This is a genomic window from Acinetobacter sp. 1000160, from assembly GCF_000588715.1.
Classification (GTDB): domain Bacteria; phylum Pseudomonadota; class Gammaproteobacteria; order Pseudomonadales; family Moraxellaceae; genus Acinetobacter; species Acinetobacter courvalinii.
The window spans coordinates 1-57,671 of record NZ_JFWP02000013.1 but is presented as its reverse complement, the minus strand read 5'-3'; the positions used below and the strand labels follow the sequence as shown (position 1 = coordinate 57,671).

Below are 57,671 nucleotides of genomic sequence, written 5' to 3'. Positions count from 1 at the left end.
GATCCAGCCGCAGGTTCCCCTACGGCTACCTTGTTACGACTTCACCCCAGTCATCGGCCACACCGTGGTAACCGCCCTCTTTGCAGTTAGGCTAGCTACTTCTGGTGCAACAAACTCCCATGGTGTGACGGGCGGTGTGTACAAGGCCCGGGAACGTATTCACCGCGGCATTCTGATCCGCGATTACTAGCGATTCCGACTTCATGGAGTCGAGTTGCAGACTCCAATCCGGACTACGATCGGCTTTTTGAGATTAGCATCCTATCGCTAGGTAGCAACCCTTTGTACCGACCATTGTAGCACGTGTGTAGCCCTGGCCGTAAGGGCCATGATGACTTGACGTCGTCCCCGCCTTCCTCCAGTTTGTCACTGGCAGTATCCTTAAAGTTCCCATCCGAAATGCTGGCAAGTAAGGAAAAGGGTTGCGCTCGTTGCGGGACTTAACCCAACATCTCACGACACGAGCTGACGACAGCCATGCAGCACCTGTATCTAGATTCCCGAAGGCACCAATCCATCTCTGGAAAGTTTCTAGTATGTCAAGGCCAGGTAAGGTTCTTCGCGTTGCATCGAATTAAACCACATGCTCCACCGCTTGTGCGGGCCCCCGTCAATTCATTTGAGTTTTAGTCTTGCGACCGTACTCCCCAGGCGGTCTACTTATCGCGTTAGCTGCGCCACTAAAGCCTCAAAGGCCCCAACGGCTAGTAGACATCGTTTACGGCATGGACTACCAGGGTATCTAATCCTGTTTGCTCCCCATGCTTTCGTACCTCAGCGTCAGTATTAGGCCAGATGGCTGCCTTCGCCATCGGTATTCCTCCAGATCTCTACGCATTTCACCGCTACACCTGGAATTCTACCATCCTCTCCCATACTCTAGCTTCCCAGTATCGAATGCAATTCCCAAGTTAAGCTCGGGGATTTCACATCCGACTTAAAAAGCCGCCTACGCACGCTTTACGCCCAGTAAATCCGATTAACGCTCGCACCCTCTGTATTACCGCGGCTGCTGGCACAGAGTTAGCCGGTGCTTATTCTGCGAGTAACGTCCACTCATCTTAGGTATTAACTAAGAGAGCCTCCTCCTCGCTTAAAGTGCTTTACAACCAAAAGGCCTTCTTCACACACGCGGCATGGCTGGATCAGGCTTGCGCCCATTGTCCAATATTCCCCACTGCTGCCTCCCGTAGGAGTCTGGGCCGTGTCTCAGTCCCAGTGTGGCGGATCATCCTCTCAGACCCGCTACAGATCGTCGCCTTGGTAGGCCTTTACCCCACCAACTAGCTAATCCGACTTAGGCTCATCATTTAGCGCAAGGTCCGAAGATCCCCTGCTTTCTCCCGTAGGACGTATGCGGTATTAGCATTCCTTTCGGAATGTTGTCCCCCACTAAATGGCAGATTCCTAAGCATTACTCACCCGTCCGCCGCTGGGTCAGTTACCGAAGCAACCTTCCCCGCTCGACTTGCATGTGTTAAGCCTGCCGCCAGCGTTCAATCTGAGCCATGATCAAACTCTTCAGTTTAAAATCATTAGTAGCTTATGGCTACAAATCTTGGCTCATCAATTACTGACTTAATATTTGCTCAAATAAACTTCGAGAAATTTAAACCAATTAATCAATGAAATATTTTCGATCGATCAACCAGTAAAAATCCACACAAGTTGTTCTTCTATTCTCTTAATGATCTCTTTATCGCCTCGTCAGCGATAAATAAAACGCAATAAATATTTAACAACTTAACCGTTAAAGCTAAGTTATTTTTGCTTCATTGCGTCGGGATGTGTGCATTATAGGAGATTTTTTTTAGTGTGCAAGCTTTTTTAAACCATTGTTTTATTGAATGTTCTTTTTTTACACACCAATATGTGTGCTATTTAAACAAATTCCTTATAACTATATAAATTTAAAGCAGAAATATTTTATTCATATTTCTGCTTTGCTTTTTACTTCTTGTTCTTTATCTGAACACTGATAATTTTAACGGGCTGTTTAGGCACATTTTGATGCATTCCGTAGTTACCAGTCGGAACACTCACGATCTTGTCAACAATATCCATGCCCTTAGTAACTTTACCAAAAACGGCGTAGCCTGCATCCATCGCTGATTTGTTTAAAAAGTTATTATCCGCCACATTAATGAAGAACTGACTGCTTGCAGAGTTTGGATCACTGGTCCGTGCCATGGCCAAAGTACCCCGGGTATTCTTTAAACCATTACTTGCTTCATTCACAATCGGCGCTTTCGTGCTTTTCTCAACCATGTTGGCTTCTAGGCCACCACCTTGCACCATGAAACCAGGAATCACGCGATGAAAGATTGTGCCTGTATAGAAGTTACTTTTTACGTAGCTTTCAAAGTTCTTTGCTGAAACAGGCGCCTTGTCATCAAATAGCTCAATTTCAATATTCCCCATACTGGTTTTCATATCAACCATGGTATTTGCAAATAAATGACCGCTTGCCAAAATTAAACTTGTTGTCATGAACAACTTTTTCATCATTGCTTTTCTCAGCTTGGAAATAGAGGTGTTGTGGATCTTCATCTTAATTTTGCAAAACTGTTTTTGCTATTTCTATTTGTTACCTGAAACAAAGCGCCGATGTTTCACGTGAAACATCGGCGCTCGGTAATTAACTCGATAATCAACTGTGTTTATCCCAGAACTTTCTAAAGTTCTTCGCTACCTCAATGGTATTACGCTTTGCCTTGCTTGAGACGGGGGTCAAATTGATAAAACCATGGGTTTGATCTGGATAATCGACATATTGGACTTTAACACCATTTTGTCTGAGTTTATGACTATAGATGGCACCTTCATCATGCAGCAGGTCATGACCAGCTGTAATCACATACGCGGGCGCAAGCTTTTTAAGGCTGCCATACGTTGGTGAAATTAATGGATCATCCAGAGCCACATTTTGCTGGGTTGCATAATAGTCTGTCACATAGTCCACATCTTTACTAGTGAGGACCAGACCTTCACCATACGCATAGAAGGAAGGATGTCTGCTTTTAAAGTCAACCACAGGATAAATCAGTAACTGTGCCTGTGGCGCATAAGATTTACCGACGGCGTGTTGAGCCACTACCGTACTGATATTTCCACCGGCACTGTCTCCGGCAACCGCAATACGGTTTTTATAGATTTTCAATTGACGGCGGTTTTGATACACCCATGCCAACGCATCTTCACATGATTTTATCAATAACTGCGGTGAAGCTTCAGGTGCCAGCGGATAATCAATACTTAAAACCTGTACTTTGGCATGCTTGGCAATCAGACGACAGGCTTCATCATGTGTATCCAGGCCGCCAACAACAAAGCCTCCCCCATGATAAAACACCAGCATCGGCAATTTTTTATTGGGTGCCGGATGATAATGTCTGGCGAACACCGTGCCGCTTTGGAGCGGTAAACGAATATCTTCAACCGATTCAATCGAAGTCGGTTTATTCAGAATCGCCAGCATTTGTGCATCAAACTGACGACGGGAGTCAATCGGATCATCACCGATAAAACCAATACGGCCTTGCTTGATCTGAACGGCCATCAAACACTTGGTAAATGCATCCAGATCTGGATATTGATGAGGATAGCCTAAAAGCTTGGCTAGAGATTCTTGTACAATTTTGGGCAGCTTGTCGAGCGCTCGTGCAGCAGGGCCTTGACCTTTATCTAACAGTGTTTGTATTTTTGGAGGTAATGCTGTCACTTGTTGTCCCCTTCTCTCGCTCTGTCCATCATTGTTGTTGTCTTCGACTATATGCTTTTCTAAAGTCTTAGATCAAGTTCAAGATTTGAAATAAGTCGTACGCTAAAGGGCTATTACTAAAAAGTCATTAACCAGAGTGCTTATTCACAGCTAGTTTTTATGTCAATTCAATGCTGTTTTAAGCGGTAATTGTCAAAACTATAAAACTAGAACCAATCAGTGAGCTCTAGTTTTATATCACTTTAACAGTGTCATTTTTATGAATAAGTCAACTTCGCGTTATGTATAGCAGTACATGAATAAGATTAAATGCGGCATCTGTTGTTCAATCTTATGCGAAGCCAACTTAACAATAAAAAATTATTGCGCGCCAGCGCCTGCTGAGCCTGATACTGAACCTGAAACGTCAGCTGAAGCACCACCTGGTTGAACATCAACTGATGAACCTGCTTCTACACCAACACCACCTTGTACGCCTGCTGGGCTAGCACTTGTTTGAGCTGAACCAGAAGCATCCAAACCAGCTTGAGACGAGCAACCTACAGCTGTTAATGCAACACCAGCTACAACTGCAGAAATCAATGCTAACTTTTTCATTTCGTATTTCCTTTCATTATGACAAAAAGCAAAGTTGTCTTTGCGATGCCTATCATTCACAATTTTTTTCACGGACGTGATGAGGATTAGTTGCAGTTTGTTATGTAAGCCGCATTGTTTTGCAATTTTTCTTAAATCAACTCTTTGCTTAATTCACGTATTCTCTCAACCATCACCAAACGCTAAGCATTTATCAATACAGCACTTTCATCGATTTTTGCTGGCATAGAAAATGAAAAAAGCCGTTATCTTATTTTTTTATAATTCATAGAAACACAGCACAACCGTCCTAAAAGATTACAATTAAGTAATTATGATTAAAAATAAATGTAGCAGATATAAAAAAACCGTGCATTTTCATCACGGTTTTCATTGATTAGCCCATAATTAAGGCCATTTCATCTCGCCTTTGACCACCTTGGCGCCAAGTTCCAGACTACTCGACTCACCCAACGCCGGATACTGCGTTTGCATCTTTTTCACCAGCTCAGCCGAGTTGTTTGTGCTTTTCACAGCTTTCTCATATTGCTTCAAATAATCAATCGAGAAGTTCACCGCATCCAGTCCTTCTGCCGCTCCTGCTTTCATATGCGCAGGGACCACGACTTTCGGGTTGAGGGCTTTAATATTTTCTAAAGCCTGAACCACTTCAGCACGATCTTTGACTGTCGGGGTATCTGCGGTCCACAAATGAATACCCGATGATACCGGAATACCACCAACGACAGCTTTCGCGCTCGGAATCCATAAATAAGTCAGTTCTTTTTTACCTTTAATCTCGATATCCTGATTTTCGAGTTTTAAAGTCTTCGCGCTATAGACTTGTGGCACAAAGATTTTACTTGGCGCATTGGCGCCCATTTTTGGACCCCAGTAGGCAACTTTCAACGCTTGTGTATCCTGAATATGTTTTACTGTTTCAGGAGTCGCAATGATCTGAACATTCGGGAAGTATTGTTTAAATACGTCTAAGCCAAAATAGAAATCTGGATCACCATAACTGACAAAAATGGTTTTTAAGGTCTTACCGCTATCCAAGATGTCGGCAGCAATCCGCAATGCCTCTGATTTAGAAAATTGCGCATTGACCAGTAAAACTTCTTTATCCCCTTCAATTAGAGTTGAAGTCACGCCAAAATGCTCAGGTTGAGCCAGAAAATTCTGGATTTTTAAATCTTGTGCAAATGCAGCAGATGTTGCGGCTAAAGCTGATAAAGCAAGGATGTAAGGTTTGGTATTCATCTTATCGTCTCCAATCTGATAAGGAACACTTTAAATTGCAATTATTGCTGAAGAAACACACTAAACTAAGATAAAATGTTGCATATCTTGCAACAATGATAATAAACATGGATACCTTAAAAGCCATTCAAGTCTTTGTCTGTATTGCGCAACAAGGCAATCTGAGTAAAGCAGCCGAGCATCTGGATTATTCCAAAGCCATGGTGTCCCGCTATCTGGAACATCTTGAGCAGACATTTTCAACCCGGTTATTTCAACGTAATACCCGTAAGGTGTCGCTTACCCCCGCTGGTGAAAAAGCGCTGGTGTATTGTGAGAATATTTTACAGCAACAACAGTTACTGGAAGGTTTGGCTGCGCCCGAGCAACATAACGGCACCATTCGTTTTACCTGTGGTCTGTTTCTGTTTCAGCTTGGTGTCAATGAATGTATTAAACAATTTAAAAAGCGCTATCCCCAGATCCATTTTGATGTGTATTTAACAGAGAATACTGTTGACCTCATCGATGCACATGTCGATCTGGCTTTGCGTATTACCCAAAAAGTCGCAGATGGATTAATTGCAAGACCGGTCTGCCAGATTGAATCGACCTTTTGCGCACATCCCCACTATTTACAAGACCACACTCCCCTGTCGCATCCCAGTCAGCTGATTCAACATGACTGTATTGCGCATCATACCCATAACCAGTACTGGACCTTGTTTGATACAGATCAGCAACCCCAGAACTATCCATTAAATGTTACGTTTAAAAGCAATGATGTGATTGCGCTTTATCAGATGTGTCTTAAAGCTGAAGGCATTGCCATGCTCCCGAGCTTACTGGTACGCAAGGACATCGCGCAGCAGCGTTTGCAACAGGTATTTACAGATTTTTCTGCACCTGACCTGACCTTGTCGCTGGTCTATGCGTCAAGGCAACATTTACCCAAAATCACCCAAGAATTTATTGCTTTTGTGATTGAAAACCTGAATTTTTACTTAAATCAGCAAAATTAAAAGATTTAAATTGACCTGAACGCTTGAATTTTGTCGGCTTGCCCATACTTCATCCCTATCAATGAATGACCAAGATGTGGCAGTTCGGGTTTAACCCTAAGAGCATTCACGCCAAAAGGACTGTACATGTTTAAGAACTTTTTTCAACGGAGATCATCAATGGCTAATGAGCACAATGAGCAAGCTCAAGACATTCAAAATGAGCAACAGACTGAACAAACTCAAGCTGAAGGTGTAGAGCAGGCAAACGAGCTTAGCGTTGAAGATTTACAAGCGCAAATCACCAAACTTGAAGAAAGCCTGAAATTAGAAAAAGCACGTACTGCCAATGCGGTTTATGAAGCGCAGAAAAGTGTAGAGCGTATTCAACGTGAATCTGAAAAGCATAAAGATACCGTGCTTGAGAAGTTTGCAAAAGAATTGCTCGATTCTGTCGATAACCTCGAGCGTGCAATTCAGGCAGCTGGCGAAGAAGAAACACCGGTACTTGAAGGCGTTAAGCTGACTTTGAAATCATTATTGACCACGCTTGAGAAGTTTGGCGTAGTCGAAGCAGACACCCAAAATGGTTTCAATGCAGATTTACACCAGGCGGTAGGGATTGATCCAAATGCCCAAGCCAACCAAATCGGCACTGTTTTACAGAAAGGCTATACCTTAAATGGTCGCCTACTCCGCCCAGCAATGGTGATGGTGGGCCAATAATCCCGATGGGCAGAGCATTTATTTGCTCAAAAATGCAGAAATTTGAGAGTTTTTTGATTTTTTTTCATAAAAATGCTTGAAAAAAACCGATTGACTCTCATATCGAATAACAAGCAAAAACATTGCAACAAAATTTTAGAGGAACACAATCAATGGCAAAAATTATTGGTATTGACTTAGGTACTACCAACTCATGTGTTGCTGTACTTGAAGGCGATAAAGTAAAAGTAATCGAAAACGCTGAAGGCGCACGTACCACTCCATCGATCATTGCCTATAAAGATGGCGAGATCTTGGTGGGTCAAAGCGCGAAACGTCAAGCGGTAACCAACCCGAAAAATACATTATTCGCGATCAAGCGTTTAATCGGTCGTCGTTATGAAGATCAAGCGGTACAAAAAGACATCGGTCTTGTACCTTACAAAATCATCAAAGCAGACAATGGCGATGCTTGGGTTGAAGTAAACGACAAAAAATTAGCACCTCAACAGATCTCTGCTGAAATCTTGAAAAAGATGAAGAAAACTGCAGAAGACTATTTAGGTGAAACAGTTACAGAAGCGGTTATTACTGTTCCTGCTTACTTTAACGATGCGCAACGTCAAGCAACTAAAGATGCGGGTAAAATCGCTGGTTTAGATGTTAAACGTATCATTAACGAACCAACTGCTGCGGCACTTGCGTTCGGTATGGACAAAAAAGAAGGCGACCGTAAAGTTGCAGTTTACGACTTAGGTGGTGGTACTTTTGACGTATCAATCATTGAAATCGCAGACCTTGATGGCGACCAACAAATCGAAGTGTTATCAACCAATGGTGATACTTTCCTTGGTGGTGAAGACTTTGATAACGCGTTAATTGAATTCCTGGTTGAAGAATTCAAGAAAGAACAAAGTGTGAACTTGAAAAATGATCCACTTGCGTTACAACGTTTGAAAGAAGCTGCTGAAAAAGCAAAAATCGAGCTTTCTTCATCAAATGCAACTGAAATCAACCTTCCATATATCACTGCCGATGCAACTGGTCCTAAACACTTAGTGATCAACGTAACTCGTGCAAAACTTGAAGGTTTGGTTGCTGATTTAGTTGCTCGTACGATTGAGCCTTGCCGTATCGCGCTTAAAGATGCAGGTCTTTCGACTTCTGACATCTCTGACGTAATCTTGGTTGGTGGTCAGTCTCGTATGCCACTTGTACAACAAAAAGTACAAGAATTCTTCGGTAAAGAGCCACGTAAAGACGTGAACCCTGACGAAGCAGTTGCGATTGGTGCAGCAATTCAAGGTGCAGTATTGTCTGGTGACAAAACTGACGTGCTTTTATTAGACGTAACACCATTAACTTTAGGTATCGAAACAATGGGCGGCGTATTGACTCCGATCATTGAGAAAAACACCACGATTCCTGCGAAGAAATCACAAGTGTTCTCTACCGCTGCTGATAACCAGCCTGCAGTAGACATTTCGGTTTACCAGGGTGAACGTAAAATGGCTCAACAAAACAAATTGTTGGGTAACTTCCAGTTAGGCGATATCCCACCTGCTCCACGTGGCGTACCGCAAATTGAAGTATCGTTCGACATCAACGCTGACGGTATCTTAAAAGTATCAGCGAAAGATAAGAGCACAGGTAAAGAGCAATCGATCCAGATTAAAGCAAACTCAGGTTTGTCTGATGCTGAAATCGAAGCAATGATCAAAGATGCTGAAGCGAATGCAGAAGAAGACCGTAAGTTTGAAGAACTTGCAAAAGCACGTAACGAAGCTGATGCATTAATTTCAAGCTCGAACAAAGCCGTGAAAGATCTTGGTGATAAAGTCACTGAAGATGAAAAAACAGCTGTAAGCACTGCCGTTTCTGAACTTGAAGCAGCAACTAAAGAAAATGATGTTGAAGAGATCAAAGCGAAAACTGAAGCTTTGCAAAACATCTTGATGCCAATTACACAACGTGCTTATGAACAAGCACAAGGTGCAGCTGGCGGCGCAGAAGGTTTTGATCCAAATGCATTCCAAGGTGGCGATGCGGGACAACAACAAAAAGCGGACGATGGCGTTGTAGATGCTGAGTTCACAGAAGTAAAAGATGACAAAAAATAATTTGTCTCTTTAAAAAAACCGCGCTTACGCGCGGTTTTTTTATTTTAAATATCTGCTGTTTGAGCCAAATCATAGGCATGCACGTGCTATCAACCGCTTATTTCCCCCCTTCCGCAAACGCTTGCAACAAGTTAAGGAACTGTATTCTTTTTATGTATAATTCAGGCAATTAAAAAATCTTTCAGCACTAAAAATGAAAAATGATCCTATCCTTAGCAAAGCCAAATTTAGACTGTTATTGATTGCTTCACTGCTTTGTATTGGTTTAAGCATAATTCTGGATGCCTATGATCAACGCTCTATTACAGTAGCGGAATTGCTGGCAACCGAACCCCAAAACTGGGAAATTCTGCTTTCAGGCCTAGCCGCTATTATTGCCGTGATCATGTTAGCGGGTTTATTTTTCTTTAAACCATGGGCAAGAACCTTATATCTGTATAGCTATTTCCCCTTGTTACTGCTTTATCTATTACCCGGTTTTTCCTGGACATTCATATCGGGTCTGGGTGCTATTTTTTATGAAATGGGCAATATTTTTGCGACACTGATCTGGGGAATTCTCCTGCTCCCGAGCCTGTATCAGTCTTTATTCTGCACACCTAAACAATGAAGCATCTCCTCGTTGTTACATTGGCAATGTTTCTGTTCTGGTCGGGTTATCAAACCTACCAACACCCGCAGCTTAAATTTAACTCACTGACCGATCGTATCAGCAAACCCTTTGATACACGGCTTCGCTATCGTATTGCTGAGGTGGATCCACGTTTTAAGCTCAGCCTTGAGCAAGTGCAGGCGATCAGTGAGCAAGCCGCACAGATCTGGAAAGACGGTACAGGACAGGATTATCTGGTTTATGATCCAAAGGCCCAGCTGGCAATACATCTCATTTATGATGAACGTCAAATCGAGAGTGAACAACGTCGGGAACATTTAAGCCAGCTTGAATCCAATCAGCAACGCTGGCAAGAGAAAAAGAAATCCTTAGATCAGATTGAACAGGAAATTCTTCAAAGCCGGCAATTTTTAGGCTTAAAACAGCAACAATTAAATCAGCAAATCCAGGCCTATCAGCAAGCACAGCAACAGGCTCGGCAAAATCCGGCGGTATTCGCCAATCCAGCTGATCTTCAACAGCGACAACAGGCGTTGCAGCAAAATGTACAGTCGCTTAAACAGGAAATTGACCAGTACAATCAGAAGATTCAACAGCTCAATCAGCAAATAGATGAGCTTAATGCACTGGACCAGCAATTGAATGCATCCGTTGACCAATATAAACAACGTTTTAAGCCACATTTATTCCATAAAGGCCTATTTAATGGCAAACAGATTCTGATTTATGAATTTGAATCTGAGGATGATCTACGTTTAACGCTAGCGCATGAATTCGGCCATGCCTTAGGCCTACAACATACTGATGATCCACATGCATTGATGCATCCGATTATGAAAGATCAGGATAGGGCGCATTTTCGCCTTACTGAAGCAGATTTAAACCTGTTAAAGACCAGATAAGTAGAGAAAATAAAAACCTTCCAGAATGAGCGATCATTCACATTTTGCTCAAAATACGCCTAGACATTAAATGTCACAAAGCAGCAATTTTTTATCAAAAATTAGAAAAAATTGCCAATTTATCAATATTTTACAAAAGGTAACAATCAAGCCTTTTATCGCTATTTATACAGCTGTTCCGTGCTTAATAAATTTAATCTTTTGATTCTCTTGGTATTATGAACAAAAAACAGACAAGTTGCTGATTTTACGATTGTGTAAATTATTCGATTTATTTTTTTATTTATTAGAAAAAAATCACACTTTTTAGTTTTATTTATTAAATAGATAGCGTTTTGACCTGAATCCAATACTGCTCAAAAATAAGCCTTATTTAGGGGAGTTTGGCTTATGCGTATTATGAATATGGCGATGCTTGCAGTATATTTCTGTACGCTCTCCCCTCACCTTAGCTATGCCCAGACCAATATCAATCCGGTTAATCCGCATCAGCATCAAACCATCAAAAAAACACTGCATTATCGTATTGCGGATATTGATCCACGCTTTCATTTAAGTCAGCAACAAGTGCTTGAACTGACGCAGCAAGCAGCCAAAATCTGGGAACATGAAACAGGCCAGCAAAATTTTATCTATGATCCAGAGGCGGAATTTAGTATCAATCTGGTTTTTGATGAACGCCAACAACGCAGTACAGATCGCGTGCAGAGCCTGCAACAACTGCAGCAAGACCAGCAACAATGGCATAAACAGAATCAACAATTACAGCAGGTCAAGGCGGATATTCAGCAAAATTCGGCCTTGATTGCTCATAAACAGGCACAACTTAACGCACAATTTCAGCAATATAATCAGGATGTGCAGCGCTTTAACCAGCAGCGCTCTTCCTCAAAAGTTCTGGCAGATCAACTGGCTCAACGTCAAACTGCCTTACAGCAGCAAGCTTTAGCTTTGCAACAGGACATTCAGCGACATAATCAACGTAGCCGACAACTTAATCAGGACATTCAGGCTTTAAATCAAGGCAATCAGCAACTGGTGGCTTCTGCCAATCAGTTTAATCAGATCTTTCAGCCCCGTCTGTTTCACAAAGGCCATTTTGATGGCAAACACATCATGATTTATGAATTTTCATCCACATATGACCTACGCTTAACGCTGGCGCATGAGTTTGGGCATGCCTTAGGTTTTGCCCATACCGATGATCCAAGCTCTTTGATGTACCCGATTATTCAACAACAGAACCTGCAAAAGTTCGCATTAACCGATTCTGATAAAGACCTGGTGAAAGCCATGTATTAATTATTCCCCCCAATTTGGTAACGATTGAGGAACCACTAGACTCATTGTCTACTTTTCAATCAGTTAAATTTTGGCTTTTATATGAAAAATAAAATAATTTTTCATCCTTTATTTTATGTCTTGCCAAGTTTAGAAACGCTTTTTAGACTCGCACACATGAAAAAAGAATAAAAATTAAACACCTGTTCTGATTTTATTTTTTATTCACTTTAGCTGCAAACTTGCTTTATTCCACCATATTTTACTTACTTTTTTCTACATATGTATTTTTATTCATTTTCTAGAAATATCTCCCCAAATTCTCACCCTTCACTCAATTGATGCATTTGACTCCCTGTTTAAACTGATTAAAATGCGACCTTTTTCAAGCTTTATCTCCCTTTATGCGTTGTTTTTCTCATTTATTGGCTACATGTGTGTTCATGCTGGTCCCAGCGCCAGCTTTTGCCCAAATTTCCTCAAACGCCCCTCAAACACAAATCCGTTATAGCAGCGAGCACCCTCTACGCTACCGGATTGCCGATCTGGATCCACGTCTCAATATCACGCAACCACAAATGATTGAGTTAAGCCAACAGGCAGCTGCCATATGGGCAAAAGATACCGGACAACAGTATTTTGTCTATGATCCAGAAGCAGAGTTTGTCATTCATTTGGTATTTGATCAGCGTCAAATGCGCAGCATGAAACGCTCGGAAAATCTGAACCAGCTTGAGCAGGAACAACAGTATTGGTTAGCGCAAAATCAGCAATTACAGCGTCTAAAACAAAGCGTCGCTGACTCCAGGACTCGACTCGAATTACAAACGATTGAATATCAAAATAATCAGCAAAAGTATCAGCAGGCCCTGCAAAATCTGAAAGCCTCCGCTCAAAATCAAAAGCAAGTTGCGCGACTGCAGCAACAACAACACACCCTGCAACAGCAAGCGAGCGATTTACAGACCAAAATTGCTGAACATAATCAGCTGGTCCAACAATTCAATATGCAAACAGAGCAGTCGAAACAGCTCTATCAACAATTAACTGAATCAGTAGCGGCATTTAATCAAACCTTTAAACCTCAGGTCCTGCATAAAGGTCAGTTTCACGGTCAACAGATTTTTATTTATGAATTTTCATCCATGGACGATTTACGCCTAACACTCGCGCATGAATTTGGGCATGCTTTAGGCCTAAAACATACTCAAGATCCGAAATCCTTAATGTATCCACGCATTAAAGAGCAGAATGCAAAAGATTTTCAGCTGACGGATACCGATCTGGAATTATTGGGTTTTTCTCGAGCGCCTTAATCCCTATAAAATATAGGTGTTTTATTGATTATCGCTTGCTTAGTAACAAGAATGGGTCGATTCTTTGGATTTATTCATGTTATTGTGGATGAAAACATCATATTTATCTTAATGGAGATCGGCATGAGTTATTATCATATCTTAATTGAAGTGAACGACCACATCAGTACGATTGAGCAGACTCGTGATATCGAATTCTTGAATATTGAAGATATTAGCCCCTTTCTCCATTCCATTTTGATTCCCTATTTCAACGAGCAAGAAGTTGAGCTGGAAGATGAAAATGTCGCCTATGACGAGATTTTACATCTGGAAGTCAAACAGACCTTATTACCCATCGAACATCTGGTAGAAGAAGAACAGAAGCAACTCCCGAGTGATACGGATGTGACTATTACTGCTTATGAAATTTTTAATGACCGTGATTTAAGTCAGGATGTAACTGCAGTGATTTTCGATATTTTAGAAGCCGTTAAACTCGATCCTGCCCCTTAATATAAAAAAGGTCTGCATATAGCAGACCTTTTTTTAATGCATCAATTATTGCATCATTTGTTTGGCTTGTTCCTGACGGAAAGCACGTAAAATCTGCTGCCCTGCACGTCCGGTTGGATTTAAGCCTAAACGGGTTTGCTCCTGGCGAATAGCCTGACGGCTTTTATCACCAATCAGTCCATCCACAGTCCCAATATCATAACCGCGTTGTACTAAAAACTGTTGAATTTCACGACGTTCCGCACGTGAAGTACCCGGATCATCGGTTGGCCATGAAGTTAAGAATGGTGTACCACCACGTAAACGATCAGATAGATGAGCAATGGCTAAACCATAGCTTTCAGCGGCGTTATAGCTATAAATCGCATCAAAGTTCTTAAATACCAAGAACACGGGACCATTGGCGCCCGCTGGAGAAATCAGTCCTGCCGGGGTGCTGCCGGATAAATTACCTTGAATCAATGCGGTACCGTCGGCCCGGGTCACACCTTGGGCAATCCAGCTATTTAATGGCTTTTTATTACGGCGACTTTCACCTGAAATCGACATGCCTTGCGGGATTTTGACTTCAAAGCCCCATGGCATACCGGTTTGCCACCCTGCCCGTTTTAAGAAGTTTGCTGTTGAAGCCAAAGCATCCGTGGTACTAGAAACCAGATCACGACGGCCATCACCATCAAAATCAACCGCTAAACGTTCATAAGTCGATGGCATAAACTGGGTATGACCAAAAGCCCCAGCCCATGAACCGTATAGCTGATCCTGAGTTAAATCACCGCGCTGTAAAATACGCATGGTGGCAAAAAACTCGCCACGGAAATAACTTTGACGGCGACCTTCACAACTTAATGTTCCTAAAGCCTGTAATAAAGGATATTTACCGGAAATATCACCATAATTACTTTCCACTCCCCACACGGCCACAACCGTTTCCGCAGGGACACCATAGGCCTGCTCGACACGGTTCAATACTGCACGGTGCTGATTTAATTTTTGCTGCCCTGCCTGAACGCGCTCGTTATCCACAAGGCCAGACAAATAATCCCAGATTGGTGTCGAAAATTCAGGCTGATAATTTAATTTATCAATCACGGAATAATCCGGGGTTAAATTTTGGGTATAGCGATCATAGGTCGAACCAGAAACACCTGATGCGATGGCCTGCGAACGCAAATTGGCAATACAGCCCTGAAAATTAGAATTGGGCGTATAATTGCTGGTGACCGCTGCGGTCGTAGCTGGTGTAGAAACGGCTGCACCATTAATCACCAGCTCGGCATGCGCCTGATTGAAAAAAGTAAATAAGGCAGTGCCTAGAAAAAAAGAAAAATGACGTTTCATGACTGAACCAAAACTTTTGAATTTAAATTTCCTCTCCACCTTAACACGCTATATGAAGATGTATAGTTTGGAAACGTAACTTTGAATTCATTTCTCGGTTTTTAAATTTAAAACCCTGCTTTTAAATTCATAATTCAGGCTTTATTTTAAATTTAAAAGTTATCAACAAGTCTAATTTAAATTCAAAAATACCATACTGGATAACTTGAGCATTTAAATTTAAAAAACTTATCCACTTTTAAATTCATTTCTTCGATTTAAACAGTACATGATGCGAACAAAACACCCAGAAGATGCTAAGCTTATATTTTTCAGCTTGTTATTCCAGGTAAAATAGATATCCACACCCCATGATTTAAATTTAAAAACCTACTCTGGCCTTAACTTTTAAATTTAAAACAGGCGCTCTTTTTTGAATTTAAAATGCAGAACAACTTATCCACTGCATATTTAAATTCAAATTACCCCCATATTTTTAAATTCAAAATACCGAAAACAAGTTATCCACAACAGCTCAATTTTATTATTTTAAATTTAAAAACAGCACAGAATGAAAAAAGCGATCCGAAGATCGCTTTTTTGAGCTATTGTGGATAAGTTTAGAGGGTCATATCTGCTGATAATGCCAATGGTACAGGTAAAATTTGTGCCAATTGGCGGCATAAAGCGGTTAAATCATCCGAATTATTCGGCATCAAGGTAATATGTCCCAGCTTACGACCTGTACGCTCAGACTTATTATAGAGATGTAAATGCGCACCGTTCAGGGCCAAAACATCTTCAGATTTTGGATGTTGGCCAATAATATTGATCATCACCGTTGGACGTATCACTTCCGTTGAGCCCAAAGGTAAACCGGCAACCGCACGAATATGGTTCTCAAATTGCGAGCAAATCGCACCTTCAATCGACCAGTGACCTGAATTATGTACACGACATGCCATTTCATTGGCATAGAGACCTTGCTCGGTTACAAACAATTCAAGTGTAAGCACGCCGACATAATTCAAGTGGTTTAACAAACGGGTAATATAATCTTGTGCCACAGGCTGTAAATCGACGCTATTTGGCGCTGGTACAATCGAATGGGACAAGATGCCGTTATGATGATGGTTTTCTGCCAGCGCCCAGGTTTTCACATCGCCGTTTTGTCCACGCACCGCAATAATCGAGACTTCACGACTGAATTTAACAAAGCTTTCAGCGATCAGGCTTTTTGCAGGACCAAGTTCAGCCCAAGCCGTGTCGATCTGATCTTCAGTACGTAATACGAACTGACCTTTACCATCATAGCCACCTGTCACGGTTTTTAAGACTATCGGTAAGCCAAGATCAGCAACCGCCTGTTTTAAGCTCTCTAAGCTCTCCACAGCACGATACGGCGCAACAGGAATGTTGAGCTCATCAAACAAACTTTTCTCAGCCAAACGGTTTTGTGCAGTCGCTAACGCAAGGCGAGGCGGGTGCAGGGTTTTGCTTTGAGTTAAAACATCCACATCCGCTACAGGCGTATTTTCAAATTCAAGACTAAATACATCCGCACTGGCAATGAAATCTTGCAAGCCTTGCGGATTTTGGCTAGAAAATACCGGACCTAAAATTGCAGCAGGGCAATCCGTTTCTGTCTCAAAGAAGGTGCATTGAATATTCAGTGGCAATGCCGCTTGCGCCATCATACGTCCAAGCTGTCCGCCACCAAAAATACCGATGGTTTTATGCATGACCAGCTCCGTTATACTTGACCAGGAATGTTATTGCTCGATACTTTTTCTGTTTGTGCCGTACGGAAATCCGCTACATTTTTAGCGATGTCTGGACGGGTTAAGCCTAAAATCTGCGCTGCCATAATCGCTGCATTAGTCGCACCAGCCTGACCAATCGCCAAAGTACCTACCGCAATACCTGCTGGCATTTGCACGATTGAAAGCAATGAATCTACACCATTTAAAATCGATGATTTAACCGGTACGCCCAGTACAGGTAAATCAGTTTTAGCCGCACACATCCCCGGTAAATGTGCCGCACCACCAGCGCCTGCAATAATCACCTGAATACCACGATCACGAGCTGTTTCAGCATATTCAAATAAACGGTCCGGGGTGCGATGCGCAGAAACCACTTCAGCTTCAAAAGGAACACCCAACTGTTTGAGCATGTTAGCGGTATGTTCAAGGGTTGCCCAATCTGATTGAGAACCCATGATAATTCCGACTAAAGGTTGGCTATCTGTTGCGACCGCATTCATTGGCTTTTCCAAAACATGATAAAAATAGAGAAGTATCTCGACTTACGCCAAGCACGAAGGAATAAATTGGCAAATATTATAGCGGTTTTTTCAAGCATCCCCAACAAAAGAACGCGTGAACTGCTTCACGAAGATTAGCTCTGGTTTCGAAATACAAAATAGACACACCCCATTAAACACAGCATTGCCCAGATATAGTCCAGCTTAAACGGCTGTTTAAAGACAAAAATCATAAAGGGCACAAACACCATTAATGTCACCACTTCCTGGGTAATCTTCATTTCCCCCAGACTCCAGCCATGCTGGTTGAGCAACTTGGTGGCAGGAATCATAAAACTGTATTCCAGCAGGGCAATACACCAGCTAAACAGGATCGCTTGCCAGATCGGCGCATCATGCAGGATTTTCAGATGTCCATACCATGCCAAGGTCATAAAACAGTTGGAAATAATCAACAAACATAACGCTAAAAGAGTAGGGCTCAACATAATGTGCTGGTATCCAGATCAAGGGTGAATCGCAAAGAAGATATGCTTGTAAAAACCCTCAAATTTTAGCATTCATCTGCATAATTAGAACTAAACAACAACAACGAATTTTGACTATCTTTTCCATGCAAGCCTTGCTATCGTTGCGTTTGATTTTTATTGATAACGACAATCATACATACGATATCAGTGCTGTATGAAGAGCAGTGGAGAAGGCGCGTTATGCATCTGCATATTTTGGGTATTTGTGGCACATTTATGGGGTCTTTGGCTCTATTAGCACGAGATTTAGGACATAAAGTCACAGGTTCAGATGCCAATGTTTATCCACCTATGTCAACTCAACTCGAAAATGCGGGTATTGAACTGATGCAGGGCTATGACCGTAGCCATTTACAGCCGCATCCTGATCTGGTGATTGTCGGCAATGCCATGAAACGCGGCATTGATGCGATTGAATATATGCTGAATGAAGGCCTTCCTTATATTTCTGGCCCACAATTTCTGGCAGATCATGTGCTGCAAGGCAAACACGTACTCGGTGTCGCAGGTACACATGGTAAAACCACTACCACCACCATGCTGGCCTGGGTGCTGGATCAGGCGGGTTTAAATCCAGGTTTCTTGATCGGCGGCGTACCACTTGGTTTTAGTGAAAGTGCACGTTTAGGTGGTGGTCAATATTTCTGTGTCGAAGCGGATGAATATGATTCTGCATTCTTCGATAAGCGTTCTAAGTTCGTTCATTATCATCCTAAAACCGCGATTTTAAACAACCTTGAATTTGACCACGCCGACATTTTCGATGATCTTGCTGCGATTCAAAAACAGTTCCATCATTTAGTCCGTACCATTCCAAGTGAAGGCCGTATTATTGCGCCCATTACTGAAACCAATATTGATGAAGTCTTAGAGCAGGGTTGCTGGACACCAGTGATTCGTACCAGTCTAGAGCCAAATGCGCAAGCCGCGTTATCTGCCGAATTGATCAGTGCGGATGGTAGCCACTTTAAAGTGCTTGAACACGGCAACGTGGTCGGTGAAGTGAAATGGAACATGACCGGGCAACATAGCGTTGCCAATGCCTTAGCGACCATTGCTGCTGCACAACACGTGGGTGTTCGCCTTGAACAGGCATGTGAAGCCTTATCCAACTTCGGTGGGGTAAAACGCCGTATGGAGCTGTTAGGGACAGTGCGTGGCATCGAAGTCTATGATGACTTTGCCCATCACCCAACTGCCATTGAAACCACACTGGACGGCGCGCGTAAACGTCTAGGTGAACGTAAGCTATGGGCGATCATTGAACCACGTTCAAATACCATGCGTATGGGCAGCCATAAAGATGGTTTGGCACATTCAGCCCGTTTAGCGGATGAAGTGATCTGGTATCAACCTGAAGGTCTGGATTGGGATTTGCAACCTGTGATTGCAGCATCAGCAAACAAAGCAGAAGTCAGCCGCTCGCTCGATGACATCATTGCCCGTGTGGTGAATGAAGCAGGTGAGGGGGATGCTGTGGTGATCATGTCCAATGGCGGTTTTGGTGGTTTACACCAAAAGTTGATTACAGCTTTGTCATAATCAAAGTCAGCACTTTCTGAAAAACTATTGTCTTAACGGAGTCTTGCAAGTTCTTATCTAATTTCTGGATCAGCCTGCGGCTCGCCCTACTTTTCTTTCGGGAAAAGTAGGCAAAACCATTGTCATCTGCAAAACCTGTCCTCTTCTTGCATTTATCAACATATATCGCAGAAACAGCCTCTCATTTAAACCACGCAGGTTGCAGATGACGTTTCCGCGTATCGTATTTCTTCAAAATTATGTTCATTCAGATCGTGACAAGCAACATCCCTGTCGAATAAACATATGTACACATGCATTTTAAATTGCCATCAACTCAGTTTATTCACCAATTTTAACGGCAAAATCTTCATTGCTATGCCCATTGGCAACCATGGCCACTGTGGCACATACGCCTTCACTGGCTCCTTCTCAATGGCTTTCACCAAAGCCTTGCTTCCTGTCTTCTCATCCACTTCAAACGGCAGTTTCTTGGCGCCTTCATTCAATTCAGTGCGAATATAACCTGGGAAAATCGTCGACACTTTAATGGGTGTACCCAGCAATTCCGCACGGATTCCCTCAGCCAAATGCGCCACCGCTGCTTTACTGGCCGCATAGGTCGATAAATGCTTCGGTAAACCACGCATGGCACTCATCGAAGAAATCACCACCAAATGACCTTGGTTTTGCGCTCTAAAGATTTCAACCGCGGCTTCACATTGCGCCAGAGCAGAAATAAAGTTAGTCTCCGCCGTCGCCCGATTCACCTCAAAATGTCCTTTCCCAATACGGCGACCATCACCTACACCTGCATTGATAATAATGCGGTCAATACTGCCAAATTCTTGCTGAAAGGCTTTAAATACGGTAAACACATCATCGTAATGAGTCACATCCAGGGTCTTGATCTTGACCTGAACGGAAAACTGGCTTTGCAACTCCTGTTGTAACGTTTCCAGACGCTCTAAACGTCGTGCACAAAGCGCTAGATTGTAGCCTTTGGCGGCAAATTCACGCGCCATACCTGCGCCTAAACCCGAACTTGCACCTGTAATTAAAATTGTCTTTGCCATTTCCGTCACCTATTCTTATTTAAATCCATGTAAGAAGTTCTGCATCATTTGCTTTTAAATAATGATGTTCATTAAAACTCAGTAATTGCAAACGACCATCCACCCAACGCAGCGTGCTAATACTGGCATTGGCAATCGACCAGTTCAGCGCAAAGATCTGTTTCGCATCCAAGCCCAGCACCTGACCCACCGCCACTGAAATGACACCACCAGAGCTGAACACCACCGCCTGACGCTGCTGTGTCGCATCAAGCTGCTGACACAGGCCATGCAACGCGCTTTCTACACGGCTTTGGAAACCTAACCAGGTCTCATGATATTCATGGTCATATTGCTCTCCAATCCAGCGTTCAATCGCCCCATCAAAGATTTTCGCCAGATAGGCACGTGGGTTCTCAACTTGCGCGACATCCTGTTTGAGTAATTCAGGCTGATTAAAGCGGGGTTCGTATTGAGCAAATACATGCTGATGATCAAACTCATTCCAGCTGGATTCAGTGTGAATCGGTACCTCTGCAAAACCTTGCGCTAAAGCAAGTTGTGCCGTTTGTTGATGGCGCTGCATTGAACCGGCCACCACCAAAGGAGAGGATTTTAAAGTCTTGCTGAGAAACTCACCCGCTGCCTGTGCCTGTTGCTCGCCTTTGGCAGAGAGCAAGTCATAACTGGCCGCCCCAAAGGACGCCTGCCCATGTCGTACCAGATATATGGTGCTCATGCGGTTAAAATTTCCTTCAATTTTGCGCCATATTCAGGAATTAATTGCTGGGCTTGTGTATTGTCCTGTGCAATCAATTTTAGGGCACGAATATGCAGGGCATGAATCAGGACCCAGAAGTCTTTAAAGGCTGGATTATCGGTTTGCTGATGGTAATAACGGTAATAGATTTGCTGCGCGATCACGGCTAAGCGGAACAGACCAAATACTTCATAAAATGCCCAGTTATCAGGCTTTAAACCTGTTTTTTCCAGATAGTAATCCACCACTTGCTGACGCGTCAGCATGCCTTTCAGATTGGTCGGCTGACGGCGGCTGGACTTCATCAAGGCATCATCATCGTCCTGAATCCAGTAAGCGAGGGCACTGCCCAAATCCATTAACGGATCACCTAAGGTCGCCATTTCCCAGTCCAGTACCCCAATCACCTGAGTCGGTTGCTGTGGATCTAAAATGACATTATCAAAACGCCAGTCATTATGAATCACACAGGTTTTGGAATCGGCCGGAATATGTTGTTGCAACCATTCCCGCACAAACGCGAAATCAGGTACATTCGGTGTCAGGGCCTTGCTATAGCGCACATCCCAACCTTCAACCTGACGGCGGCAATAGCCTTCACCTTTGCCCAGTTTTTCCAGCGCTGTACCTTGATAAGGCACTTGATGCAGTTCAATCAATTTATCCAGCACATTCAGGCACAGTTGCTGGACTTGCTGTTCATCCAGCGGTAATTCTTTGGGTAAATTGGCACGTGGAATAATGCCTTCAATCCGCTTCATCACGTAGAAATCACAACCAATCACGCTCTCATCCTGACACAGCGCGATCATTTCAGGCAGCACAGGGTAGAAGGGTGCCAGATACTTCTGCACATTGTATTCACGTGCCATATCATGCGCTGATTTGGCCTTGGTGCCTTTCGGTGGACGGCGTAGGATCAGATCAGCATTGTCATACTCTAAACGGTAGGTCCAGTTAGATGCGCCACCTGAATATTGGGTGACTTTTGCCTGTCCTTGCAAATTCACACCCTGATTTTTTAACCATGTTTCAACCGCTGCAATATCCAGTTCCTCACCATGACGAACCTGACCGCCCATATCAATTACTGTCATTTGCTTTTATCCTTATTTACGACCATAGCCACGTTTTTTGAGTTCTAATTTGGCAATCATGCCTTTATGGACTTCGTCAGGTCCATCGGCCAAACGTAAACTTCGCGCCTGAGTAAAGAAAGCCGTTAACGGTGTATCACGGGAAACACCTTCGCCACCGTGGATCTGAATCGCCATATCCACCACATTTTGCAAGACTGTTGGCGCGACCACTTTAATGGCCGAAATTTCAGTTAATGCCGCCATATTACCTTGCGTATCCATCTTATAGGCAGCGTATAAGGTCAATAAACGCGCCTGATCGATCTGCACACGCGCATCTGCAACGCGTTCCAGATTGCCACCCAGCTTGAGCAGTTCTTTGCCAAAAGCCTTGCGCGACATGCCACGGTCAATCATCAGTTCAAGCGCTTTCTCTGCGGCGCCAACACAGCGCATACAATGATGAATACGCCCAGGGCCTAAACGGCCTTGCGCAATTTCAAAGCCTTGTCCTGCACCACCAATGAAGTTGCTGACTGGCACGCGCACATTGTCGAAGCTGACCTGTCCATGCCCATGCGGTGCATCGTAATCGCCAAACACAGGCAGCATACGTTCAATGGTCACGCCTGCGGTATTGACCGGTACCAGTACCATAGAATGCTGGTGATGACGGTCTTTGCCTGGATCCGGCGTATAGGCCATAAAAATAATGATTTTGGCATTGGGATCACCTAAACCGGATGACCACCATTTACGTCCATTCAAGACGATTTCATCACCCTCTACCACCGCAGTGGCCTGCATATTGGTCGCATCACTGGATGCCACCGCAGGCTCGGTCATACAGAACACGGAACGAATTTCCCCCTTGAGTAGGGGTTGTAGCCATTGCTGTTTTTGCGCATCGCTACCATAGCGCCACAACACTTCCATATTGCCGCTATCGGGTGCATTACAGTTAAATACCGTCGGCGCAAGCAGGCTACGTCCCGTCAGTTCGGCAATATGTGCATATTCCTGAACCGATAAGCCTGCACCAAGCTCGGCATCAGGTAAGAACATGTTCCATAAGCCTGCTGCTTTGGCTTTGTCTTTCAATTGTTGTAATTGTTCAGGCCATTGCCATTGGGTCCAGTCACCATCGACATTGAGACGATGTACCTCATCCCAGAATGCTTTTTCAACGGGTTCAATTTCCTGCTGGATAAACGCTTGCGTACGTGCAATAAAATCTTGGGCACGCGCTGATAATGCAAACATCCTGTTCTCCCTCAATCTAAAATTTGGCGAAAGCTGATTCGCTGCTTTACATCACCATAAGCGAAAATTTATTATGAATGAAATGATTTTATTTTATTCAAAACTATGAATCAGATTCATAATAGCAACCCGCTGGAAGTGGGACATTTTCATCGTATCGATATTAATTTATATCCGCTTTTTATTGCGATTTTTGAACAGAAGAGCATTTCTAAAGCGGCACAATTGCTGTGTATCAGCCAGTCTGCGGTGAGTCATGCCTTGCAACGCTTGCGTAGCCAGCTTGGTGATGAGTTATTCGTGCGCAGCGGTCAAAAAATGCTGCCTACACCGTATGCCGAGCAAATTTCCCAGCCGATTCAAACTGCATTATTGACGATTCAGAGTATTGCCGTACCGCAACAGGACTTTGTGCCTGATATGTTGCACAGCTTGAAAATCGCCATTCATGACGAAATTGAGCCGATTATTTTTCCGCAGCTGGTACATCATTTTGCGCAACTGAATCTGGACATTCAGTTCCTGAGCTCCAAACTGGATCGTAAAAACATGCTGGCGGATCTTTCTGCCCAACAGATTGATTTTGTCATTGATCTGGTGCAACCGTATCAGGCCAGTTTACAGTTTGAAAATCTGATTGAAGACCATTTTGTGGTGTGTACCCAGCAGGCCAATATGGATTTATCGCTGTATTTGTCTTCACCGCATATTGGTGTGTCTTCACGGCGTACCGGGATTCTGCTCGAGGATATCTATCTCAATCGGCAGCAATTATCCCGCCAGATTTTCCTGCGTTGCCAGCACTATGCAACGGCGTTACAGATATTGAATCATTATCCCGATGCGATTCTGACCATCCCGCAAAGCATCCTCAAGCATTTGCATTATTCCCAAGCCTTACATATCCATCCTTTGCCAATCGAGCTACCTCAAATCAATATGGGCATGTATTGGCATGAAAATGTGAAACATAACCCCCGCCATCAATTTTTACGGACGGAAATCCTGAAAATTTTTTAAACCAGCATTGCTGATGAATATTTGCACATTATTTAAAAGTATGTAATTCTATACGCATATTTGGATATGAATATCCATACAGAATATGTTGACAAGGGGAGTAGCCTCCTCCAGACCTAAGCGCTGCATGCCTTAGGTGTCAGAGCTTCGTCATTACACTTTGCAAAAAGTCGGACTCTGAGCATCACAATCCATCGTGGTGTAGGCAAGACCTTGATCATGTTGAAACAGATGTATTAATTCATCTGGCAACTGGTCGAGGTTTTTTTATGTCCATTTGCCAGATAGGGAGTTGTGATGGAAACTATCGGTAATTTATGGCTCTATGTCGCATTCTTCGGTCTCGTCACCGTAATGCTACTGGTCGACTTTTTAGGCTTTAAACAAAAACAAAATCAGGACGTGCCGATCAGACAGGCAGCCTACTGGAGTATTGCCTGGGTCAGTGTCGCGGTGATTTTTGGTGGCGGATTATGGTTTTATCTACAGCAAACCGTAGGTGCGACCATTGCCAACCAGAAAACTATGGAATACTTCGCAGGTTATCTGCTGGAAAAATCACTGGCAATTGATAACGTCTTTGTCTGGTTAATGATTTTCGCAGCCTTTGCGATCCCGCCTGCATATCAACGTAAAATCCTGCTTTACGGCGTACTTGGTGCAATCATTCTGCGAACCATTTTTATCTTTATTGGTGCGTGGTTTGTGCAAGAGTTCTCCTGGGTGCTATATATCTTCGGTGCCTTCCTGGTCTACACCGGCTTTAAATTCCTGAAAGGTCAGGATGAAGAAGATACCAATATTGAAGATATCAAGTTACTGAAATGGTTACGCAAACACATGCGTATCACGCCACAGCTTGAAGGCAACAATTTCTTCGTTCGCCAGAATGGTGTGTTATGGGCAACGCCTTTATTTTTAGTTTTGATTTTGGTTGAAGCGTCTGATGTGATCTTTGCGGTGGATTCCATTCCTGCAATTTTCGCCGTGACCAGTGACCCGTTCATTGTTTTAACCGCAAACTTAATGGCGATTTTGGGTTTACGTGCGATGTTCTTCTTATTGGCAGGTGCAGCGTCAAAAATGCACTACTTACCGTATGGTTTGGGCATCATCTTACTGTTCATTGGTGCAAAAATGTTATTGCTGGATGTGTTCCACATGCCAATCTGGATTTCGTTAGGCTTTATCGTTCTGGTATTAGCTATCACCGCTTATCTGTCGTTACGACACAATAAGCGACAAGCGCAATAACCCGTTGGATATAGAAAGGGCCTGCATTGCAGGCCTTTTTTATCATGACCTACTTTTTAAAAGCAGTCTTTAATAAAAGAGGGATGTGAACCCAGCTTGATAGGAATCATATTCATATCATCAAAGGTTGAGTTGAAAATTTCATTTCGAGCTTTATTCACCTTAATCCGTCCAGCTGATCGGGTGGCATTTGGCTGTTTTTCAGCGATATTCATTTGGATAATTTCTTCATTGTTATCTGCCGCTTGAAAATCAAAGCTCAAACGCTCCTTTGCAATATCATCCAGCTTAAAATTGCCTTTGCTAATGTCTATTAACTGAGCTTGGCATTCAGGAGTATGCTTAAACGTGCTTTGATAGGTTTCGTTGTGAGAACTGCATGCCGAAATTGTGCATGCCAATAAAATAAATAACCCTATTTTTTTCATAAATTTTCTCTTGATTTCTAAACTCTAAATGACAGCAAAGTGAGTGTGCACTTGATTATAGCTTTCATAAGCACTGCCGGGCGAATAAAATAATATGATTCAGAACACATCCAGCTCTTCAAATATTCATCTACTGTTCTCAAACGCACTTCTTTTTATTGAAAATATAGATACAGCGTCGCTGAAGACACAATCACATGACTCAAACTACTGCTCACATTTATATACCTTTTAAGCGCATTAATTAGCCGAATAATCCAGTAAATTTGGCAAAATCAGGTACAATCAACCGAAAAAAGTAAAATTGTAGGTTGTTATGACTTTGGCTACCCCAACCACGGTGATTCGTGGTCGCTTCTTAGATATTCAAAAGACCGTTTCTCAAGCCACTGAAATTGCCGATCAAGTCCGTTATATCGAAGACGGTGTAATGATCACTGAACAAGGTAAAATTCGCTGGTTTGGCACGTGGAACGACGCTCAAGCCCATCTTCCTGCAAACGTTGAAATCCAGCATTATCCAGAACAATTGATCATCCCGGGCATGATTGATACCCATATCCATTTCCCACAAACGGAAATGGTCGGTGCTTACGGCGAACAATTATTAAGCTGGCTCAACACCTATACTTTCCCGACCGAAATTCAGTTTAAAGACAAAGCTTATGCCCAAGAGATAGCCCATTTTTTTGTCAATGAGTTGCTTAAAAACGGGACCACTACCGCGTTGGTGTTCTGTACGGTACATCCTGAATCTGTGGATGCTTTATTTGAAGCCGCAGCACAGCACCAGATGCGTTTAATCGCAGGGAAGGTGATGATGGATCGTCATGCACCAGAAGCATTGTGTGATACCGCACAGAGCGCCTATGATGATTCTAAGGCCCTGATTGAGAAGTGGCATGGACAGGGCCGTGCTTTATACGCGATTACACCACGTTTTGCGCCAACGTCTACACCAGAACAACTGGAACAAGCAGGCCAGCTCAAAGCGCAATATCCGGATGTTTATGTACATACCCATTTAAGTGAAAACAAAGATGAAATCGCATGGGTAAAAGAGCTGTTCCCTGAGCAGGACGGCTATCTGGATGTGTATCATCATTATGGCTTAACCGGTCAACGTTCTGTATTTGCGCATTGCGTCCATCTGGAAGATGCAGAATGGAAATGTATGCATGAAACCGACTCTGCGATTGCCTTCTGTCCGACTTCAAACCTGTTCTTGGGCAGTGGTTTATTCCCGTTACAAAAGACCTGGGAACAGCAAGTAAAAGTCGGTTTAGGCACGGATGTTGGGGCAGGGACTTCATTTAGTCTGTTGCAGACCGTGAATGAAGCATACAAAGTTCAACAGTTACAAGGCGATAAACTCTCAGCTTTTGAATCGCTGTATCACGCCACACTCGGTGGGGCGAAAGCGCTGGATCTGGATGAGAAACTTGGTAACTTTAATATCGGTAAAGAAGCTGATTTCGTGGTCTTGAATACCCAGCCAACCGCATTACAACAACTGCGTCAGTCACGTTCAAAATCGGTTGAAGATAGCCTGTTTGCTTTATTCACCATGGGCGATGACCGAAATATTGAGGCGACTTATATCTATGGACAAAAAGCCTATAGCCAAAACTAAATTTTTAAATAAACAGAGACTTGGCTTACTCTGTATTGCGATTGGATGTGCTGTTCTGCTGAAACGGGACAGCTCGTCTGCTCAAAATGAAACACATTCTTCGTCATCAAAAGATGCATGAAAAGTGATTTTGTTTTAAAATTGCCAGATTAGCTCAAGATTTCGAGGTGTTGCAGGTCAACACCTTTTTTATTTTCCCGTTTTTAAGTTTTAGGAATCTACCGATGACCATTGCAATGCGCATTATGATTTCAAGTGAAGAGATTCAAGCCAAAGTGAAAGAACTGGGCGACAAAATCAATGCACACTATGCTCAAAGTGATAAAGAACTGGTACTGATCGGCTTATTACGTGGTTCAGTCATTTTTATGGCAGATTTATGCCGTGCCATCGACAAACCACATGAACTCGATTTTATGACCGTGTCTAGTTATGGTGGTGGAACCGTTTCCTCTCGTGATGTCAAAATTTTAAAAGATCTTGACGGCGAAATTCACGGTAAAGATGTGCTTGTGGTCGAAGATATTATCGATTCAGGCAATACTCTCAGCAAAGTGGTTGAAATGCTGAAAACCCGTAATCCAAACTCAATTGAATTATGTACTTTAGTCAGCAAGCCGTCACGCCGTGAAATTCCTTTGGATGTAAAATTCCTGGGCTTTGAAGTCGAAGACCGCTTTATTGTCGGCTATGGCCTCGACTTTGATCAAAAATATCGTCACTTGCCATTTATTGGTGAAATCGGGATTTAATCCAATCCTGCGGTTAACGGTCTCGTTCCCACCTTGTCTTGCGCTCAGATCAACTGTCGAATGCTCTGGTCTGAGTGATGCATCTAAAGCGGCTTTTTCAGCCATGCTTTAATCAAAACCCGCTAAATCCAGCACAAAAATACGACATAACTCAGCAATCCACTACAGACAAAGTTTGTCGGTATCAAGCAGGATAGTAATAAATATCACTGTTAAAACAAGGAGAAAGACAATGTGGTCTCTAATTGTGGCAATCGTCGTTGGTTTTTTTGCTGGTTTAATTGCACGTGCTTTACATCCGGGTGAAGATAAAGCAGGCTTTATTGTAACCACCTTACTGGGTATCGCAGGTTCACTCTTGGCAACCTACGGTGGTCGCTTGCTCGGTCTATATGGTGAAAATTCGGCAGCCGGTTTCATTGCCTCTGTGATTGGTGCGATCATTATTTTGTTTATCTACAATCTGGTCACCAAAAAAAGCTAGAACGGTCTAGATTAATACGCCCAATTCATTCATGTAATGGATTGGGCGTTTTTATTTATAGGCCGAGTTCTTTCCAGATCGTCTGAATCTCTGCAGCACTTCGTGCACCGACCATTTTAAATCCATTGCTAAAAATCAGGGTCGGGGTGCCATCTACAGCTAATTTTCGACCGAGCTGCAAATTACGCTCTAACGGATTCGCACAGGTTTTTTGTTGCGGCTGTACATTCTTCTGCAGCAGGTTTTTCCATGCATAGGCCGGGTTAGCATCACACCAGACTGATTGAGACACAGCAACCGATTGTGCTTTTAAGGGATAGATAAAGGTATAGATGGTCACATCATTCAACTTGTCCAGCTCGGCTTCCAGTTTCTTGCAATATGGACAGTTCGGATCGGAGAAAACCGCCAACTCACGCTTACCATTGCCTTTGACGGTTTTAATCGCATCTTTGAAAGGCAACTGTTTCCAGTCCACCGTGTTTTGCTGGATCACCAGATCCTTGGTCAAATTTTTCTGGTCTTTTAAACGCACCATTGACCCGATAAACATATGTTGGGCACTTTCATCCAGATAGATAATCTGGTTGTCCAGACTGGCACTGTATAAACCGCTCATTGCAGTCGGTTGGATGTTGGTCACCTGAATATTGGGATATTGTTTACTCAAATTACTTTTTAAGGTCTCGACATTGGCAAAGCCCAGTGCAGAAACACAACTTAATAATGAGAAAATCCCAATTTTTTTTAACATGAGTGACACTCTATACAAAAATCAGCCGCTATTGTAATGATTATCGGACGGCCAAACAGCTCAGCTTACGCAGTAACAACCAAAATTCAACCGACGATTGTGATGTTTCACGTGGAACATCAGAGGGCAGCGCAACCAATCAAGAGGATAAAAATACTGTTGGAGACTAATAAATTGAGATTTTCCGTTGCTCCAATATTTCCCTTTCTGTTTTAATTTCTTTGGCAACCTGGTCGCCAGTATAAACATAGGAGGTTTCATAGCGATAAAACTCATGTGTTTCTTTACGAAATGCACTAAACCAATTAAATGAGCCAACACAATAAATTGAATCATCAACCAGCACCAGTTTGCTATGGATTCGATGAATACAAAAAACTTGTATACCATACTGATTCAAAATAGCTATCAGCTGTTTTAACTGAACTGATCCTAATTTTTTTTCATTAAAATCCTTATCAGTATAAATTGTAATATTCACTCCACGCTGAATCGCTTGGCACATGGCATCGAGCGCACCAATTTCCTTAATTCGATTTAGATTTATCCAAGGTGAAACAATTTGGACCTGCTCTGTGGCCTTGGCTAAAGCACGTTCAAGTAAAAATTTATCATGCTCATTTGCATAGCGTAAAAAATCAGATTGCCCTAAGTCCTGACGTGGGATCAGCTCGAATTGCAATTTGCCTTCTGATGATAAAAGTGATGCCAATAGGCCCCGAGGAGATTTAAGTGATGTTTTCTTGGAAATTTCAAATAGATCCATATCACCAAAGACTAAAAAGCTATCTTTTGCACGAGAAACTGCAACATTTAACATACTGTTGTTATTATCGATAAAACGTCCATCGAGATGTTTTGAATAAGTCGGTGAAAAAATAATAACAAGTCGCTCCGCACCTTGCAATGAGTGAACTGTTCCGACCGTTAAACCTGTTTTTTGAGTATCCAATCCATGCTTCAGGCATGCATTTTTAATGGCAGTAACTTGCCCAGTAAAAGGAGTCACGACAGCAATAATTTCATGTAATTTCTTAGGATAATAATGTTGCTCTAATTTTTCCTTGTGCGCTAGAAGCCATGCTGCAATCGTTTCTGCTTCAGTCAAATTATGCTTACTGCCACTGGCCTTATTTTGACATACACCATTTATATGCAGATATCCAATTGAGGGTAATAGATTATTTGGAGCCAATCCACGCATCGGTTTGAGCTTACCTTTATAACAAAGCTCATTACAATAACCAATGATTTGGTCATAACAACGCCGATGTTCATATAACCATAAACCTCTAGCTAGGTCAGCATCATATTGATAGCGACAGGTCTGTTGCGCAGTAAGCATGACGCTTCCTGTTGAAGCCAGTTTCCCTAACTCTTTCACCTGTTCATAATCATTTTGAATATTAGTCGAACTGATAATTTCAGTCTGAATCAGATTGCCAATATCAACAGTCGTTGGAATAGACCAAATCGGCTCAATTTGTAATGTATCTCCAATAACTAAGGCTTTTTTTGCCAATGTCATCGATGCGCCAGCAACCTCAGGTAATACCTGACCCGCTTCATCTACAATCAGCAAGTCAATGAAATTAAATAGATAATCATCGAGATATTTATTTTTTCCTGCCCCATCTTTGCCATCGTAACGCTTGCCCTTCATATGGCTGGGTAACATATAAAAAGTTGATACAATACAGGGGGTTAATTTCATGCGTCTACGCCAACGCTTCTGTATAGCCTTGAGGCCTGTTTTTGTCGGTGGATCTATTGGCTGTTCCATTTCCAGTAACCAACGACCTTCCCAATAGTGAGTACTCAGTAAAAAAATTGGAAAGCGAATCACCAGATCAGCCAATAAATCACATTCAAGCAGATGAATTTCTTGTTCTGGCTTATTACAACCACTTCGTTGAAGTTGCTCTGCAGTCGCAGAACTTTTTAATCGCTGAAGCAGTTGATACCAATGTTCAGTTTCTGTTTCAACCGTCTTTATCACAGCCATTCCAGCTTCAACAAGCTGATGTTGGGCTTGAAGTGAGATTGACTTTTGATTGATATGCCCCTGAATCACAGCATCCAATTCTTTTATATTCTGAAACTGATTTAAATTAAAACCCGTCGGTAAATCATCTTTTAAAAAGAGTTTAAGACGATAACGACGTTTATCTGCAATTGGAGGAAACCAAGAGAACAACCGATAGAACAAAGGTTCATGCGCCAAATAGATTTCAAGCCGCTCCTGTAGCTGAATAAAATTTTGGTGTTCTGCCTCCAGTTCATTGGCTTGTTTTAATCTTGCAGACATTGCCTCCTGCGGGTCATTGCCAAGCTCATCATGTAATACCTGTTTCGCTGCTTCTAAAGCAGCATAAGTTTGATGTAATTTTTCCAGCTGACTGATTTCATGGGCAATGTATTGTTGCAGTTTTTCAACTACGTTTTTAACAGAGGGTTGATTTAAGTCGGAGAAAGCGTTTTTTGCTGCCGCTAAATAATGGACCGTTGCGTGTTTTACGTACTCAGAATTTTCAATTTCCTCAAAAAATTCTTGAGTTTGGTATTTTGTATGACCTGTTTGCTTATACTGAGAAGGATAATATCCACCGAAACTTTTAATATCAGGTAGCCAGCGACCAGCAAATTTACCATCGGCAAAAGATATGCCATCAGAAAAATCTTTACCAAATGCCTCAATAATATTTGTAACGGCTTGATTGTTGGTAGAAGCAGCAACGATAACAGGTGGCTCTCCTGCTTCTTGTTGCGTCGCCTGAGCCCATAACATTGCAATGACAGACAGTAATAAAGTGGTTTTTCCTGTACCTGGTGGTCCATTGACCGCAAGAATATCCCCTTCTTGCATTGCTGTTAGATGGGCGAGTACATCCCGTTGTGCCTGAGCCAAAGGATATTGATCACTAGAATGCCCAATTCGAGTTGCAAATGATATTTGGGCATTTATACATGGCTCTTCAGCTGTATTCTGGCTCGTATAACGATCAAAAAGAGGGACTTGCAGCTCTTTATCACAGATATGATCATAAAGAGATAAAATCTGCGCAGTCGTGAACGGCGGTTTTGCTGAAACATAAGCATAATCAGTTTGTTGAAAGTTAAGTTCCAGTTCTGATAAATCAGACATCACATTTTTAAGCAGTTGTTCTGCGTGATTTAGGCTTTGATCCCATAGGCTTGTAACATTCTGAGCCTTTAAGCCTTCTGGATCAGAATACGTATGTTTAGGGGGAGGATATTGGGTTAAAAAAATATCCTGCTGGGACACTGTTCCTATAACGAAGGCACCATCAACCAAGGGGGCCAATAGATCACGTGGTATAGACGTATTTTGTGCGGGGTAAATTAAGCCTTTTCGGGTGAGTGTGGCACTTAATATTAAAGGCGTGACAATCTCTGGTAAATTCGAGTTACCAACTGTATGCTCAAGTATTGACTGATAGACTTTTGGACGCACCAAAATCTCTATAGTCTGGACGTCTTTATTTTGTCCATCAAACAGCGAAGCAATGAGGTCAGGATTTTGAATATATTCCTGACGTAATTGGTTTAATGGAATCTGGAGAAACTTGTCCGCTTCGCGTTCTTGTATTATCCCTCTTCCGTTAATACTATCAGCAAGAGAGTTACGCCAATATTTAGCATATTTCAAAGAAATATCTTCCACAGAGAGTTCCTTTTTCTAAATTTTTTACTTTCCTTATAGGGACTTACATTAGGTAACCAGATGAGATACCCGTTTTAGACCTGATGTATAATTTGCCCCAAAACACAAGCTAAAGCTACAATCTCAATAACCGCACAAAAAATTTAATTATTTACCGATACAAAACGAACCAAAAATCTTCCCGAGAAGATCATCGGCACTAAAGTCACCGGTGATTTCACCCAATGCATTTTGTGCCAGGCGCAATGATTCAGCCACCAGTTCACCTGCGTTAAACACAACAAGTTGCTCACGCGCCTCTGCAAGATAGCGCTGAGTGCGCTTCATTGCGTCTAAATGACGTGTTCGGGCAATAAAGGTGTCTTCCTCAGGCTGGAAGCCTGCATGCGCTGTAATCGCTTCTATGAGCGCCTGAACACCCATATCCTGTTTGGCAGACACACTGATATGACGGAAGCCCTGATAATCACTTAAAGTCGCCTCCTGACCGGTTAAATCGCATTTGTTACCGATCAACAGTAAACGCTTCGGTTCAAGATGATCGGCAAAATATTCGCGCGCCAGCTGTAACGGTTCATCACCCTGGTTTAAATCGTAGACCAGCAGTAATAAATCGGCCTGTTCAATTTCTTTAATCGCACGACGAATCCCTTCCTGCTCGACGATATCACCTGTTTCACGTAAACCGGCAGTATCGGTTAAGGTAATTGGCAAACCGTTCAAACTGATCTTTTCATGCAATACATCGCGGGTGGTTCCGGCAATATCGGTCACAATGGCCCGTTCATGGCCCGCCAGCGCGTTTAACAGGCTGGATTTACCTGCATTCGGCTTACCTGCGATCACCACCTGCAAACCTTCACGTAACAGCTGTCCTTGGCGTGCAGATTGCTGTACAGCCTTGACCGAGTCCTGCACCTCATCCAGCAAAGCTAAAATCTTGCCATCGGCAAGGAAATCAATTTCTTCTTCTGGAAAATCAATGGCCGCTTCCACATGCAAACGCAAGTGAATCAGCTTTTCTAAAACGGTATTAATTTTGGTTGAAAAGGCGCCCTGTAAGGAACGAACCGCTGAACGTGCCGCGGCCTGTGAGGTTGCATCAATCAAATCGGCGATCGCTTCAGCTTGCACCAGATCCATCTTGCCATTTTCAAAGGCACGCATGGAAAACTCCCCCGCCTTGGCAGCCGTCGCACCCAGATCCAGTAAGCGCGCTAGTAACGCATTCTGAATAACTGGACCACCATGCCCCTGTAATTCCACCACATCCTCACCGGTAAATGAATGCGGATTTGGAAAACACAGTACAATGCCTTCATCCATCACTGAACCATCCGCATCATAGAATTGACGGAAGCCTGCCATGCGGGCAGCAGGAAGAGTTTTCTGGGTCAACTGTTCAGCAATGGCATAAGCTTTAGGGCCAGAAAGTCGAATCACGCCCACACCACCACGACCTAATGGGGTAGCAATCGCAGCAATTGTGGTTTGATGTTGCATGTTAAATTCACCTAAAAAACACGAGGGTTATGAAACAGGAACCCTAAATACAGACAAAGAAAAATCCGCTTAAGATTACCATCTTAAGCGGATTTATTCAGTAAAAGTTCGAACTTAAGAACTCGATTCAACCTTGTTGAGACGGTCTTTTTCGACACCTTTGTTAATAAACCATTGTTGCAAAATGGTAATACTGTTGTTGACGATCCAGTAAAGCACTAAACCGGCAGGGAAGAACAACATGAATACCGTAAACATGATTGGCATGATACGGAACACTTTTGCCTGCATAGGATCAGTCGGTTGTGGATTCAACATTTGCTGTACGAACATGGTCACACCCATGATCAACGGCAAGATAAACCATGGATCCATTGCTGATAAGTCTTGAATCCAGCCTAACCATGGCGCATGACGAAGTTCAACCGATTCCATCAATACCCAGTACAAGGCCAAGAAAATCGGCATTTGTAACAATAACGGCAAGCAACCAGACAATGGATTAACTTGTTCACGCTTGTATAAGGCCATCATTTCTTGAGAGAAACGCATACGGTCTTCACCAAATTCTTCTTTCATGCGTTGCATTTCTGGTGCAATCACACGCATTTTCGCCATTGAGCGATAACTTTTTGAAGAAAGTGGCCATAAAATCAATTTCACCAAGATCGTCAATAAGATAATTGACCAACCCCAGTTACCAATGATGTTATGGAAGAACTGTAAGCCCAGGAACAAGAGTTTGGCAATCGGCCATAACCAGCCGTAATCTACAGTCTGGTTTAAGCCCGCAGCTAAATCTTTGAGTTCAGACTGAATTTTTGGACCAGAATAAAGTTGTGCATCCACTTCCATTGAGGTACCGGCCGGTACATTGATCACTGGGGAAGTGAAGCCCATGATATTCATGTGATCAGCAGACTGACGCGATTCAAGCTTAGCCACATAAGGCTGGCCATCCGCTTGGGTCAGTTTCAGATTACCCGGAATCCAGGCACTGACGAAATAATGCTGAACCATGGCAACCCAGCCGCCCTTGGCTTCAACACTCAATTTTTCATCATTAAAATTACTGAATTTCAACTTGTTATAATGCGCGTCTGGTGTACCCCATGCGCCACCCAGATAAGTTCCAAGGGTAAAGATACCTTGAGAAGATTTACCCGGATCATCAGAATTGTCACGCTTTAACTGACCAAACATCTGGCCTTGCCAGTTTTGCTGACTACGGTTAACAACCTGATGTTTCACTGTAATTGGATAATCACCTTGGGTGAAGGTGAACGACTTGATCACTTCCACACCTTCAGGTGTTTTAAATACCAATGGCACAGTCAACACTTGATGTGTCTTACCATCTTTTGAGGCAACGCTCTTCGCATCCGCCAAGGTATATGCTGTTTTTTCAACATCATACATTGGACGTCCGCCACGGCTGCTATCTGGTCCATTCAAACCGATCAAACCAGATTGAGCGACGTAAGTACGTTTCGCATCACTTTCCAGCATGACAAACGGTTTATCGCTGTCTTTGCTTTCATCATGGCTTAACAATTCAATACGAACGATATCACCACCTTTAGGATTGATCCAAAGATGATACAGATCCGTTTGTACTGAAATCAGTTGCTGACTCACAGATGGTGTTTCTGTGGTTTGTGATGCAGTCACATTTGCTTGTGGCAAGTCTGAAGCCGCTGTTGCATTTTGAGCATTTGGCAAATCTGCAGATACATCATGTGCAGTGACAGCCGCCGCTTGTTGTTGCGGTGCTGGTGCAGCATGACCATAGTCTTTTTGCCAAGCCAAAATAAGCAAATATGCGGTAACAAACATGGCTCCAAGAATTGCAAATCTGGCCCATTGTTGCATATCTATTATCCCAAATGATTAGAGAGATTTTGCTTGAATAAACGATCACGAAAGGGTACAGCAACGTGATGCATTTGAGAATCTATTTGATGAAACGAAATAAAACGAAGTGCTTTGCGAGGTACCGGATCATAGCCTGAACCACCCCAAGGATGACAACGGCAAATTCGCTGAGTCGATAGCCATACACCTTTGAGCACGCCATGCGTTTGTAAAGCTTCAATTGCATATTGCGAGCACGTGGGAATATAGCGACAACGAGGACCCAATAATGGACTAATTGCAATCTGGTAACATCTTATCAACCAATGAAGTAAACGTACCATTGGAGATCTCTAATTCTGGAGGGATGTCACAACGACTTTGGAATGCTTCTTTGCTAAGCGTTGTAATTTTTGCCAAGCAAAATCTAATTGTTGATGTAATTCTTCATTTGAAATTGCTTCTATACCTACTTTAGGCATCACCACAATATCGATATCAGCATTAAATTGTGCTTGATGGATACGAAAGCTCTCCCGAGCAAGACGTTTTATTCGATTTCGTTCATGAGCACGACGTACCTTTTTTTTAGCAACGACAATACCCAAACGGCTGTTAGGCTGTTCGGTTAATTTTGCTAAAAAAAGGAAATGGGGCTGATGCACTTTAAAAAGCGCACCATCAAATACACTTTTATAATCAGCAGCACAACGAATACGAGATTCAGTACTGAAACTGTAAAGTGTCATCACCCAAGTCTGGTCAGCTTAACAGTATTAAACAGTTAAGCTATGACGACCTTTTGCACGACGACGAGCTAACACTTGACGACCTGCTTTAGTAGCCATACGAGCGCGGAAACCATGAACGCGTTTACGCTTTAATTCAGATGGTTGGAAAGTACGTTTCATTTCGAAACTCCAAAATGATCTTTCTATAAAGGTCCGCGATTTTATTGTGCAATGTTTACGCTGTCAATGAAAAATCAAAAACTTTACATTTTCTTTGTTCTGTTTTGAAGCAATAGCGCTACGCGTAAAGAAGTGCTTTTATTGAAAACAAAAAATATACACAAGCTATCTCTTTATATTATATCAACATTCAGCTATATTCACAGCTTAATAGCACAGTTATCAACAATTCAATTTCTGATTTAAATTTAATTCTTGGATTTTGAATTTAAATTTCGATATGCTCGGTTATCCACAATTCCGTTAAACCCCTATAAGTAAATTCAAATTTTAAAATTTAAATTTATTCTTATTAGGGTGGATTTTTTCTGTGGAAAGTGACGTTTTTATATAAATAAACAAATAGTTACTTTGTGGATAACCATGTTTTTATCAATTTTATAGATTGTGGATAACTTGAGGGTTAAAATTATCCACAGCTTGTGCAAAAAGTTATACACAGGTAGTTTTGAATTTAAATTTATAAACGACTGCTTTCTTTTTCAGCAAAAGTCCCATAAATTGGCCTGACAGATGTGGATAACTTGGTTAGAATGGCGACCCCTTCGAAAGATGGGGCTGGTGATTTTTATTTTTTGAATTTAAAAATGGATATATAGGGGATGCACATGCTCTGGACAGACTGCTTAACTCGCTTGCGACAAGAGCTCTCTGATAACGTCTTTGCGATGTGGATTCGTCCTTTAGTTGCCGAAGAGGTTGATGGTGTGATGCGTTTATACGCACCGAACCCTTATTGGACCCGTTATATTCAAGATAACCATTTAGAATTGATTTCAATTCTTGCTGAACAATTGTCTGAAGGTCGCGTGCGTCAGGTTGAGATTTTGGTCGACTCTCGCCCAGGGACAATTTTGTCTTCGAATGAACAACCAGCCACGACCACTGCAGCTTTAAGTAGTGCGCCAACCGCCACCGCCGTGCCTGTTAAAGCCAAGAAAGAATCTGATCTGGTCCAACCCAGCCAAAATGTCACGAAAATACCGAAGAAAAGACAACTCAATCCGTTATTTACATTCTCTTTGTTTGTTGAAGGCCGTTCTAACCAGATGGCTGCTGAGACTTGCCGTAAGGTATTAACCCAATTAGGTGCATCTCAGCACAATCCTTTATTTTTGTATGGCCCAACTGGTTTGGGTAAAACCCACTTGATGCAAGCGGTCGGTAATGCGCTGTTACAAGCCAAACCCAATGCACGGGTGATGTACATGACTTCAGAAAGTTTTGTACAAGACTTTGTCAGTTCATTACAGAAAGGCAAGGTTGAAGAATTTAAGAAAAATTGTCGTTCTTTAGATTTACTCTTGGTCGATGATATTCATTTGCTTGCCGGTAAAGAAGCCAGCCTTGTTGAATTCTTTTATACTTTCAATGCTTTACTGGATGAATCCAAGCAAATTATTCTCACTTCAGACCGTTATCCAAAAGAACTCACCGAACTAGATCCACGCCTGGTATCGCGATTCTCTTGGGGATTATCGGTGGGGGTAGAACCACCCGATATTGAAACCCGTATCGAAATCTTGCTGAAAAAAGCTGAAAATAGTGGCGTTGATTTACCGCGCAACTGTGCTTTGTTTATTGCGCAACAAGTGGTCGCAAACGTGCGTGAGCTTGAAGGTGCATTGAACAAAGTTGTGGCAATTTCACGATTTAAAGGGACCGCCATCGATCTGGATGTAGTGAGAGAATCTTTAAAAGACGTGCTGGCGATCCGTGCCCGGACCATTAGTGTAGAAAACATCCAGCGTGTGGTCAGTGAATACTTCCGCATCCCGCTAAAAGAACTGATTGGGCCAAAACGTACCCGTATTTATGCCCGACCTCGTCAATTGGCGATGGGATTGGCGCGTGAATTAACCGGAGACAGTTTTCCGGAAATCGGTATGGCCTTTGGTGGACGAGATCACAGTACCGTGATGCATGCCTGCGAAAAAGTGGTCAGCTTGCGTGAAGAAGATCCAATTTTTAATGAAGATTATAAAAACTTACTTCGTTTATTACAAAGTTAGGCCTGAGCATAATCTCGGCTGACTCAATTTTCATGGTTGCAAACTGCTTTTAAGTGCAGCATAGTACACTGCTAACATTCATATCGGCTTCTGTTGTAAGAGGAATAAAATCGTGCGTTTGAAAATCGCTAAAGAAAGTTTACTCAATGTGTTATCCCATGTGGTCGGGGCTGTAGAGCGTCGTCATACCTTGAATATTCTTTCAAATGTCAAAATTCAAACCACGCAACAGGCCTTAACTATTACCGGTTCTGATTTAGAAGTTGAACTGGTGGCAAGCACAACGTTAGCTGAAGGTGCTTGTCTGGAAGCAGGGGAGACCACCGTTCCGGCACGTAAACTGGTCGAAATTTGTAAATCACTTCCGACAGCAGCCTTGATTGACCTACAAATTACAGAAGATCAGCGTTGTATTTTAAAATCGGGTAACAGCCGCTTTGTGTTGGGGACGCTTCCTGCGGATGATTATCCTTTACTCACCACTGAAAATAGCCAGGGCACACAAGTTCAGGTGACTCAGCGTGAATTAAAACGTTTATTTGAAAAAACTGCCTTTGCAATGGCGGTACAGGATGTACGTTTCTATCTGACTGGTACTTTGCTGGAAATTGATCAAAATCAATTACGTACCGTAACCACAGATGGCCACCGTTTGGCATTGTGCGAAGTATTGGCATCCTCAACTGCTGCTGCACCGATTCAGGCCATTGTACCGCGTAAAGCCGTGGGTGAATTGCAGCGTTTGTTGAGCATTGAAGATGAGCAGCTTACCTTGCTCATTGGTCGTGAATTGTTGAATGTCACGATTAATACACCAAGCCGTGATAAAGAGCAGGGTGATATTACCGTTCGTTTCACGACTAAATTGATTGATGGTAAATTCCCTGATTATCGCCGTGTTATTCCGAAAGGTGGTGATAAGCATGTGTTTATTGCGCATGATGTATTTAAACAGTCTTTACAACGTGTCGCGATTTTAAGTAATGAAAAATTACGTGGCGTGTTCCTGAATTTTAATCAGGATTCGTTGCAACTCCGTGCTAATAACCCAGAGCAAGATGAAGCGGTTGAAGATATTGCAATTCAATATCAGGATGCACCACTGGAAATGTCATTCAATGCGCAATATATCCTGGATGTATTGAGTGTGTTGGATGGTGATGATGTGAGAATGAGCATGACTGAAGCAAATCAATCGGTACTTGTTCAAGATCCAGCGCATCCAGACCAGACTTATGTTGTTATGCCGATGCGTGTGTAATTGGCATTGATGATTTGAGTTTTTAAGCATGCAAATCACGCGTTTAAATATCGAACGTGTACGTAATTTAAAGGCGGTTGCACTCAATGAGTTGCAACCGTTTAATATTTTTTACGGCTCGAATGGTTCTGGAAAGACCTCAATTCTGGAATCCATTCATTTATTGGCCACAGGTCGCTCATTTCGCACCCATATTCCCAAGCACTACATCCAGTACGAGGCTGATGATGCGATTGTCTTCGCACAGTCGGCCAGTGAACGGATTGGCATGCAAAAACTGGCTTCGGGTGAGCAACTGATCAAGGTCAATGGCGATACCATTGCCACTCAAGGGCAACTGGCAAAACTTTTGCCCTTACAACATATTGATCCGCAAAGTACCGATATTATTGATCATGGCGCCAAACCCAGACGGCAATTGCTGGACTGGTTGATGTTCCACGTGGAACCTGAGTTCTATTTTGCCTGGCAGTATTATTCTCGTGCCTTAAAACAGCGTAATAGCTTACTAAAGACACGGCGTAACCTCAGTCTAGCGGATTTAGAGCCGTGGAACAAAATGCTGAGTGATTATGGCGAAATTTTGCACTCGCAACGGGTCGGTATCGTAGAGCAATGGAACCAGTTCTTTCAGGAAGATTTGCAGCAACTATTGCCAAATCTTGAAATTGAACTGGAATATCATGCCGGTTTTCATACCGAACAGGGGCTGTTGCAGGACCTGATTCAGCAGCACCAAAGGGACCAAGAACGGCGTTATACCGAGTATGGTCCTCATCGTGCAGATTTGCGCCTGAAAACCCCGTATGGCAATGCCGATGACGTGTTATCACGTGGGCAAAAAAAGTTGTTAATCATGGCATTAAAACTGTCACAAATTGCAATGCTACATGCGAGTAACAAGGAAACTGTGGTATTATTAGATGATCTGACAGCAGAGTTAGATTTAGCTGCACAACAACGTTTAATTGAGCGATTGAGTCAGTTAGGAAGTCAGGTTTTTATGACGACCTTAGACCATACGTCGGTATTAAAACACTTACATGATTTGTCGATTTCCTTTCAATTGTTTCACGTTGTCCAAGGCCAAGTCAGTCTTGCTGCGCCATAATTTTATTTCCTCATCTTTGGATAGATTAGATATTTACTAGGGAGTAACCATGAGTTCAGAGTCTCAATCAGTCTCTCAAACAGAACAAACAAATGAAAAGGCTTATGATTCCTCTAGTATTAAAGTATTACGTGGATTAGACGCGGTTCGTAAACGTCCGGGCATGTATATCGGTGACACCGATGACGGTACCGGTTTGCACCATATGGTGTTTGAGGTGGTGGATAATGCCATCGATGAAGCTTTGGCAGGTCATTGTGACGAAATCCTAGTGACCATTCATGAAGATGAGTCGGTCAGTGTCTCGGATAATGGTCGTGGTATTCCAACCGATATTCACCCTGAAGAAGGGGTGTCTGCAGCAGAAGTTATTCTGACCATTCTGCATGCGGGCGGTAAGTTCGATGACAACAGCTATAAAGTTTCGGGCGGTTTACACGGCGTTGGTGTTTCGGTAGTAAATGCGCTTTCTAAGAAATTGCATTTGACCATTCAACGCGCAGGTAAAATCCATGAGCAGGAATATGCACATGGTGATCCGCAATATCCGTTGAAAGTTGTCGGTGAAACTGACCAATCCGGTACCACCGTGCGTTTCTGGCCAAGTGAATTAACCTTTAGCCAAACCATTTTCAGTGTGGATATCCTGGCACGCCGTTTAAGAGAGCTTTCATTCCTGAATGCCGGTGTACGTATCGTATTGCGTGACGAGCGCGTGAATCTTGAGCACGTTTACGATTATGAAGGTGGTTTATCCGAGTTCGTTAAATATATTAACGAAGGTAAAACCCATCTGAATGATATCTTCCATTTCACCACAGATGCAGATAACGGTATTGGCGTTGAAGTGGCATTGCAGTGGAATGATAGCTATCAAGAGAATGTGCGTTGCTTTACCAACAATATTCCGCAAAAAGATGGTGGTACTCACCTTGCAGGTTTCCGTGCCGCATTGACCCGTGGCTTAAACAGCTACATGGAAAATGAAAGCTTACTGAAAAAAGAAAAAGTGGCCGTGACCGGTGACGATGCACGTGAAGGCTTAACTGCCATCATTTCAGTGAAAGTGCCTGATCCAAAATTCTCTTCGCAAACCAAAGAAAAACTGGTGTCGAGTGAAGTGAAACCTGCGGTCGAGCAGGCCATGAACAAAGAGTTCTCGGCTTATCTGCTGGAAAATCCGCAAGCAGCGAAATCGATTGCTGGCAAGATTATTGATGCCGCTCGTGCGCGTGATGCCGCTCGTAAAGCCCGTGAAATGACACGCCGTAAAAGCGCATTAGACATCGCTGGTTTGCCAGGTAAACTGGCAGACTGTCAGGAAAAAGATCCAGCATTGTCGGAACTGTATCTGGTCGAGGGTGACTCTGCGGGCGGTAGTGCCAAACAAGGTCGTAACCGTAAAATGCAGGCGATTTTACCGTTGAAAGGTAAGATCCTGAACGTTGAACGTGCGCGTTTTGACAAGATGATTTCCAGCCAGGAAGTGGGAACTTTAATTACCGCTTTGGGCTGTGGTATCGGACGTGAAGAATACAATCCGGATAAATTACGTTATCACAAAATCATCATCATGACCGATGCGGACGTGGATGGTTCACATATTCGTACCTTGTTATTGACCTTCTTCTTCCGTCAAATGCCGGAACTGGTTGAGCGTGGCTATATCTATATTGCCCAGCCGCCATTGTACAAATTGAAGAAAGGCAAGCACGAGCAATATCTAAAAGACAATGATGCATTAGAAACCTTCCTGATCTCCAATGCGATTGATGAGCTGTCCTTGCATGTGAGCGCGGATGCACCTGCGATTAATGGTTCTGCATTGGCCAGTGTGATTGCCGATTATCAGGTATCACAAAAAAGCTTACAGCGCTTAACGCAACGTTATCCGGCAAGTTTACTGGATGGTTTGCTGGAGCTGGATGCTTTTAAAGGCGATCATAATCATGAACGTGACTATGTTGAAGCATGGGCTGAGCAATTACGTGTAGCGATTGAAAAGTTGCAACCTAGCCTGCGTCCTGAAATTAGCTTGGAAGCGTTTGAGCGTGAAAATGCACAAGGTGAGAAATCAGCGCATTATTGGCCACGTGTAACGGTCTATGTGCATAACTTACCGCATTCTTATTTACTTGATGCCGGTTTGCTCAATTCTGCCGAGTATGCACGTTTGCTGAAGAACTCGAAGAGCTGGTTTAAATTGCTTGAAGAGGGGGCTTATCTGCAAAAAGGTGAGCGTCGTATTCAGGTCAGCAATTTCCACCAGGTATGGCAGCATATTTTACAAGACTCGCGCCGCGGTATGATGATCCAGCGCTATAAAGGTTTGGGTGAGATGAACGCTGAGCAGCTTTGGGAAACGACCATGGACCCTGAAAACCGTAATATGTTACAGGTGACCATTGATGACGCGATCGAAGCAGATCGTATGTTCTCATGCTTAATGGGTGATGATGTAGAACCACGTCGTGCCTTCATTGAAGAAAATGCATTAAATGCAGATATTGATGCTTAATGAGTTTAGGCATCAATAACATGTAAAAAGCGCTTATCTTTTGCGTTGCTGTAAAAGATAAGCTCTCCATCCTGCAATTAAAACTGGAAGCAGGGTGATCATTAGAAAAATAATATCTGCAATACCGTCCATCAGCAGCATGCCGATCATTCCTAAAATACTGCATACAGCCATTAGCCATAATAAGCCTGATTTATTCCACAGTTGCATTACTGACTCCTTTTAGGCTTTTTTGCCGACGTTTTGCCCACCATAGCCAAGCGCCATTCAAGGTAATAAACAAACTTAAAAGAGTACATAAGCTCCATAAAATCTTTAAGGGCATACCGCCGTAATTACCGAAATGTAGAGGCTGAGAGAGCAAGATGGCTTTCAGGTAGGTCGGGAGTTCTTCAACAGTATCGACTTGTCCTGTGGCTGCATTGACCAAGGCAACCTTCAGCATTTTTTGGTTTAGACCCTCATTGCCTTGCAGCAATACCATGTAATGTCCCTGAGTCGAATATTCGGTTTTAGGATAGAACACAGTGGTTGGGTGCCAGCCGACTTCGCCTTTTTGGGCAGCAGCATAGATATCATCTATGCTCAGTGTCGGGTTAATTGGACTGACATGATGATATTTGTCTTGCAGAGCTTTCAGTTCAGTCATTTGCCAGAGACCAATGGCAACCGTACCAAAACCGAGTAAAAATCCGGTCAAGGTCACCACCAACGCCCAACCGAGTATCGCTGAACCGATTAAGTTATGTAAATCGAGTTGTAGTAAACGCTGACCTTTGCCTGTTCGAATAATGCCAAAAAAGAATTTTTTCACATAAGGGGCGTATACCACCAGCCCTGAAATCAGTGATAAGAACAATAGAAAGGCAATCAAGGCACCGATCAATTGTCCAATAAAACCTAAAAACCAGTTGGCATGCAGTTCCAGTAAAAATCCTGTTAAAGTATCCCGTTCACTGGGTTGCTGAATCAGCGTAGCAGAACCAATATCTGCAAATAACCAACGCGCTTGCTCAAAACGCTGTTCCGGTTTTGCCATACCAATCAGCAGTACACCCGGATGATGCTCAGGATCATAGCCTGTACTGATAATGTGTTCATGAGGATAGGTATTTTGTGCGGTGGCTAATGAATTTGCCAGTGGGCGCTGTTGTTGTAAAGATGAATGAAGCGCCATCGGTTCTACACCCAGTGCATGATCGATTTCTTCATGAAAGATCAGAATGATTCCCGTGATTGATAAAATCGTAAAGGGGAGCACAATTACTAAGCTGATCCAGCGATGAATCCATAAATTGATGCGGTACCAGCGTGAATTGGTTTTCTTTGCTGAAATGCTTGCTTGGCTCATAACTGATTATTCCATGCTGAATTGATCATGGCTTCCCCAAATAATTTATATTTTTACAAGCCGATTTTATTTTTATTGATAATTATTTTCATTATTATTTACGATTGTTTTTTACGTTCCACGTGAAACCTGACATAGAATAAATGGATTAAAAAAAAGCAGGAAAGACGAACTTTCCTGCTAAATCATACAATACGGTATTAAAAGGGGATTAACTTTCTACAAAATCACTGACCTGAATTAAGGCATGACCAAACAGGTAACCTGCTGTCACCAGTACGCTGATCCAGAGCAAAGCCCCCAGAATGTTATACATCACAAAATGGGTATAATTCATATTGCTCGAACCTGCTGCCAAAGGCGCGAAAGAACGTGCAAAAGGAATAAAACGCGCCAATAGAATAGTTTTTCCGCCATGTTTCAGGAAAAACACATTGGTTTTTTGTAGATATTCCTGCTTGATAAAGCGTGATTTCATATTGAAAATACGGTCACCAAAATGACGTCCGATATGGTAATTCACCATATAACCCAATGCTGCGGCAAAGAACAGCAGGCTGATCATATAACCCAAATGCATTATTTCAACCACTGAACACAATGCACCGACCGTCAGCAATAAACTATCACCGGGTAAGAAGAACATAAAAACAAAGGCTGTTTCTGAAAAAATAATTAAGAAGAGGATAAAATAGATCCATAAACCATATTCTTGCACCAAAACGGGCAGAATATGCTCAAAATTAAAAATAAAATCTAAAGAATTCATTCAGTTTGTATGATCCAAAATAGAGTACTCACCAAATTAAAGTACAAAAAAATGTGAAATGAATTTAACCCTCAGGATTCATTCGTCAGTTATAACATTACAACAATGGGAGCTGAGTATATCGAGCCTGAACCCAAAGCTCAATTTTCTACGAAAATTCCAGTTTTACCTTATCTTAAATTATCGACAGAATCATGACATTTTTGATGATATTCATAGTGTTTTTAAGTATCTGCTCACTATGGTTAGGTTTTATCAAAATCATTTTTATTCAGCGTCGAGGCCTGAAAAGATGAGATCCATACCTGTTTCAGTTACAGATATGGATCACTCATGTTATTCAGCAAATGAGCTTTCCAGTTCTTCCAGCTCCATCATCAATTCTAAAAGCTGTTCCTCAAATTGCTCCAGTTTGGCTTTTAGCTCATTTTGTTCATTCATGAGTTTCATCAAGTCTTCTTTGCGACTTGCTTCGTATAAAGCACTGTCTGCCAGCGCCTGTTCGATATCTGCCAGACGGGGCTGTACCTTTTCGATTTGAGCTTCGACTTTTTCAATATTTTTACGAATGGGGCGCGTCATTTCACGGCGACGTGCCGCTTCTTTACGTTGCGCTTCCTTATCAATCTTCACGGCTGGAGCTTGAGTGGCCACGCTTTGTTGCTGCCCGGCACTTTGTGCATTGATCTGTTGTTGGCGTACTTCTCGTAACCATTTGGCATAGTCTTGCAAATCACCTTCAAATTCGGTGCATTTGCCTGCATGCACCAGCAATAGATCATCACAGACGCTGGCGATCAACTGACGTTCATGCGACACCAGCACCACAGCGCCTTCAAAATCCTGCAGCGCCATAGTCAAGGCATGACGCATATCCAGATCTAAATGGTTAGTCGGTTCATCCAGAATCAGTACGTTCGGACGCTGCCAGACGATTAAGGCCAGGGCCAGACGTGCGCGTTCGCCTCCAGAGAAGCTTTCACACGGGGTGTCCATACGTTCACCGCTAAAGCCAAATCCACCCAGAAAGGCGCGTAACGCAGCTTCACTGATTTTTTTGTCCGCAATACGGGCCAGTTGCAGCATTGGGCTGGCATTGGCATCCAAAGCATCCATCTGGTGCTGGGCAAAATATCCGATATTTAATAATTCAGAAGCTTTACGTTCACCTGCAAGTAACGGTAAATCCCCGACCAAAGTTTTGATCAGTGTTGATTTACCCGCGCCGTTCATCCCCAGTAAACCGATCCGTGAGCTTGGGGTGATTTGCAGGCGAATCTTTTCGGCAATGATTTTATCGCCGTAACCAATGCTTGCTGCATCTAAACTGAGCAATGGTGAACTCATTTTGGTGGGTTCACGGAAACTAAAGGTAAATGGTGTATCGACATGCGCAGGGGCGAGCTGTTGCATGCGCTCTAGCTGTTTAATGCGGCTTTGTGCCTGACGGGCTTTGGTGGCTTTGGCCTTAAAGCGATCAATAAACTTTTGTAAGTGGGCACGGGTTTCTTGCTGCTTCTCAAAGGCTTGTTGTTGTTGTGCCAAACGTTCGCTGCGGGTGGTTTCAAAGGTTGAGTAATTGCCGGTATACAGCGTCAGTTCCTGATTTTCGATATGCAGAATATGATCGGTAATCGCATCAAGGAAGTCACGGTCATGCGAAATCAGAACCAGTGTTCCTTCATAGGCTTTTAGCCAGTCTTCTAACCACAGGATTGCATCTAAATCCAAGTGGTTGGTCGGTTCGTCCAGTAATAACAGGTCTGAACGACTCATCAGGGTGCGGGCCAGATTTAAACGCATGCGCCAGCCGCCAGAGAAACTGGCGACATTTAAACGGATTTGATGATCCAGAAAGCCTAAGCCTGCCATCAATTGTGCTGCTTTGGCTGGGGCCGCATAGCCGTGGATTTCATCAAAACGGCCATGCAGACGGGCAAGCTCATCATTACTGAGCTGATCAGGATGGGCTAATTTTTCTTGAATCTCCCAATATTCCTCATCGCCGGAAAGGACAAAATCTATTGCAGGCATTTCCAGCGCTTTAATTTCTTGCGCCATGTGTGCCACGGTCCACACTGCAGGACGGCTTAAATTACCTTCATCTGCGCCCAATTCACCTAAAAATGCTGCAAATAAAGTTGATTTACCTGCGCCATTGACACCAGTCAGACCAATTTTCCAGCCAGGATGAAGCTGCATTGAGGCTTTTTGGAACAGGACGCGCCCACCACGGCGTAATGAAACTTGGTCAAATTGGATCATGAGCATGCAAAATAGCGAATAGATAGCTGCATTTTAAGGTGATCACCCATGAATGCAAATTTTATATTGCAGATTAAGGCAGACATCATCATTTTACCCGCTCATCATAAAATAGAGTAAATGCTCTATTTTTGTGATGAAAATCAGATTATGATTTAAAATCTAGGAAAAACAACACATCACATCAAAAAGAGTCAACTAGGACGGGGCAATGAAGAAGGGAATTCTGGCATTGGGAGCCATGCTGATACTGGCTATCAATACACAGGCCAGTGCTGCAACTAAAATTTGTGTATTTGATCTTATGGGGAAATCCGGCGAAGCCTACAAGGCCATGCAAGAATGGGCCTTAGCCGCAAGCGCATGGCAGGGTGAAATCAATCTGGTCAGCTATCAAAATGAGGCGATGGCTGAACATGATTTTGAACAAGGTCGTTGCGAGGGCGTGTATATGACTTCCATGCGTGCACGTGCCTATAACAAATTTGCAGGCTCAGTCGATGCGATTGGCGCGGTACCCAGCTATGCCATTGCACAGAAAGCGATTAGTTTTGCTTTGGACAAGCGTAACCAGCGCCGTTTAATCAGTCAGGTCGCGAATCAAAGCTATGAAGTGGCAGGGATCTCACAAATTGGTCTGGCCTATATCTTTGTCAAAGACAAAAGAATGAACAGCATTGAACAAATTAGGGGCAAGAAGTTTGCAGTCCTGGGCTATGACGAAGCGCAAAAAATTGTGGTCAGGAGTCTTGGCGGGCAAGCTGTACTTTCCGATATCTCTGATATTGCCAAGAAATTTAATCAAGGGCAGGCCGATATTATGGCAGCGCCAGCCTATGCCTATAAACCACTGGAAATTTATAAAGGTTTGGGCAATGACGGTGCCATCATTACTTTTCCTGCAGTTAACATGACCATGGATCTGATTATTCGACCTGAAAAATTCACGACCAACTTTGGGCAAAACTCACGACAGTGGTTTCTCAGTCGGCTTAATCGCAATTTTGCTTTAATCCAGCGAATCGAAGCGGAATTACCGGCCAAATATAAAATCAGTCTGGATCAGGAAGATAAAACCCGTTATCAGCATATCTTGCGTGAAGCACGGATTGATCTGACCAAACGTGGAATTTACGATGCTACCATGATGAACGTACTCAAACGGGCACGTTGTACCGTCGACCGGACTAATTTTGAATGTACCTTAGGTGGAGAATAAATAGAGTCCACCCTCTAGTGATGCGTAATCGGGGGCAAACGGCCCTTCTCAAAAAGGAATTGGCTTAAATTGTCAAACTGTGATCAATAGTGTTAAAAGTCAGGAAAACCCGACGTATGTATATAAAAGCACTATGCTTTTAAACAAAAGCTGACTATATTGATCTGGCACTGATGGAAAATTGTGCAATATAGGGTAGAAAGGGAAAACAAGATGAAAAAAGGACTTTGGGCATTGAGTGCTACGGCGCTCTTGGTCACGGCGACTCCTGCACAGGCAAAACAGGACATTTGCGTATTTGATTTATTGGGTAAGGCTGGGGAGTCTTATAAGCTGGTCGAAGAATGGAAGCTTGCTGCCAAGACCTGGCAAGGGGACGTTGAATTAATTCCTTATCAGGATGAGGAAAAGGCAGAAAAAGATTTTGATGCCGGCAAGTGCGACGGGGTATATATGACCTCGATGCGGGCGCGTAAATATAATAAATTTGCAGGTTCTGTCGATGCTGTCGGGGCAGTCACCAGTAATGCCATTGCACAAAAGGCGATTAGCTATGTGCTGGATAAACGCAATCAGCATCGTTTAACTGCGACAATGAACGGCGAAAAATTCGAAGTTGCTGGCATTATTCAGGTCGGGCTGGCCTACATTTTTGTTCGTGATAAAAAGATCGACACCATAGAAAAGGCCAAAGGCAAGAAATTTGCGTATTTACATTATGATCAGGCACAAAAAGCGATTGTTGAAAGTATTGATCTGGTGGCAGTGCCATCGGATATCTCTGATTTTGTAAAAAAATTCAATAGCGGGCAGGTCGATGTGATTGCTGCCCCTGCCTATGCCTATAAACCTCTGGAAATCAGTAAGGGACTGGCCAATGGTGCGCTGTTTAATTTCCCTGTGGTCAATATTACCGGTGACCTGATTATTCGCCCGGAAAAATTTCCTGCTGGTTTTGGTCCGCAATCACGTAAATGGTTTGTCAATAAGTTGCCGAGTAACTTTGCCATGGTGCAACGTTTAGAGGCAGGCATGAATGCCAAAAAAATTACCTTGACCAATGAAGATAAAACCCGTTATCAAAAAATGTTGCGTGATGGACGCATGAATTTAACCAAGCAAGGCGTGTATGATGCGAGTATGATGAATGTACTTAAACGCGCCCGTTGTACGGTAGAACGAACCAATTTTGAGTGTACCCTGAGTGGCGAATAAAACAGGAGAACAACAAGCAATAGATAAATTGATACACAAACTTAGGCATATATAACAAAAATGCCTATTAAAATAATAGAATGAGATAAAAGAGGGTAAAAAATAAACAATCCAGTCATAAAAATAGAGTAGAAGCTCTATTTTTTTTCAAAAAACATGATTAATATTTGCTTCGAACAAGGAGACAAACATAAAGTTTGTGAAAGGATGAAAAATATGAAAAAAATGGCACTTGCTCTTGCAGCAACTTCGATCTTTGGTGTATCTGCTTCTACTCAAGCAGCAATTGACGTGTGTGTATTCGACTTATTAGGAAAGTCAGGTGAATCATACAAAATGATGCAGGACTGGGCACTTGCAGCGAAAGGCTGGGGCGCTGATGTCAACCTGCTTGCAATCACGGATGAACAGGTTGCGGACAATAACTTTAAAGCGGGTAAATGTGCTGCTGTAGCAATGACAGCAATGCGTGCTCGTCCATATAACAAATTTGCGGGTTCTGTTGACTCGCTTGGTGGTGCGCCAAGTAATGCGGTAGCACAACGTGCAATTACCTATGTTCTTGATGCGCGTAATGCTGCAAAAATGACCACCAATTTAGGTGGTAACAAATACGAAGTTGCGGGTATCTCTCCGCTAGGTGCTGCTTACATTTTCGTACGTGACAAGAGCATTAACTCAATTGAAAAAGCAGCGGGTAAAAAATTCGCGGTATTGGGTTATGACGATGCACAAAAAATCATGGTACAACGCGTAGGCGCGCAAGCGGTTCTTTCTGACATCTCAAACTTCGCTGCGAAATTCAACAATGGTCAGGTTGATATGGTGGGTGCACCTGCTTATGCCTACAAACCATTAGAGTTAAGCAAAGGTTTGGGCGCAAATGGGGCAATGTTTAGCTTCCCAGTATTACAAGTGACTGCGGATCTTGTGATTCGTCCAGAAAAATTCCCTGCTGGTTTTGGTCAAAAATCTCGTGACTACTTCGTGAAACAATTGCCAAAAGCTTTTGCCATGATCAAGCGTTACGAGTCTGAAATTCCAGCAAAATACAAAATGAACTTAAGTGCTGAAGATAATCTGAAATACCAAAAACTGTTACGTGACGGTCGTATGGATCTTACTAAACGCGGTATTTACGATGCTGGTATGATGTCTGTATTGAAGAAAGCACGTTGTTCGGTAGACAAAGCAAACTTTGAATGTGCATTACCGGGTGAATAATCCCTAATTGCCATAAAGTGTACTTAAAGCCTAGATTCATCTAGGCTTTTTGTTTTTTTACTACTGTCATTTGAGTCATTGTGTTTAGATTGAAAGATCGTAATGATAGAAATATATAAAAACCAGATGGAATCTTGAAAGATCGAAAGCAGGTTTGGTCTGGACGATGAAACATGACTGCATAACAACATAGATTTATTTGAAATCTGAACAGGATGGACCGGGATTTTAAATTTGGGTGTGGTGCAACAACAATTAGCATAGATGCAAAGGAACAATAAAATGCAATGGTTTAAAACCTTATTACTTGCAACAGGGATCGCGGCGGCATCTGCGGGTGCTCAGGCCAAACAAACAATTTGTGTATTCGATATCGTCGGCAAAAGCGGTGATGTGTATGCCTTGATGAAAGATTATCAACTGGCTGCAAAAAACTGGGGCGCAGATATTGAGCTTAAAGTGGGCACCAATGAAGCGGTTATTGCCGAAGATTTCAAAGCAGGTAAATGTGATGGGGTCAGTATCACAGGGATGCGTGGTCGTCAGTTTAACCCGTTTACAGGGTCACTGGATGCGATTGGAGCGATTACTGATCTTAAACTTGCCGTGAAAGTCATGCAGGGCCTTGCGAGTCCAACCTTTGCCAAAGCCATGGTGAATGGCAAATATGAAGTGGTAGGGGTGATTCCTGTCGGTGATGCCTACTTATTGGTAAATGACCGTAATATCAATACTGTTGCTAAAGCTGCGGGCAAGAAAATCGCCGTACTGGACTATGATGAAGCACAAAAAATCATGGCTTCACAGGTCGGTGCACAAGCAGTTAGCTCAGATATTACCAATTTTGGCGCTAAATTTAATAACGGACAGGTCGATATCATTGGTGCACCAGCCGCTGCATTTAAACCGTTGGAACTCTATAAGGGTTTAGGCAGCAAAGGTGCGATTGTGAATTATCCAATCTTGCAAGTGACAGGTAACCTGATTATTCATCCTGATAAATTTCCAACAGGCTTTGGCCAAAAATCTCGTGAGTGGGTGAAAGCGCAATTACCACGCGCGTTTGGTATTCTGGGCAAAATGAAAGCAGATATTCCTCAAAAATACTGGATGGAAGTACCTGCCGCAGACAAGCCTGGCTACCAAAAACTGATGCGTGAAGCGCGTATCAATCTGACCGCTAAAGGGATTTATGACAAACGGATGATGAAATTATTATGGCAATTCCGTTGCCGTGAAGATGCCAAGAATTTTGAATGTGGCTTACAAGACGAAAACTACAAGTAAACTTGTAAAAAGTCATTAAGCGCACTTTAAAACTTCAAATACAGACCCGATATTGAGTATGCTATACTACATATCGGGTCTTTTATTTATGAAAGACGTATTGAAGTCTGAGGAATATCCATCATGAACGCCCAAGCTCTAGAATTGTCAGATAATGCTGCCAACAAAGTTCGCCAACTACGCGAAAGTGAAGGGAATAACGACCTTATGTTACGCGTGTATGTAACGGGTGGCGGATGTTCAGGTTTCTCTTACGGCTTTAACTTTGCTGAAAGTGTCAATGAAGATGATGCTGAATTTGTGAATGGCGATGTGAAAATGCTGGTCGATTCACTCAGCTATCAATATCTGGTCGGTTCAGTGGTTGATTATCTGGAAGGACTGGAAGGTTCACGTTTTGTGGTGCAAAACCCGAATGCGACCACGACCTGTGGCTGTGGTTCATCTTTCTCGATTTAATAGATTCTTGTGATAAAAAAAAAGCTTCTCCAGTTGAGAAGCTTTTTTATTCTTATACCACGGTGATGGTCCCTAAAATACGATCCCCTGATGCACCTGTGACTGCAGGCAGGTTGCCACTCAACTGTTCTACGAAACGCATCGCGAGCCAGGCAAACGCTGTTGCTTCTACCCATGTTGGCGCTAAACCCAGCGCATCTGTAGTTTGTACTGACCAGTTATGTTTACGCAAGCGCCAGCGCAACTGTTCAAGTAAATGCGAGTTATACGCCCCACCACCACATACGTAGATTTCGCCTGTCGGCATCGCCTCTTTACTGCGATAAATGGCTTTCTTAATGGCACGTGTGGTCAGTTTCATCAAGGTAGCCTGAACATTTTCTGGCGTGTCTTCCAGTTCATCATAGCCCAGGTCATTGCGCCAGTCACTGAGCTGTTCATCTAACCATTCCAGATTAAAGTCTTCACGACCCGTACTTTTTGGCGGTTCTTTGGCAAAAAACTCATGGCTTTGCAAACGATCTAACAGCGAGCGAATCGGATTACCATAGGCCGCCCAGTCGCCATTTTCATCATAAGGATGACCGGTATGACGATGGCACCAGCCATCCATCAAGATATTGGCCGGGCCTGTATCAAAGCCATAAACGCCGTCTGCATTGTTGGCAGGCAACATACTGATATTGGCAATCCCGCCTAAGTTTAGAATCACACGATGAATACTGTCATGCTGAAACAACGCCTGATGGAACGCCGGAACTAAGGGTGCGCCTTGCCCGCCAGCAGCCATATCGCGTCGGCGGAAATCCGAAACCACAGGCAGTTGCGTGATTTCAGTGATGATATTTGGATCACCGATTTGCAAGGTAAAGCCATGCTCAGGACGATGGCGAATCGTTTGCCCATGTGAGCCGATGGCTTTAATTTGCGTGCGGTCTAAATTATTTTTCTCAATCAGTTGATTGATGCCGTGCCCGATCATTTGTGCCAAGGCGACATCGGCTTTACCCATACGGTCAATTTCATTGTCGTCAGGTAGCGTCAAAGCCATTAATTCATCACGTAATTCAGGCTCAAAAGGCACGGTGAGTGTGGCATGCAGCGTTAAAGGATCGAATGAAGTTGCAACAATATCAACACCATCCATGCTCGTGCCTGTCATTACACCAATATAGATCGCGCTCATATACAACTTATCCTGCAAGATGCTGAAAAAATGTTAGTATATCGCACAAATTGAATAACTGATGTGTTTAGGTTTTGTGATGTCAAATTTCTTGCCAGCCGAAGAACAGCTTGCTCTCATTCAACGAGGCACGCACGAGATTATCTCTGAAGAAGATTTACTGAAAAAACTGAAAGAGAATCGTCCTCTCCGTGTAAAAGCAGGCTTTGACCCTACGGCTCCTGATTTACACTTGGGACATACTGTTCTGATCAATAAATTAAAAACCTTTCAGGATTTAGGTCATGAAGTGACTTTCCTGATTGGTGACTATACGGCCATGATCGGTGACCCAACGGGTAAGAGCGCAACGCGTCCGCCGTTGTCACAAGAGCAGGTGATTGCCAATGCAAAAACCTACCAAGAACAAGTTTTTAAAATCCTAGATCCAAATAAAACCAAAGTCCGTTTTAACTCAGAATGGTTTAGTCAAAAAACCGCTGCTGATTTAATCCAGTTGGCAAGCCAGCAAACGGTATCGCGTATGTTAGAACGTGATGATTTCACCAAGCGTTATAACAACCAGCAGCCGATTGCGATTCATGAGTTCCTCTACCCATTGGTACAAGGCTATGACTCGATTGCGCTTGAAGCAGACGTCGAATTAGGCGGAACAGATCAGACGTTTAACTTGTTGATGGGCCGTACCTTACAAGGTCGCTATGGTCAGGAATCACAAGTGTGTATCACTGTGCCAATTCTTGAAGGTTTAGATGGCGTCAATAAGATGTCTAAATCTTTAGGCAACTATATTGGTGTGTTCGACACGCCAGGCGCGATGTACCAAAAAATCCTGTCGATGCCAGATAGCCTGATTGAGCGCTACTTTGATTTACTCAGCTTTAAATCACTGGATGAAATCAAAGTCTTGCTTGATGAGATGGCTGCGGGTCGTAACCCACAAGAGATCAAACGTATTTTGGCGCTTGAGTTGGTGGAACGTTTCCATGATGCAGAAGCGGCAGAAAATGCACATAAAAGTGCAGGTAACCGTGTAACTGAAGGTGAAGTGCCGGAAGATACCCCTGAAGTAACAATTTCTCGTGGCGAGTTTGGTGGCGAGTTGTTTATTGCAACTATTCTGCGCGTTGCAGGTTTAAACCCGAATGCAGCTGCTGCAAAAGATGCTGTGGGTCGCGGTGCGGTTAAAGTCGACTGGAATGTGGTAGATATGAGCTACTCTGTCAAAGAAAACGTCACTTTAATCATTCAGTCAGGTAAAAAAGCGATTGCACGTGTGACTTTCACCGACTAGATCGAAATAAAAATCATAAAAAGCAGGCCCAGAGCCTGCTTTTTATACGTAAATAGATGATAAAAACAACGAAAACATGAGTTTTGTTGAAAAAAGAAACATGCAAAAGAAAATAATAAAAAACAGGGTTGCATCTGATCTGAAATACTGTAGAATGCACATCCATCGGCGGTGATGCAGATAAAAACTTGTTGATAAACAAGGATTTGGCTAAAATGGTTAGATTCTTGAGTTGGTTGATAAGTTTGCTAAATATCTAAATTACCTGTTGACTTTTAAGAAATTGAGAGTAATATAGCCGACCTAGCTTGATGATGACGAATCATTGAGAAGATCATTAAGAGAATAGAAGAACAACTTGTGTGGATTTTTACTGGTTGATCGATCGAAAATATT

At 42.9% G+C, this 57,671-nt stretch carries 49 protein-coding genes and 1 rRNA gene (1 of these 50 running past the window's edge); 24 read left to right on the top strand and 26 right to left on the bottom strand.

The window, feature by feature from the left end:
- The 5 genes from J699_RS00680 to J699_RS00700 all read right to left on the bottom strand — a co-directional run.
- A 16S ribosomal RNA gene (locus J699_RS00680) occupies positions 1–1,528 on the bottom strand; it reaches 9 nt to the left of the window's first position.
- A 422-nt stretch (positions 1,529–1,950) separates the two neighbouring features.
- Positions 1,951–2,508, bottom strand: coding sequence for a peptidylprolyl isomerase (locus J699_RS00685; protein ID WP_005228214.1), 558 nt, complete (start codon positions 2,506–2,508; stop codon positions 1,951–1,953).
- Between the two features lie 142 nt (positions 2,509–2,650).
- Positions 2,651–3,721, bottom strand: coding sequence for an alpha/beta hydrolase (locus tag J699_RS00690; RefSeq protein WP_032871448.1), 1,071 nt, complete (start codon positions 3,719–3,721; stop codon positions 2,651–2,653).
- 360 nt (positions 3,722–4,081) lie between these two features.
- The gene (locus J699_RS00695; RefSeq protein ID WP_005281513.1) at positions 4,082–4,318 is read right to left on the bottom strand and encodes a hypothetical protein; all 237 of its coding nucleotides are present in this window, start codon (positions 4,316–4,318) and stop codon (positions 4,082–4,084) included.
- A gap of 387 nt (positions 4,319–4,705) precedes the next feature.
- Positions 4,706–5,560, bottom strand: a complete 855-nt coding sequence (locus tag J699_RS00700; protein WP_032871446.1) for an MBL fold metallo-hydrolase — start codon at positions 5,558–5,560, stop codon at positions 4,706–4,708.
- 107 nt (positions 5,561–5,667) lie between these two features.
- Between J699_RS00700 and J699_RS00705 the strand changes: the two genes are divergently transcribed.
- The 8 genes from J699_RS00705 (at position 5,668) to J699_RS00740 (ending at position 13,972) form a co-directional block, all read left to right on the top strand.
- Complete coding sequence (locus J699_RS00705; protein ID WP_005228206.1) at positions 5,668–6,561, top strand: LysR family transcriptional regulator; 894 nt, start codon at positions 5,668–5,670, stop codon at positions 6,559–6,561.
- Between the two features lie 159 nt (positions 6,562–6,720).
- On the top strand, positions 6,721–7,266 hold the full coding sequence (gene grpE, locus J699_RS00710) for a nucleotide exchange factor GrpE (protein WP_005228204.1): 546 nt from the start codon (positions 6,721–6,723) through the stop codon (positions 7,264–7,266).
- Positions 7,267–7,418: 152 nt separating this feature from the next.
- Positions 7,419–9,365, top strand: a complete 1,947-nt coding sequence (gene dnaK / locus J699_RS00715; protein ID WP_032871443.1) for a molecular chaperone DnaK — start codon at positions 7,419–7,421, stop codon at positions 9,363–9,365.
- A 193-nt stretch (positions 9,366–9,558) separates the two neighbouring features.
- The gene (locus tag J699_RS00720; protein WP_032871441.1) at positions 9,559–9,975 is read left to right on the top strand and encodes a hypothetical protein; all 417 of its coding nucleotides are present in this window, start codon (positions 9,559–9,561) and stop codon (positions 9,973–9,975) included.
- Positions 9,972–10,880 carry a matrixin family metalloprotease gene (locus tag J699_RS00725; protein ID WP_032871439.1) on the top strand — a complete coding sequence of 303 codons (909 nt, stop codon included), beginning with the start codon at positions 9,972–9,974 and terminating at the stop codon, positions 10,878–10,880. The genes J699_RS00720 and J699_RS00725 overlap by 4 nt, the downstream gene beginning before the upstream one ends.
- Positions 10,881–11,270: 390 nt before the next feature.
- Positions 11,271–12,182, top strand: coding sequence for a matrixin family metalloprotease (locus J699_RS00730; RefSeq protein WP_032871437.1), 912 nt, complete (start codon positions 11,271–11,273; stop codon positions 12,180–12,182).
- Between the two features lie 383 nt (positions 12,183–12,565).
- On the top strand, positions 12,566–13,477 hold the full coding sequence (locus tag J699_RS00735) for a matrixin family metalloprotease (RefSeq protein WP_032871434.1): 912 nt from the start codon (positions 12,566–12,568) through the stop codon (positions 13,475–13,477).
- 111 nt (positions 13,478–13,588) lie between these two features.
- Positions 13,589–13,972, top strand: a complete 384-nt coding sequence (locus J699_RS00740) for a hypothetical protein (protein ID WP_165569325.1) — start codon at positions 13,589–13,591, stop codon at positions 13,970–13,972.
- 45 nt (positions 13,973–14,017) lie between these two features.
- On the opposite strand, the gene J699_RS00745 is transcribed toward J699_RS00740, so the two are convergent.
- The 4 genes from J699_RS00745 to J699_RS00760 form a co-directional block, all read right to left on the bottom strand.
- Entirely contained in the window at positions 14,018–15,313 is a 1,296-nt protein-coding gene (locus J699_RS00745) for a lytic murein transglycosylase (RefSeq protein ID WP_032871432.1), read from the bottom strand.
- 599 nt (positions 15,314–15,912) lie between these two features.
- Complete coding sequence (locus tag J699_RS00750; protein WP_032871430.1) at positions 15,913–17,034, bottom strand: 5-(carboxyamino)imidazole ribonucleotide synthase; 1,122 nt, start codon at positions 17,032–17,034, stop codon at positions 15,913–15,915.
- Positions 17,035–17,045: 11 nt separating this feature from the next.
- Positions 17,046–17,558 carry a 5-(carboxyamino)imidazole ribonucleotide mutase gene (gene purE, locus J699_RS00755; protein WP_004776464.1) on the bottom strand — a complete coding sequence of 171 codons (513 nt, stop codon included), beginning with the start codon at positions 17,556–17,558 and terminating at the stop codon, positions 17,046–17,048.
- Positions 17,559–17,692: 134 nt separating this feature from the next.
- A complete protein-coding gene (locus J699_RS00760) occupies positions 17,693–18,046 on the bottom strand; it encodes a DMT family protein (RefSeq protein WP_005186310.1) in 354 nt (117 codons plus the stop codon).
- A gap of 222 nt (positions 18,047–18,268) precedes the next feature.
- Between J699_RS00760 and mpl the strand changes: the two genes are divergently transcribed.
- The gene (gene mpl, locus J699_RS00765) at positions 18,269–19,630 is read left to right on the top strand and encodes a UDP-N-acetylmuramate:L-alanyl-gamma-D-glutamyl-meso-diaminopimelate ligase (protein WP_032871428.1); all 1,362 of its coding nucleotides are present in this window, start codon (positions 18,269–18,271) and stop codon (positions 19,628–19,630) included.
- Between the two features lie 311 nt (positions 19,631–19,941).
- Here the strand turns inward: mpl and J699_RS00770 are convergent, their stop codons facing one another.
- From J699_RS00770 to J699_RS00785, 4 genes are read right to left on the bottom strand one after another with little or no spacing between them, the layout of a single operon-like run.
- Positions 19,942–20,685 (bottom strand): SDR family oxidoreductase, encoded by a 744-nt coding sequence (locus tag J699_RS00770; protein ID WP_032871426.1) that lies wholly within the window; start codon positions 20,683–20,685, stop codon positions 19,942–19,944.
- Between the two features lie 19 nt (positions 20,686–20,704).
- The gene (locus J699_RS00775) at positions 20,705–21,403 is read right to left on the bottom strand and encodes a histidine phosphatase family protein (RefSeq protein ID WP_032871424.1); all 699 of its coding nucleotides are present in this window, start codon (positions 21,401–21,403) and stop codon (positions 20,705–20,707) included.
- On the bottom strand, positions 21,400–22,521 hold the full coding sequence (locus J699_RS00780; protein ID WP_032871422.1) for a phosphotransferase family protein: 1,122 nt from the start codon (positions 22,519–22,521) through the stop codon (positions 21,400–21,402). Before J699_RS00780 ends, J699_RS00775 begins: the two co-directional genes overlap by 4 nt.
- Positions 22,522–22,533: 12 nt before the next feature.
- Complete coding sequence (locus J699_RS00785; protein ID WP_032871419.1) at positions 22,534–23,766, bottom strand: acyl-CoA dehydrogenase family protein; 1,233 nt, start codon at positions 23,764–23,766, stop codon at positions 22,534–22,536.
- A 105-nt stretch (positions 23,767–23,871) separates the two neighbouring features.
- Here J699_RS00785 and J699_RS00790 point away from each other — a divergent pair, with 105 nt between their 5' ends.
- Together J699_RS00790 and J699_RS00795 are read left to right on the top strand one after the other, a co-directional pair.
- Positions 23,872–24,786, top strand: a complete 915-nt coding sequence (locus J699_RS00790) for a LysR family transcriptional regulator (RefSeq protein ID WP_032882987.1) — start codon at positions 23,872–23,874, stop codon at positions 24,784–24,786.
- Positions 24,787–25,083: 297 nt separating this feature from the next.
- Positions 25,084–26,040 carry a TerC family protein gene (locus J699_RS00795; protein ID WP_032871414.1) on the top strand — a complete coding sequence of 319 codons (957 nt, stop codon included), beginning with the start codon at positions 25,084–25,086 and terminating at the stop codon, positions 26,038–26,040.
- Positions 26,041–26,096: 56 nt separating this feature from the next.
- Here J699_RS00795 and J699_RS00800 read toward each other — a convergent pair whose 3' ends face one another.
- Complete coding sequence (locus J699_RS00800; RefSeq protein ID WP_032871412.1) at positions 26,097–26,468, bottom strand: hypothetical protein; 372 nt, start codon at positions 26,466–26,468, stop codon at positions 26,097–26,099.
- Between the two features lie 316 nt (positions 26,469–26,784).
- On the opposite strand from J699_RS00800, the gene guaD reads away from it, so the two are divergent.
- From guaD to J699_RS00815, 3 genes are all read left to right on the top strand, one after another.
- Entirely contained in the window at positions 26,785–28,101 is a 1,317-nt protein-coding gene (gene guaD / locus J699_RS00805) for a guanine deaminase (protein ID WP_032871410.1), read from the top strand.
- Between the two features lie 224 nt (positions 28,102–28,325).
- Positions 28,326–28,853 (top strand): hypoxanthine phosphoribosyltransferase, encoded by a 528-nt coding sequence (hpt, locus tag J699_RS00810; protein ID WP_004776485.1) that lies wholly within the window; start codon positions 28,326–28,328, stop codon positions 28,851–28,853.
- A gap of 232 nt (positions 28,854–29,085) precedes the next feature.
- Positions 29,086–29,337 carry a GlsB/YeaQ/YmgE family stress response membrane protein gene (locus J699_RS00815; RefSeq protein ID WP_004660536.1) on the top strand — a complete coding sequence of 84 codons (252 nt, stop codon included), beginning with the start codon at positions 29,086–29,088 and terminating at the stop codon, positions 29,335–29,337.
- A 55-nt stretch (positions 29,338–29,392) separates the two neighbouring features.
- On the opposite strand, the gene J699_RS00820 is transcribed toward J699_RS00815, so the two are convergent.
- The 7 genes from J699_RS00820 to rpmH all read right to left on the bottom strand — a co-directional run bounded on the left by J699_RS00820 (position 29,393) and on the right by rpmH (position 38,044).
- Positions 29,393–30,091, bottom strand: a complete 699-nt coding sequence (locus J699_RS00820) for a DsbC family protein (RefSeq protein ID WP_032871408.1) — start codon at positions 30,089–30,091, stop codon at positions 29,393–29,395.
- 166 nt (positions 30,092–30,257) lie between these two features.
- A complete protein-coding gene (locus J699_RS00825; protein WP_032871406.1) occupies positions 30,258–33,776 on the bottom strand; it encodes an AAA domain-containing protein in 3,519 nt (1,172 codons plus the stop codon).
- 147 nt (positions 33,777–33,923) lie between these two features.
- Entirely contained in the window at positions 33,924–35,279 is a 1,356-nt protein-coding gene (gene mnmE, locus J699_RS00830; RefSeq protein ID WP_032871404.1) for a tRNA uridine-5-carboxymethylaminomethyl(34) synthesis GTPase MnmE, read from the bottom strand.
- 114 nt (positions 35,280–35,393) lie between these two features.
- Positions 35,394–37,151, bottom strand: coding sequence for a membrane protein insertase YidC (gene yidC / locus J699_RS00835; protein WP_005228173.1), 1,758 nt, complete (start codon positions 37,149–37,151; stop codon positions 35,394–35,396).
- 5 nt (positions 37,152–37,156) lie between these two features.
- Positions 37,157–37,477: a membrane protein insertion efficiency factor YidD gene (gene yidD / locus J699_RS19300; RefSeq protein WP_079281831.1), complete on the bottom strand. Its 321-nt coding sequence runs from the start codon at positions 37,475–37,477 to the stop codon at positions 37,157–37,159.
- 9 nt (positions 37,478–37,486) lie between these two features.
- Positions 37,487–37,882: a ribonuclease P protein component gene (gene rnpA / locus J699_RS00840; RefSeq protein WP_005228170.1), complete on the bottom strand. Its 396-nt coding sequence runs from the start codon at positions 37,880–37,882 to the stop codon at positions 37,487–37,489.
- 27 nt (positions 37,883–37,909) lie between these two features.
- Positions 37,910–38,044 (bottom strand): 50S ribosomal protein L34, encoded by a 135-nt coding sequence (rpmH, locus tag J699_RS00845; RefSeq protein ID WP_000831329.1) that lies wholly within the window; start codon positions 38,042–38,044, stop codon positions 37,910–37,912.
- A 668-nt stretch (positions 38,045–38,712) separates the two neighbouring features.
- Here rpmH and dnaA point away from each other — a divergent pair.
- From dnaA to gyrB, 4 genes are all read left to right on the top strand, one after another.
- Positions 38,713–40,116, top strand: a complete 1,404-nt coding sequence (gene dnaA / locus J699_RS00850) for a chromosomal replication initiator protein DnaA (RefSeq protein ID WP_032871402.1) — start codon at positions 38,713–38,715, stop codon at positions 40,114–40,116.
- Positions 40,117–40,228: 112 nt separating this feature from the next.
- Positions 40,229–41,377: a DNA polymerase III subunit beta gene (gene dnaN, locus J699_RS00855; RefSeq protein ID WP_005228168.1), complete on the top strand. Its 1,149-nt coding sequence runs from the start codon at positions 40,229–40,231 to the stop codon at positions 41,375–41,377.
- Between the two features lie 28 nt (positions 41,378–41,405).
- Positions 41,406–42,488 (top strand): DNA replication/repair protein RecF, encoded by a 1,083-nt coding sequence (gene recF, locus J699_RS00860; RefSeq protein WP_005260342.1) that lies wholly within the window; start codon positions 41,406–41,408, stop codon positions 42,486–42,488.
- A gap of 49 nt (positions 42,489–42,537) precedes the next feature.
- Positions 42,538–45,006, top strand: a complete 2,469-nt coding sequence (gyrB, locus tag J699_RS00865) for a DNA topoisomerase (ATP-hydrolyzing) subunit B (RefSeq protein WP_005281587.1) — start codon at positions 42,538–42,540, stop codon at positions 45,004–45,006.
- 33 nt (positions 45,007–45,039) lie between these two features.
- Here the strand turns inward: gyrB and J699_RS19660 are convergent, their stop codons facing one another.
- From J699_RS19660 to J699_RS00880, 4 genes are all read right to left on the bottom strand, one after another.
- Positions 45,040–45,216, bottom strand: a complete 177-nt coding sequence (locus J699_RS19660; protein ID WP_165569324.1) for a hypothetical protein — start codon at positions 45,214–45,216, stop codon at positions 45,040–45,042.
- Positions 45,200–46,357, bottom strand: a complete 1,158-nt coding sequence (locus J699_RS00870; protein WP_032871400.1) for a PepSY-associated TM helix domain-containing protein — start codon at positions 46,355–46,357, stop codon at positions 45,200–45,202. The genes J699_RS19660 and J699_RS00870 overlap by 17 nt, the downstream gene beginning before the upstream one ends.
- A gap of 211 nt (positions 46,358–46,568) precedes the next feature.
- Positions 46,569–47,126 carry a VTT domain-containing protein gene (locus J699_RS00875; protein WP_005281596.1) on the bottom strand — a complete coding sequence of 186 codons (558 nt, stop codon included), beginning with the start codon at positions 47,124–47,126 and terminating at the stop codon, positions 46,569–46,571.
- 336 nt (positions 47,127–47,462) lie between these two features.
- Positions 47,463–49,391, bottom strand: a complete 1,929-nt coding sequence (locus J699_RS00880) for an ATP-binding cassette domain-containing protein (protein ID WP_032871399.1) — start codon at positions 49,389–49,391, stop codon at positions 47,463–47,465.
- Positions 49,392–49,602: 211 nt separating this feature from the next.
- Between J699_RS00880 and J699_RS00885 the strand changes: the two genes are divergently transcribed.
- From J699_RS00885 to erpA, 5 genes are all read left to right on the top strand, one after another.
- Positions 49,603–50,610: a putative solute-binding protein gene (locus J699_RS00885; protein WP_032871397.1), complete on the top strand. Its 1,008-nt coding sequence runs from the start codon at positions 49,603–49,605 to the stop codon at positions 50,608–50,610.
- 213 nt (positions 50,611–50,823) lie between these two features.
- The gene (locus J699_RS00890) at positions 50,824–51,825 is read left to right on the top strand and encodes a putative solute-binding protein (protein ID WP_005228154.1); all 1,002 of its coding nucleotides are present in this window, start codon (positions 50,824–50,826) and stop codon (positions 51,823–51,825) included.
- Positions 51,826–52,041: 216 nt separating this feature from the next.
- A complete protein-coding gene (locus tag J699_RS00895) occupies positions 52,042–53,049 on the top strand; it encodes a putative solute-binding protein (RefSeq protein WP_032871454.1) in 1,008 nt (335 codons plus the stop codon).
- A 282-nt stretch (positions 53,050–53,331) separates the two neighbouring features.
- A complete protein-coding gene (locus tag J699_RS00900; protein ID WP_005281613.1) occupies positions 53,332–54,336 on the top strand; it encodes a putative solute-binding protein in 1,005 nt (334 codons plus the stop codon).
- Between the two features lie 123 nt (positions 54,337–54,459).
- Positions 54,460–54,795, top strand: a complete 336-nt coding sequence (gene erpA / locus J699_RS0218930; RefSeq protein ID WP_005281616.1) for an iron-sulfur cluster insertion protein ErpA — start codon at positions 54,460–54,462, stop codon at positions 54,793–54,795.
- 52 nt (positions 54,796–54,847) lie between these two features.
- Here the strand turns inward: erpA and J699_RS00905 are convergent, their stop codons facing one another.
- A complete protein-coding gene (locus tag J699_RS00905; protein ID WP_005228146.1) occupies positions 54,848–55,981 on the bottom strand; it encodes an anhydro-N-acetylmuramic acid kinase in 1,134 nt (377 codons plus the stop codon).
- Between the two features lie 61 nt (positions 55,982–56,042).
- Between J699_RS00905 and tyrS the strand changes: the two genes are divergently transcribed.
- The gene (gene tyrS / locus J699_RS00910; RefSeq protein WP_104021911.1) at positions 56,043–57,275 is read left to right on the top strand and encodes a tyrosine--tRNA ligase; all 1,233 of its coding nucleotides are present in this window, start codon (positions 56,043–56,045) and stop codon (positions 57,273–57,275) included.
- Positions 57,276–57,671 lie beyond the last annotated feature (396 nt).

Bases quoted from the DNA above. Each gene is read 5' to 3' on its own strand.
- J699_RS00735 (WP_032871434.1), top strand. From the start codon at position 12,566: ATGCGTTGTTTTTCTCATTTATTGGCTACATGTGTGTTCATGCTGGTC.
- rpmH (WP_000831329.1), bottom strand. From the start codon at position 38,044: ATGAAACGTACTTTCCAACCATCTGAATTAAAGCGTAAACGCGTTCAT.
- yidD (WP_079281831.1), bottom strand. From the start codon at position 37,477: ATGGTACGTTTACTTCATTGGTTGATAAGATGTTACCAGATTGCAATT.
- J699_RS00795 (WP_032871414.1), top strand. From the start codon at position 25,084: ATGGAAACTATCGGTAATTTATGGCTCTATGTCGCATTCTTCGGTCTC.
- hpt (WP_004776485.1), top strand. From the start codon at position 28,326: ATGACCATTGCAATGCGCATTATGATTTCAAGTGAAGAGATTCAAGCC.
- J699_RS00695 (WP_005281513.1), bottom strand. From the start codon at position 4,318: ATGAAAAAGTTAGCATTGATTTCTGCAGTTGTAGCTGGTGTTGCATTA.
- J699_RS00905 (WP_005228146.1), bottom strand. From the start codon at position 55,981: ATGAGCGCGATCTATATTGGTGTAATGACAGGCACGAGCATGGATGGT.
- J699_RS00720 (WP_032871441.1), top strand. From the start codon at position 9,559: ATGAAAAATGATCCTATCCTTAGCAAAGCCAAATTTAGACTGTTATTG.
- guaD (WP_032871410.1), top strand. From the start codon at position 26,785: ATGACTTTGGCTACCCCAACCACGGTGATTCGTGGTCGCTTCTTAGAT.
- J699_RS00885 (WP_032871397.1), top strand. From the start codon at position 49,603: ATGAAGAAGGGAATTCTGGCATTGGGAGCCATGCTGATACTGGCTATC.
- erpA (WP_005281616.1), top strand. From the start codon at position 54,460: ATGAACGCCCAAGCTCTAGAATTGTCAGATAATGCTGCCAACAAAGTT.
- mnmE (WP_032871404.1), bottom strand. From the start codon at position 35,279: ATGCAACATCAAACCACAATTGCTGCGATTGCTACCCCATTAGGTCGT.
- J699_RS00875 (WP_005281596.1), bottom strand. From the start codon at position 47,126: ATGAATTCTTTAGATTTTATTTTTAATTTTGAGCATATTCTGCCCGTT.
- dnaA (WP_032871402.1), top strand. From the start codon at position 38,713: ATGCTCTGGACAGACTGCTTAACTCGCTTGCGACAAGAGCTCTCTGAT.
- J699_RS00705 (WP_005228206.1), top strand. From the start codon at position 5,668: ATGGATACCTTAAAAGCCATTCAAGTCTTTGTCTGTATTGCGCAACAA.
- J699_RS00820 (WP_032871408.1), bottom strand. From the start codon at position 30,091: ATGTTAAAAAAAATTGGGATTTTCTCATTATTAAGTTGTGTTTCTGCA.
- J699_RS00790 (WP_032882987.1), top strand. From the start codon at position 23,872: ATGAATCAGATTCATAATAGCAACCCGCTGGAAGTGGGACATTTTCAT.
- J699_RS00750 (WP_032871430.1), bottom strand. From the start codon at position 17,034: ATGCATAAAACCATCGGTATTTTTGGTGGCGGACAGCTTGGACGTATG.
- J699_RS00700 (WP_032871446.1), bottom strand. From the start codon at position 5,560: ATGAATACCAAACCTTACATCCTTGCTTTATCAGCTTTAGCCGCAACA.
- tyrS (WP_104021911.1), top strand. From the start codon at position 56,043: ATGTGTTTAGGTTTTGTGATGTCAAATTTCTTGCCAGCCGAAGAACAG.
- grpE (WP_005228204.1), top strand. From the start codon at position 6,721: ATGGCTAATGAGCACAATGAGCAAGCTCAAGACATTCAAAATGAGCAA.
- rnpA (WP_005228170.1), bottom strand. From the start codon at position 37,882: ATGACACTTTACAGTTTCAGTACTGAATCTCGTATTCGTTGTGCTGCT.
- J699_RS00740 (WP_165569325.1), top strand. From the start codon at position 13,589: ATGGAGATCGGCATGAGTTATTATCATATCTTAATTGAAGTGAACGAC.
- J699_RS00800 (WP_032871412.1), bottom strand. From the start codon at position 26,468: ATGAAAAAAATAGGGTTATTTATTTTATTGGCATGCACAATTTCGGCA.
- J699_RS00685 (WP_005228214.1), bottom strand. From the start codon at position 2,508: ATGATGAAAAAGTTGTTCATGACAACAAGTTTAATTTTGGCAAGCGGT.
- J699_RS19660 (WP_165569324.1), bottom strand. From the start codon at position 45,216: ATGCAACTGTGGAATAAATCAGGCTTATTATGGCTAATGGCTGTATGC.
- J699_RS00780 (WP_032871422.1), bottom strand. From the start codon at position 22,521: ATGACAGTAATTGATATGGGCGGTCAGGTTCGTCATGGTGAGGAACTG.
- J699_RS00725 (WP_032871439.1), top strand. From the start codon at position 9,972: ATGAAGCATCTCCTCGTTGTTACATTGGCAATGTTTCTGTTCTGGTCG.
- recF (WP_005260342.1), top strand. From the start codon at position 41,406: ATGCAAATCACGCGTTTAAATATCGAACGTGTACGTAATTTAAAGGCG.
- J699_RS00890 (WP_005228154.1), top strand. From the start codon at position 50,824: ATGAAAAAAGGACTTTGGGCATTGAGTGCTACGGCGCTCTTGGTCACG.
- J699_RS00760 (WP_005186310.1), bottom strand. From the start codon at position 18,046: ATGTTGAGCCCTACTCTTTTAGCGTTATGTTTGTTGATTATTTCCAAC.
- J699_RS00770 (WP_032871426.1), bottom strand. From the start codon at position 20,685: ATGGCAAAGACAATTTTAATTACAGGTGCAAGTTCGGGTTTAGGCGCA.
- yidC (WP_005228173.1), bottom strand. From the start codon at position 37,151: ATGCAACAATGGGCCAGATTTGCAATTCTTGGAGCCATGTTTGTTACC.
- J699_RS00900 (WP_005281613.1), top strand. From the start codon at position 53,332: ATGCAATGGTTTAAAACCTTATTACTTGCAACAGGGATCGCGGCGGCA.
- J699_RS00745 (WP_032871432.1), bottom strand. From the start codon at position 15,313: ATGAAACGTCATTTTTCTTTTTTTCTAGGCACTGCCTTATTTACTTTT.
- J699_RS00815 (WP_004660536.1), top strand. From the start codon at position 29,086: ATGTGGTCTCTAATTGTGGCAATCGTCGTTGGTTTTTTTGCTGGTTTA.
- J699_RS00730 (WP_032871437.1), top strand. From the start codon at position 11,271: ATGCGTATTATGAATATGGCGATGCTTGCAGTATATTTCTGTACGCTC.
- J699_RS00895 (WP_032871454.1), top strand. From the start codon at position 52,042: ATGAAAAAAATGGCACTTGCTCTTGCAGCAACTTCGATCTTTGGTGTA.
- J699_RS00785 (WP_032871419.1), bottom strand. From the start codon at position 23,766: ATGTTTGCATTATCAGCGCGTGCCCAAGATTTTATTGCACGTACGCAA.
- J699_RS00775 (WP_032871424.1), bottom strand. From the start codon at position 21,403: ATGAGCACCATATATCTGGTACGACATGGGCAGGCGTCCTTTGGGGCG.
- dnaK (WP_032871443.1), top strand. From the start codon at position 7,419: ATGGCAAAAATTATTGGTATTGACTTAGGTACTACCAACTCATGTGTT.
- J699_RS00870 (WP_032871400.1), bottom strand. From the start codon at position 46,357: ATGAGCCAAGCAAGCATTTCAGCAAAGAAAACCAATTCACGCTGGTAC.
- mpl (WP_032871428.1), top strand. From the start codon at position 18,269: ATGCATCTGCATATTTTGGGTATTTGTGGCACATTTATGGGGTCTTTG.
- J699_RS00880 (WP_032871399.1), bottom strand. From the start codon at position 49,391: ATGATCCAATTTGACCAAGTTTCATTACGCCGTGGTGGGCGCGTCCTG.
- gyrB (WP_005281587.1), top strand. From the start codon at position 42,538: ATGAGTTCAGAGTCTCAATCAGTCTCTCAAACAGAACAAACAAATGAA.
- purE (WP_004776464.1), bottom strand. From the start codon at position 17,558: ATGAATGCGGTCGCAACAGATAGCCAACCTTTAGTCGGAATTATCATG.